This window comes from Phenylobacterium composti DSM 19425 (assembly GCF_059568645.1).
In genome coordinates this window covers 57169-112161 of the sequence record NZ_JCANTT010000015.1, presented here as the reverse complement: position 1 = coordinate 112161, position 54993 = coordinate 57169, and the positions used below count along the sequence as shown (strand labels likewise).

At 68.7% G+C, this 54993-nt stretch carries 56 protein-coding genes and 1 tRNA gene (1 of these 57 only partly in view); 36 read left to right on the top strand and 21 right to left on the bottom strand.

Annotated elements, in window-relative coordinates:
- Nucleotides 1-71: 71 nt before the first annotated feature.
- On the bottom strand, nucleotides 72-1724 hold the full coding sequence (locus BO64_RS10895) for a M28 family metallopeptidase (protein ID WP_496403320.1): 1653 nt from the start codon (nucleotides 1722-1724) through the stop codon (nucleotides 72-74).
- 59 nt (nucleotides 1725-1783) lie between these two features.
- Entirely contained in the window at nucleotides 1784-2548 is a 765-nt protein-coding gene (locus BO64_RS10890) for a TetR/AcrR family transcriptional regulator C-terminal domain-containing protein (protein ID WP_496403319.1), read from the bottom strand.
- A 198-nt stretch (nucleotides 2549-2746) separates the two neighbouring features.
- Here BO64_RS10890 and BO64_RS10885 point away from each other — a divergent pair, with 198 nt between their 5' ends.
- The 4 genes from BO64_RS10885 to BO64_RS10870 all read left to right on the top strand — a co-directional run bounded on the left by BO64_RS10885 (nucleotide 2747) and on the right by BO64_RS10870 (nucleotide 9330).
- Nucleotides 2747-4183: an efflux transporter outer membrane subunit gene (locus tag BO64_RS10885; protein WP_496403318.1), complete on the top strand. Its 1437-nt coding sequence runs from the start codon at nucleotides 2747-2749 to the stop codon at nucleotides 4181-4183.
- Nucleotides 4184-4191: 8 nt separating this feature from the next.
- Entirely contained in the window at nucleotides 4192-5250 is a 1059-nt protein-coding gene (locus BO64_RS10880) for an efflux RND transporter periplasmic adaptor subunit (protein WP_496403317.1), read from the top strand.
- Nucleotides 5247-8378: an efflux RND transporter permease subunit gene (locus BO64_RS10875; protein ID WP_496403316.1), complete on the top strand. Its 3132-nt coding sequence runs from the start codon at nucleotides 5247-5249 to the stop codon at nucleotides 8376-8378. The genes BO64_RS10880 and BO64_RS10875 overlap by 4 nt, the downstream gene beginning before the upstream one ends.
- Before the next feature lie 64 nt (nucleotides 8379-8442).
- Nucleotides 8443-9330 carry a hypothetical protein gene (locus BO64_RS10870; protein WP_496403315.1) on the top strand — a complete coding sequence of 296 codons (888 nt, stop codon included), beginning with the start codon at nucleotides 8443-8445 and terminating at the stop codon, nucleotides 9328-9330.
- Here the strand turns inward: BO64_RS10870 and BO64_RS10865 are convergent.
- Nucleotides 9308-10354, bottom strand: coding sequence for a threonine ammonia-lyase (locus BO64_RS10865; RefSeq protein WP_496403314.1), 1047 nt, complete (start codon nucleotides 10352-10354; stop codon nucleotides 9308-9310). The genes BO64_RS10870 and BO64_RS10865 overlap by 23 nt on opposite strands.
- Nucleotides 10351-10770, bottom strand: a complete 420-nt coding sequence (locus BO64_RS10860; RefSeq protein WP_496403313.1) for a VOC family protein — start codon at nucleotides 10768-10770, stop codon at nucleotides 10351-10353. The genes BO64_RS10865 and BO64_RS10860 overlap by 4 nt, the downstream gene beginning before the upstream one ends.
- A 142-nt stretch (nucleotides 10771-10912) precedes the next feature.
- Here BO64_RS10860 and BO64_RS10855 point away from each other — a divergent pair, with 142 nt between their 5' ends.
- Complete coding sequence (locus tag BO64_RS10855) at nucleotides 10913-12199, top strand: adenylosuccinate synthase (protein WP_496403312.1); 1287 nt, start codon at nucleotides 10913-10915, stop codon at nucleotides 12197-12199.
- Nucleotides 12200-12293: 94 nt separating this feature from the next.
- Nucleotides 12294-13103 carry a response regulator gene (locus tag BO64_RS10850; protein ID WP_496403311.1) on the top strand — a complete coding sequence of 270 codons (810 nt, stop codon included), beginning with the start codon at nucleotides 12294-12296 and terminating at the stop codon, nucleotides 13101-13103.
- Between the two features lie 4 nt (nucleotides 13104-13107).
- Here BO64_RS10850 and rpoH read toward each other — a convergent pair whose 3' ends face one another.
- Complete coding sequence (gene rpoH, locus BO64_RS10845; RefSeq protein WP_496403310.1) at nucleotides 13108-13995, bottom strand: RNA polymerase sigma factor RpoH; 888 nt, start codon at nucleotides 13993-13995, stop codon at nucleotides 13108-13110.
- A 362-nt stretch (nucleotides 13996-14357) separates the two neighbouring features.
- Between rpoH and BO64_RS10840 the strand changes: the two genes are divergently transcribed.
- On the top strand, nucleotides 14358-14834 hold the full coding sequence (locus BO64_RS10840) for a VOC family protein (RefSeq protein ID WP_496403309.1): 477 nt from the start codon (nucleotides 14358-14360) through the stop codon (nucleotides 14832-14834).
- Between the two features lie 8 nt (nucleotides 14835-14842).
- On the opposite strand, the gene BO64_RS10835 is transcribed toward BO64_RS10840, so the two are convergent.
- The 4 genes from BO64_RS10835 to hisI form a co-directional block, all read right to left on the bottom strand.
- On the bottom strand, nucleotides 14843-15790 hold the full coding sequence (locus BO64_RS10835) for an RluA family pseudouridine synthase (protein WP_496403466.1): 948 nt from the start codon (nucleotides 15788-15790) through the stop codon (nucleotides 14843-14845).
- Nucleotides 15791-15833: 43 nt separating this feature from the next.
- Nucleotides 15834-16151 (bottom strand): ferritin family protein, encoded by a 318-nt coding sequence (locus BO64_RS10830; RefSeq protein ID WP_496403308.1) that lies wholly within the window; start codon nucleotides 16149-16151, stop codon nucleotides 15834-15836.
- Nucleotides 16152-16272: 121 nt separating this feature from the next.
- Entirely contained in the window at nucleotides 16273-16902 is a 630-nt protein-coding gene (locus tag BO64_RS10825; protein WP_496403307.1) for a LysE family translocator, read from the bottom strand.
- Nucleotides 16899-17291 carry a phosphoribosyl-AMP cyclohydrolase gene (hisI, locus tag BO64_RS10820; protein WP_496403465.1) on the bottom strand — a complete coding sequence of 131 codons (393 nt, stop codon included), beginning with the start codon at nucleotides 17289-17291 and terminating at the stop codon, nucleotides 16899-16901. Before hisI ends, BO64_RS10825 begins: the two co-directional genes overlap by 4 nt.
- A 48-nt stretch (nucleotides 17292-17339) precedes the next feature.
- Here hisI and BO64_RS10815 point away from each other — a divergent pair, with 48 nt between their 5' ends.
- Nucleotides 17340-18203 (top strand): DUF817 domain-containing protein, encoded by an 864-nt coding sequence (locus BO64_RS10815; protein ID WP_496403306.1) that lies wholly within the window; start codon nucleotides 17340-17342, stop codon nucleotides 18201-18203.
- A gap of 7 nt (nucleotides 18204-18210) precedes the next feature.
- Here BO64_RS10815 and folE read toward each other — a convergent pair whose 3' ends face one another.
- On the bottom strand, nucleotides 18211-18840 hold the full coding sequence (gene folE, locus BO64_RS10810; protein WP_496403305.1) for a GTP cyclohydrolase I FolE: 630 nt from the start codon (nucleotides 18838-18840) through the stop codon (nucleotides 18211-18213).
- A gap of 180 nt (nucleotides 18841-19020) precedes the next feature.
- On the opposite strand from folE, the gene cysS reads away from it, so the two are divergent.
- The 7 genes from cysS to BO64_RS10775 all read left to right on the top strand — a co-directional run bounded on the left by cysS (nucleotide 19021) and on the right by BO64_RS10775 (nucleotide 27037).
- A complete protein-coding gene (cysS, locus tag BO64_RS10805) occupies nucleotides 19021-20436 on the top strand; it encodes a cysteine--tRNA ligase (RefSeq protein ID WP_496403304.1) in 1416 nt (471 codons plus the stop codon).
- Nucleotides 20436-21005, top strand: coding sequence for an SRPBCC family protein (locus tag BO64_RS10800; RefSeq protein WP_496403303.1), 570 nt, complete (start codon nucleotides 20436-20438; stop codon nucleotides 21003-21005). Before cysS ends, BO64_RS10800 begins: the two co-directional genes overlap by 1 nt.
- Before the next feature lie 78 nt (nucleotides 21006-21083).
- Nucleotides 21084-23321: an arylsulfatase gene (locus tag BO64_RS10795; RefSeq protein WP_496403302.1), complete on the top strand. Its 2238-nt coding sequence runs from the start codon at nucleotides 21084-21086 to the stop codon at nucleotides 23319-23321.
- A 42-nt stretch (nucleotides 23322-23363) separates the two neighbouring features.
- A complete protein-coding gene (locus tag BO64_RS10790; RefSeq protein WP_496403301.1) occupies nucleotides 23364-23828 on the top strand; it encodes an iron-sulfur cluster assembly scaffold protein in 465 nt (154 codons plus the stop codon).
- Nucleotides 23829-23886: 58 nt separating this feature from the next.
- Nucleotides 23887-24144: a membrane protein insertion efficiency factor YidD gene (gene yidD, locus BO64_RS10785; RefSeq protein ID WP_496403300.1), complete on the top strand. Its 258-nt coding sequence runs from the start codon at nucleotides 23887-23889 to the stop codon at nucleotides 24142-24144.
- Complete coding sequence (gene thrS, locus BO64_RS10780) at nucleotides 24141-26081, top strand: threonine--tRNA ligase (protein ID WP_496403299.1); 1941 nt, start codon at nucleotides 24141-24143, stop codon at nucleotides 26079-26081. Before yidD ends, thrS begins: the two co-directional genes overlap by 4 nt.
- An 8-nt stretch (nucleotides 26082-26089) precedes the next feature.
- Nucleotides 26090-27037, top strand: coding sequence for a glycosyltransferase family 2 protein (locus BO64_RS10775; RefSeq protein WP_496403298.1), 948 nt, complete (start codon nucleotides 26090-26092; stop codon nucleotides 27035-27037).
- A 1-nt stretch (nucleotide 27038) separates the two neighbouring features.
- Here BO64_RS10775 and BO64_RS10770 read toward each other — a convergent pair whose 3' ends face one another.
- Together BO64_RS10770 and BO64_RS10765 are read right to left on the bottom strand one after the other, a co-directional pair.
- Nucleotides 27039-27953, bottom strand: a complete 915-nt coding sequence (locus tag BO64_RS10770; protein ID WP_496403297.1) for a hydroxymethylglutaryl-CoA lyase — start codon at nucleotides 27951-27953, stop codon at nucleotides 27039-27041.
- 4 nt (nucleotides 27954-27957) lie between these two features.
- The gene (locus BO64_RS10765; protein WP_496403296.1) at nucleotides 27958-29637 is read right to left on the bottom strand and encodes an ArnT family glycosyltransferase; all 1680 of its coding nucleotides are present in this window, start codon (nucleotides 29635-29637) and stop codon (nucleotides 27958-27960) included.
- A 43-nt stretch (nucleotides 29638-29680) separates the two neighbouring features.
- On the opposite strand from BO64_RS10765, the gene BO64_RS10760 reads away from it, so the two are divergent.
- Complete coding sequence (locus BO64_RS10760; RefSeq protein WP_496403295.1) at nucleotides 29681-30406, top strand: glycosyltransferase family 2 protein; 726 nt, start codon at nucleotides 29681-29683, stop codon at nucleotides 30404-30406.
- 132 nt (nucleotides 30407-30538) lie between these two features.
- Complete coding sequence (locus BO64_RS10755; protein WP_496403294.1) at nucleotides 30539-30844, top strand: helix-turn-helix domain-containing protein; 306 nt, start codon at nucleotides 30539-30541, stop codon at nucleotides 30842-30844.
- Here the strand turns inward: BO64_RS10755 and BO64_RS10750 are convergent.
- Both BO64_RS10750 and phaR read right to left on the bottom strand, forming a co-directional pair.
- Complete coding sequence (locus BO64_RS10750) at nucleotides 30841-31170, bottom strand: hypothetical protein (protein WP_496403293.1); 330 nt, start codon at nucleotides 31168-31170, stop codon at nucleotides 30841-30843. The two genes, BO64_RS10755 and BO64_RS10750, sit on opposite strands and share 4 nt — an antisense overlap.
- Before the next feature lie 31 nt (nucleotides 31171-31201).
- Complete coding sequence (gene phaR / locus BO64_RS10745) at nucleotides 31202-31834, bottom strand: polyhydroxyalkanoate synthesis repressor PhaR (RefSeq protein WP_496403292.1); 633 nt, start codon at nucleotides 31832-31834, stop codon at nucleotides 31202-31204.
- 177 nt (nucleotides 31835-32011) lie between these two features.
- Between phaR and BO64_RS10740 the strand changes: the two genes are divergently transcribed.
- From BO64_RS10740 to BO64_RS10730, 3 genes are all read left to right on the top strand, one after another.
- Entirely contained in the window at nucleotides 32012-33187 is a 1176-nt protein-coding gene (locus BO64_RS10740) for an acetyl-CoA C-acetyltransferase (RefSeq protein ID WP_496403291.1), read from the top strand.
- A 49-nt stretch (nucleotides 33188-33236) separates the two neighbouring features.
- Nucleotides 33237-33962, top strand: coding sequence for a beta-ketoacyl-ACP reductase (locus BO64_RS10735; protein WP_496403290.1), 726 nt, complete (start codon nucleotides 33237-33239; stop codon nucleotides 33960-33962).
- Between the two features lie 91 nt (nucleotides 33963-34053).
- Entirely contained in the window at nucleotides 34054-34782 is a 729-nt protein-coding gene (locus BO64_RS10730; RefSeq protein WP_496403289.1) for a DUF4908 domain-containing protein, read from the top strand.
- A 3-nt stretch (nucleotides 34783-34785) separates the two neighbouring features.
- Here BO64_RS10730 and gloB read toward each other — a convergent pair whose 3' ends face one another.
- A complete protein-coding gene (gene gloB, locus BO64_RS10725) occupies nucleotides 34786-35547 on the bottom strand; it encodes a hydroxyacylglutathione hydrolase (protein WP_496403288.1) in 762 nt (253 codons plus the stop codon).
- A gap of 65 nt (nucleotides 35548-35612) precedes the next feature.
- On the opposite strand from gloB, the gene BO64_RS10720 reads away from it, so the two are divergent.
- On the top strand, nucleotides 35613-36416 hold the full coding sequence (locus BO64_RS10720) for a class I SAM-dependent methyltransferase (protein ID WP_496403287.1): 804 nt from the start codon (nucleotides 35613-35615) through the stop codon (nucleotides 36414-36416).
- A gap of 31 nt (nucleotides 36417-36447) precedes the next feature.
- Nucleotides 36448-36792: a P-II family nitrogen regulator gene (locus BO64_RS10715; RefSeq protein WP_496403286.1), complete on the top strand. Its 345-nt coding sequence runs from the start codon at nucleotides 36448-36450 to the stop codon at nucleotides 36790-36792.
- A 21-nt stretch (nucleotides 36793-36813) separates the two neighbouring features.
- Here BO64_RS10715 and metW read toward each other — a convergent pair whose 3' ends face one another.
- Entirely contained in the window at nucleotides 36814-37518 is a 705-nt protein-coding gene (gene metW / locus BO64_RS10710) for a methionine biosynthesis protein MetW (RefSeq protein WP_496403464.1), read from the bottom strand.
- A gap of 5 nt (nucleotides 37519-37523) precedes the next feature.
- Entirely contained in the window at nucleotides 37524-38678 is a 1155-nt protein-coding gene (gene metX / locus BO64_RS10705) for a homoserine O-acetyltransferase MetX (protein WP_496403463.1), read from the bottom strand.
- Between the two features lie 96 nt (nucleotides 38679-38774).
- Between metX and BO64_RS10700 the strand changes: the two genes are divergently transcribed.
- From BO64_RS10700 to BO64_RS10685, 4 genes are all read left to right on the top strand, one after another.
- A complete protein-coding gene (locus tag BO64_RS10700) occupies nucleotides 38775-39272 on the top strand; it encodes a SixA phosphatase family protein (protein WP_496403285.1) in 498 nt (165 codons plus the stop codon).
- Nucleotides 39269-39610: a DUF952 domain-containing protein gene (locus BO64_RS10695; protein WP_496403284.1), complete on the top strand. Its 342-nt coding sequence runs from the start codon at nucleotides 39269-39271 to the stop codon at nucleotides 39608-39610. Before BO64_RS10700 ends, BO64_RS10695 begins: the two co-directional genes overlap by 4 nt.
- A complete protein-coding gene (locus BO64_RS10690) occupies nucleotides 39607-40650 on the top strand; it encodes a quinone-dependent dihydroorotate dehydrogenase (protein ID WP_496403283.1) in 1044 nt (347 codons plus the stop codon). The genes BO64_RS10695 and BO64_RS10690 overlap by 4 nt, the downstream gene beginning before the upstream one ends.
- An 82-nt stretch (nucleotides 40651-40732) precedes the next feature.
- Nucleotides 40733-42214, top strand: a complete 1482-nt coding sequence (locus tag BO64_RS10685; protein ID WP_496403282.1) for a sensor histidine kinase — start codon at nucleotides 40733-40735, stop codon at nucleotides 42212-42214.
- Here the strand turns inward: BO64_RS10685 and ggt are convergent.
- On the bottom strand, nucleotides 42211-43959 hold the full coding sequence (gene ggt, locus BO64_RS10680; protein WP_496403281.1) for a gamma-glutamyltransferase: 1749 nt from the start codon (nucleotides 43957-43959) through the stop codon (nucleotides 42211-42213). The genes BO64_RS10685 and ggt overlap by 4 nt on opposite strands.
- A gap of 87 nt (nucleotides 43960-44046) precedes the next feature.
- Between ggt and BO64_RS10675 the strand changes: the two genes are divergently transcribed.
- Nucleotides 44047-45084 carry a P1 family peptidase gene (locus BO64_RS10675; protein ID WP_496403462.1) on the top strand — a complete coding sequence of 346 codons (1038 nt, stop codon included), beginning with the start codon at nucleotides 44047-44049 and terminating at the stop codon, nucleotides 45082-45084.
- A gap of 13 nt (nucleotides 45085-45097) precedes the next feature.
- On the opposite strand, the gene BO64_RS10670 is transcribed toward BO64_RS10675, so the two are convergent.
- Nucleotides 45098-45913: an FkbM family methyltransferase gene (locus BO64_RS10670; protein WP_496403280.1), complete on the bottom strand. Its 816-nt coding sequence runs from the start codon at nucleotides 45911-45913 to the stop codon at nucleotides 45098-45100.
- 136 nt (nucleotides 45914-46049) lie between these two features.
- Between BO64_RS10670 and BO64_RS10665 the strand changes: the two genes are divergently transcribed.
- From BO64_RS10665 to BO64_RS10630, 8 genes are all read left to right on the top strand, one after another.
- Nucleotides 46050-46126: transfer RNA gene (locus tag BO64_RS10665), tRNA-Arg, on the top strand.
- Nucleotides 46127-46363: 237 nt separating this feature from the next.
- Complete coding sequence (locus BO64_RS10660; protein ID WP_496403279.1) at nucleotides 46364-47248, top strand: DNA-methyltransferase; 885 nt, start codon at nucleotides 46364-46366, stop codon at nucleotides 47246-47248.
- Nucleotides 47248-47709 carry a BglII/BstYI family type II restriction endonuclease gene (locus tag BO64_RS10655; RefSeq protein WP_496403278.1) on the top strand — a complete coding sequence of 154 codons (462 nt, stop codon included), beginning with the start codon at nucleotides 47248-47250 and terminating at the stop codon, nucleotides 47707-47709. Before BO64_RS10660 ends, BO64_RS10655 begins: the two co-directional genes overlap by 1 nt.
- An 8-nt stretch (nucleotides 47710-47717) precedes the next feature.
- On the top strand, nucleotides 47718-49034 hold the full coding sequence (locus BO64_RS10650; RefSeq protein ID WP_496403277.1) for a hypothetical protein: 1317 nt from the start codon (nucleotides 47718-47720) through the stop codon (nucleotides 49032-49034).
- A 53-nt stretch (nucleotides 49035-49087) separates the two neighbouring features.
- On the top strand, nucleotides 49088-50932 hold the full coding sequence (locus BO64_RS10645) for an SNF2-related protein (RefSeq protein ID WP_496403276.1): 1845 nt from the start codon (nucleotides 49088-49090) through the stop codon (nucleotides 50930-50932).
- On the top strand, nucleotides 50929-51771 hold the full coding sequence (locus tag BO64_RS10640) for a protein NO VEIN domain-containing protein (RefSeq protein WP_496403275.1): 843 nt from the start codon (nucleotides 50929-50931) through the stop codon (nucleotides 51769-51771). The genes BO64_RS10645 and BO64_RS10640 overlap by 4 nt, the downstream gene beginning before the upstream one ends.
- A 347-nt stretch (nucleotides 51772-52118) precedes the next feature.
- The gene (locus tag BO64_RS10635; RefSeq protein ID WP_496403274.1) at nucleotides 52119-52331 is read left to right on the top strand and encodes an A24 family peptidase; all 213 of its coding nucleotides are present in this window, start codon (nucleotides 52119-52121) and stop codon (nucleotides 52329-52331) included.
- Nucleotides 52328-52516 (top strand): hypothetical protein, encoded by a 189-nt coding sequence (locus BO64_RS10630; protein WP_496403273.1) that lies wholly within the window; start codon nucleotides 52328-52330, stop codon nucleotides 52514-52516. The genes BO64_RS10635 and BO64_RS10630 overlap by 4 nt, the downstream gene beginning before the upstream one ends.
- Nucleotides 52517-52743: 227 nt before the next feature.
- On the opposite strand, the gene BO64_RS10625 is transcribed toward BO64_RS10630, so the two are convergent.
- Together BO64_RS10625 and BO64_RS10620 are read right to left on the bottom strand one after the other, a co-directional pair.
- The gene (locus BO64_RS10625; protein ID WP_496403272.1) at nucleotides 52744-53664 is read right to left on the bottom strand and encodes a hypothetical protein; all 921 of its coding nucleotides are present in this window, start codon (nucleotides 53662-53664) and stop codon (nucleotides 52744-52746) included.
- Nucleotides 53661-54347, bottom strand: a complete 687-nt coding sequence (locus BO64_RS10620; protein ID WP_496403271.1) for a recombinase family protein — start codon at nucleotides 54345-54347, stop codon at nucleotides 53661-53663. The genes BO64_RS10625 and BO64_RS10620 overlap by 4 nt, the downstream gene beginning before the upstream one ends.
- A gap of 287 nt (nucleotides 54348-54634) precedes the next feature.
- Between BO64_RS10620 and BO64_RS10615 the strand changes: the two genes are divergently transcribed.
- Nucleotides 54635-54993 carry the 5' portion of a hypothetical protein gene (locus BO64_RS10615; RefSeq protein WP_496403270.1) on the top strand. The gene runs 652 nt beyond the window's last position, so only the first 359 of its 1011 coding nucleotides appear in the window; it begins with the start codon at nucleotides 54635-54637; the stop codon falls past the right edge of the window.

The window sequence follows — 54993 nt, the reverse complement described above, 5'->3', positions numbered from 1 at the left end:
TCCTGGCGGGCAAAGGGTGGGGACGAGGCGGCTGAGGGGCGGCGCGCAACGCGCGCCGCCCGCCGGTGGCCTTACTTGCGCTGCGACTTGGTCTCGTCGCGGGCGGCCTTGAATTCGGCCCCGTCCTTCCACTCCGGCCAGCGGGTGGAGTTCGCGAGCTCGGCGCCCAGGTCGTAGAAGACGCTGATCTCCTGAACGGCGCCGGACATGTCCCAGTTCGGATCGAATTCGTCGGCCGGCTGGTGGTACTTGTCCTTGGTATAGGCCTCGGCGGCGGCCTTGCCGGCTTCCACGCCGCCCTTCTCCAGGTTCTGGCCCGCGCCGAACGAGATGGCCGGCACGCCACGCTTGGCGAAGGGGAAGTGGTCCGAGCGGAAGAAGCTGCCCGCCTGCGGGTTCGGATCGGGGGTGAAGGTCATGCCGTACTTGGCGGCGACCTTGATCATGTCGTCCTGCAGGGTGAGCGGAGCGTCGCCGGACATGGTGATGTCCTTGGCCCGGCCCAGCAGGTTGACCCCGTCCATGTTCAGCACGCCCACGGTGGTGGCGAGCGGATAGAGCGGGTTGTCGGCGTAGTATTCCGAGCCCAGCAGACCCTTCTCCTCGGCGGTCACCGCCAGGAACATCACCGAGCGGTCCGGCTTCGGCCCCGCGGCGAAGACGCGGGCCAGCTCAAGCAGGGCCGCGGTGCCCGAGGCGTTGTCCAGGGCGCCGTTGTAGATCTTGTCGCCACGGGCGTCGGGGAGGCCGATGCCCAGGTGGTCCCAGTGGGCGCTGTAGATCACCCGCTCGTCGGGCCGCTTGGCGCCCGGCACGACTGCCACGACGTTCTTGGAGACGACCTTCTGGGCGTCGATCTCATAGTCGGTAGAGAAGGTGACGCCCTTCAGCTCCACCGGCTTGAAGTCGCGGGTCTGGGCCTGCTTCTTCAGGGTCTCGAAATCGAAGCCGGCCGCCTTCAGCAGGGCCGCGGCGTTGTCGCGCTGGATCCAGCCTTCCAGAGGCGCGTGGGCCTCGGACGGGTTCTTGCGGATGACGTCGAAGATCTCGTTGGTGTTGGAGTTCTTGACGGTGGCCCAGCCGTAGGAGGCGGGGGCGGTCTCGTGGATCACCAGGAAGCCCACGGCGCCCTGGCGGGCGGCTTCCTCGAACTTGTAGGTCCAGCGGCCATAGTAGGTCATGGCCTTGCCGCCGAAGTCGCCTTCGCCGGTCTCGAAGTCGGGGTCGTTGACGAGGACCAGGGCGATCTTGCCCTTCAGGTCCATGCCCTTGAAGTCGTCCCAGTTCCGCTCGGGGGCCTTCACGCCATAGCCGGCGAAGACGATCGGCACGTCCTTCAGGGTCAGGCGGTCGATGCCCGTCTGGGCGGCGCGGATGGCGATCTGCTCGCCCTGGGTCCAGGTCTCGGTCTTGCCGGCGACGTTCACCGAGACGTGGACCGGGCCCTTGGTGGCGAAGCGGGCCAGGGGCACGTCCTGGGTCCAGGCGCGCGTGCCGTCGGGCTGCAGGTCGCCGGCCGGCTGCACGCCCGCCGCCTTCAGCTGCTGGACGAGGTAGGCGATGGTCTTCTCCTCGCCCGCCGTGGCCGGGGCGCGGCCCTCGAACTCGTCGGTGGAGAGGACGCGAATGTCTTCCTTCATGCGCGCGCCATCGAGGGCGGGCGCGGCGAGGGCGGCGGTCGCGAACACGGACGCGGCGGCCGCGCAGAGCAGGAGTTTCTTCAAGTGACGCACTCGGTCTGTGGTTGAGCTGGGGCGACCTAATCCCGCCTTGGCGCGAAAAGCTAGGCCTCGGATTGTCGCCGGGCGATGAAGGCGGCGATTCCGTCGAGCATCACCTGGAGCCCCGCCTCGAAGCGCTGACGCGGGTCGGTGAGGCGGCCGCCATGCTCCCGCCAGGCGACGGTGAGGCGGGTCAGGTGCGGGAAGCGCCTGGGATCGAGCTGCTCCTGCAGCGCCGGCTGGACGAGGCCCGCCCACTCGGCGTCGGTGAGGCCGCTGCGCTGCTCGGCCTCCCGGCTCTCCCGGGCCTCGTTGAGGGCGCCTTCGATGTAGTTGTGCAGCACGGACATGATGATCTCGCGGTCGAGGGCGGTGAGGCCCGTGCCGTCGAGGGCGGCCATGACCGTTTCCATCTTGGCGACGATGTTGGGGCCGAGCGGCGGCCGGTGGAGCGTCAGGCCTAGCAGCCAGGGCCGCCGCTGCGAGACTTCCCAGCGCGCCCGGGCGACGAAGGCCAGGCTCTCGCGCCAGCCCAGGCCGGGCGGCAGCGGGTCGCTCTCGCCGATCACCTTGTCGAACATCAGGGCGAGCAGCTCCGACTTCGACTGCACATAGGTGTAGATGGCCATGGGCGAGACGCCCACCGCCTGGGCGAGCGTGCGCATGGAGATGGCGCTCAGGCCCTCGCGGTCGGCGATGTCGATGGCCGCCTGCACCACGTCGTCCTGCGAGATCCGCGGCTTGGGGCCGCGCTTGGCCGGCCCCTGCACACCCCACAGCAGCTTGATGAGGCGCCGGGGGTCGTCGCCGATGTGTTCCTTGGACATGCCGCTCCAGTTTTCTCGCAACAAATACTTTACATCATACAGAGTTTGCGGCAAACGGCGTTCCGCACGGAGCCCGGCAGAGGTTCCGGCGGGGGAGGTCGCGCGAGGGAAAGGTCGGCGGTGCAACGGCTGTTGCGCCGGACGTTCAAAGTTTGTTCAACCAACGCCGGTCTTACTCCCCCAGGACCCGAGACACCCATGCGAAACGCCGCCTCCGTCGCCGTTCTGGCCGCGCTGTCGCTGACCGCCTGCGCCACGCCGCGACCGGCTGATCTGGCGCTGCCGGGCGCCTATGAGGCCTCGGCTGACCCTGCTCCGGCCGAGGCCATCGCCCTCGACCAGTGGTGGACGGCGTTCGGCGATGACCAGCTCACCGCCCTCGTCGAGCAGGCCCTGGCCCGAAATCCCGACGTCCGCACCGCGGCCGCCCGCCTGGACGAGGTCCGCGCCCAGCGCGCCAGCGCCATCCTGCAGTACCTGCCCACGGGCGACGCCCGGGGGACGGCGAGCCGCACGCGGACCGACCAGCTGTCGGGCGCCGAGATCAACATTCCCGGCTTCTCCACCAGCGGCACGTCCGAGAGCTACAACGCCAACTTCAACGTCAGCTGGGAGATCGACCTGTTCGGCCGGTCCCTGGCGGCGACCCGGGCGGCCAACGCTGAGGTCGCGGCGGCGCGGTTCGTCTTCGAGGGCGTCCGGGCGGCGATCGCGGCCCAGACCGCCGACGCCTATTTCCAGGCCCGGGGGCTGGCGATCCAGCTCGCCGACGCCCAGGAGACGGCGCGCATCCAGCGCGAACTCTACCGGATCGCCTCGCGGCGGGGCGAACTCGGCCTCGCGGCCACCGCCGAGGCCGACCGCATCGCCGGCGACCTCTCCCAGGCCGAGGCCCAGGTCCAGGCGCTCGAGGCCGAGTTGCAGGTGCAGAAGCGGGCCCTGCTGATCCTGGCCGGCCGGATCGTGGAGCCCACGGCCAATATCGACGCCCCGCCGCAGGTGGGCGTCGCCCCGCCCGTGCCGCAGTCCCTGCCCAGTGAGCTCCTGCAGCGGCGCCCCGACGTGCGCGAGGCCCAGGCGCGGCTGCGCTCGGCGGCGAACCGGCAGCGGCTGGCGCAGCTGGCCTTCTTCCCGACCTTCACCTTCACCCCCGGCCTCGGCTGGTCGAAGCAGGAGCAGCCGGGCTTCTCGTCGGAGAGCCAGAGCTGGACCCTTGGCGGCTCGGTGCTGCAGCCGGTCCTGTCGATCCCCCAGAGGATGGCCGACCTGAAGGCGCAGAACGCCCGCACCGAGCAGGCCGTGACCGCCTACGAGAAGGCCGTGCAAACCGCTTTCCAGGAGGCCGAGGGCGCCCTGGTGCGGCTCGACGCCGACCGGCAGCGGGTGGAGACCCTGGCCGAGGGCGAGGCCCGGGCCCGGCGGGCCTTCGAGGCTGCGCGCACCGGCTATCAGCGGGGCCTCACCGACCTCAACACCCTGCTCAGCGCCGAGGCGTCGTGGCGATTGACGCGCGCCCAGTTGACCTCGGCCCAGGTCCAGGCCCTGCGCCGCAGCGTGCAGGCCTACAAGGCCATCGGCGGCGGCTGGCCCGCCCAAACCTACGCCCAAGCCAAAGCCCCGCAGACGGCGCGATGAGAGACGGGATGCGACTGAAGCTCACCATTCTTCCCCTGATCGCCATGCTGGCGCTGAGCGGCTGCCAGAAGCCCGAGGCGACGGCCGAGGCGACGGAAGCCGGCCGCAGCGTCCGGGTCCTGCGCCTGGAGCCGCGGCCCCTGGCCGGGACGATCTCGGGCTCGGGCGACCTCGTCCCCCGCGAAGAGGCGGCGGTGGCGCCGGAGGTGACCGGCTACCGGGTCCTGCGCGTCCTGGCGGACGTGGGCGACTATGTGCGCGCCGGCCAGACCTTGGTGCAGCTTGATCCCGCCCTGCTGCAGGCCCAGGTGGCCCATGCCGAAGCGCAGGCGGCCCTGGCCGAGGACCAGGCCAAGCGGGTGGACGGCCTCGACGGCGAGGGCGTGCTGGCCCAGGAGCAGATCGCCCAGCGGCGGTTCCAGGCCCAGGCGGCCCGGGCCAACCTGCGCGACCTCCAGACCCGCCTCTCCAAGATGTCGGTGGTCGCCCCGGTTTCGGGCCTGATCCTCGAGAAGAACGTCCGCCCCGGCGACCTTTCCGGCGCGGGCGGGACGCCTTGGTTCCGCATGGCCCGCGACGGCCAGATCGAGCTGTCGGCCGACCTTAGCGAGGACGCCCTGGCGCGCATCCGCCCGGGCCAGACCGCCACCGTGACCCTGCCCAGCGGCGTCAGCGTCCAGGGCAAGGTGCGGATCGTCAGCCCGCAGATCGACCCGCAAAGCAAGCTCGGCGAGGTGCGTGTCACCCTGCCGGTGCGCAGCGACATCCGCGCCGGCGGCTTCGCCCAGGCGGTGTTCGAGGGCGTCGCCGCCCCGGTTCTGGCCGTCCCCGAAACGGCCATCCGCTATGACGCCAATGGCGCGAGCGTGATGGTGGTGGGCGCGGACAACCGCGTCCGCCGGGCCGCCGTCCAGACCGGCCAGCGCGCCGCCGGCATGGTGGAGATCGTCCGCGGTCCGCCGGCCGGCTCGCGCATCGTTCAGAACGCCGCCGCCTTCCTGCTGGACGGCGACCGGGTGCGGCCCGTCGAGGGCGAGGCGCCCGCAGCGGCCGGAGCCAAGCGATGAGCGAACCCCACGGCGGCGGTCGCCACTTCGCCATCTCGGCGTGGGCGATCCGCAATCCGGTCCCGGTCACCCTGCTGTTCCTGGGCCTGCTGGTCGCGGGGCTGCTCTCCTACAGCCGGCTGCCGGTCAAGCAGTTCCCGAACATCCAGTTCCCGGTGGTGGCCGTCACCGTCACCCAGTCGGGCGCCGCGCCCGGCGAAATGGAGACCCAGATCACCCGGCCGGTGGAGGACGCCATCGCCGGCATCACCGGCGTGGACAACATCCAGTCGGTGGTCACCCAGGGCGTCTCCACCACCTCGATCCAGTTCAACATGGGCGAGGACCTGCAGAAGAAGACCGACGAGGTCCGCGCCAAGATCGACCAGACGCGGCAGGTGCTGCCGCGCGACATCGACGAGCCGCAGATCACCCAGGTCGAGATCGACAGCGCCTTCCCAATCGTCACCTATGCGGTGGCTGCGCCCGCCATGTCGGACGAGGAGCTGTCGTGGTTCGTGGACGACACCATCGCCCGTGAGCTGCAGACGGCCAAGGGCGTGGCCCAGGTCACCCGGGTGGGCGGCGTGGCCCGGGAGATCAATGTCATCATCGACCCCGTGCGGCTGGCCGCCCGGGGGCTGACGGCGGCCCAGGTGAACAACGCCCTCGTGGGCTTCCAGCTCGACGCCCCCGGCGGCCGGATCGAGGTGGGCGGCCGCGAGCAGACCGTTCGCGTTCTGGGCTCGGTCCAGACCGTCGAACAGCTGCGCCAGATGACCATCCCCACCGGCACCGGCGGCTATGTGCGCCTGTCCGACGTGGCCGAGATCGGCGATGGGGCCTCCGAGGCCCGCGGCTTCGCCCGTCTCAACGGCCAGCCGGTGGTGGGCTTCCAGGTGGCCAAGACCAAGGAGGCCTCGGATGTCGACACCGAGGACGCGGTCAACCGCAAGCTGGAGCAGCTCCAGAAGACCTACCCCGGCGTCACCATCACCAAGATCTACGCCTCGGTGGACGAGACCCGGGCCAACTTCCACGCCACGGTGCGGGTGCTGGTGGAAGGCATGCTGCTCGCCGGCCTGGTGGTGTTCCTGTTCCTGCGCGAGTGGCGGGCGACCCTGATCAGCGTCGTGGCCATGCCCATCTCGCTGATCCCGACCTTCTTCATCATGGAGATGGCCGGGTTCTCGCTGAACATGGTGACCCTGCTGGCGCTCACCCTGGTCATCGGCATCCTGGTCGACGACGCCATCGTCGAGATCGAGAACATCGAGAAGCGGGTGGCCCGGGGCATGCGGCCCTACCAGGCGGCCCTCCAGGGCGCCGACGCCATCGGCCTGGCCGTGGTGGCGACCACCTTCGCCATCGTGGTGGTGTTCACGCCGGTCAGCTTCATGCCCGGCATTCCCGGCCAGTTCTTCAAGGAGTTCGGCCTCACCGTCTCGGTGGCGGTGCTGTGCTCGCTGCTGGTGGCGCGCCTCGTGACCCCGCTGATGGCCGCCTACTTCCTGAAGCCGGCCTCCAAGCCGCATGAGCGCAAGCCGTTCGAGGGCTTCTACCGCAACGCCCTGGAATGGGCCCTGGCCCACCGGGTGGTGGCGGCCATCGCGGGCCTCGCGCTGTTCATCGGCTCGGTGATGCTGGTGCCGCTGCTGCCCACCGGCTTCCAGCCGGAAGGCGACCCCGACTACATCTATATCAATGTCCAGGGACCGCCGGGTGCGACCATCCAGGACATGGAGGAGGCCGCCCAGGCGGTCACCCGCCTGATGAAGGCCCAGCCCGAGGTCACCGACGTCTTCGCCCAGGTGGGCTCCACCGTGGCCAATTTCGGCCCGGGCGGCGGCCCCGGCGGCAGCGACCTGCGCTCGGGCACCATCACCGTCCTTCTGAAGCCGGATCGCAAGGTCACCGGCGCCCAACTGAAGGACCGAGTGCGAGACGAACTCGCCGCCATCCCCGATGTGCGCCTCAACTTCCTGGACTCCCAGGGCTCGGCCGGCTTCCAGCAGATCCTCACCGGCCACGACCCCGAGGCCCTGGACGCCGCCGCCCTTGATCTCGAGCGGCAGATGCGCGGCCTGAAGGAGGTGGTGGATCCCCGGCCGGCCAATCCGCCCGTGGGGCCCGAGGTGGTGATCCGCCCTCGGCCGGACGAGGCCGCGCGCCTCGGCGTCTCGGTGGCCACCATCGCCCAGGTGGCCCGGGTGGCCACCGTCGGCGACATCGACGCCAATGTGGCCAAGCTGAACGAGGGCGAGCGGCGCATCCCGATCCGCATCCGCCTCCCCGAGAACGCCCGCGCCGACATCGAGCAGATCCGCCAGATGCGCCTGCCTACCGCCACCGGCGGGGTCACCACCCTCGGGGCCGTGGCCGACGTGGAGTTCCAGGCCGGTCCGGCCCGGATCGATCGCCTGAACCGCCAGCGGCAGATCACCGTCCAGGCGGAGATGGCCGACGGGGTCGAGCTGGGCGAGGCGACCAACGCCGTCCACGCCCTGCCGATCATGAAGAACCTGCCCGACGGGGTGCGCCCGGGGGCGGTGGGCAACGCCGAGGCCATGCAGGAGATGTTCGCCGGCTTCGTGGTGGCCTTCGCCACCGCCATCTTCCTGATGTTCGCGGTGCTGGTGCTGCTGTTCCGCAGCTTCTTCAAGCCGATCGTCATCCTGGCCGCCCTGCCGCTGGCGGTGGGCGGGGCGTTCGTGGGCCTGTTGCTGTTCAACCTGTCGCTGTCGATCCCCTCGCTGATCGGCTTCCTGATGCTGATGGGCCTGGCGGCGAAGAATTCGATCCTGCTGGTGGAGTACGCCATCGAGCGCGAGCGCGAGGGCATGAGCCAGCACGACGCCCTGATCGACGCCTGTCGCGAGCGGGCGCGGCCGATCATCATGACCACCGTGGCCATGGCCGCCGGCATGCTGCCCACCGCCCTGGCCCTGGAGAAGGGCGCCGAGTTCCGTCAGCCCATGGCCGTAGCCGTGATCGGCGGCCTGATCACCTCGACCCTGCTGTCGCTGGTGCTGGTGCCGGTGGTCTATCGGTTCGTGGACGACTTCGAGAACTGGATCCGGCCGCGGGCGGCCAAGCTGATCACCCTGCGCGAGGAGCCCCGGGCCCTGGCGCCCGAGGACCGCCTTTAGGCGCCTCTGTTCAAGGGAAGCCCCGGCGGCCTATCCTGCCGCCGAGGTTTCTCGGGGGAGCGGCATGGCCGGGTTTTCCATCGACGCTGCGCTGAAGTCGGGCTTCCGTCTGGCCCGGCGCGAGCCGCTGGCGGTGCTGGTCTGGGGCGGCGTCTACATGCTCGCCGGCCTCGTGGCGGAACTGATCGTCATCGGCCCGGGGCTGCCGAGATACCTGCGCACCGCGGCGGAGGATCCGGAAGCCGCGAGCGCCGTCCTGCAGCAGGCGACGGACTCCAACGCGATCTTCACCTATCCGCTGATGTTCGCCGTGGCCCTGGCCGCGGCGTCGGTGGTCTATGGCGCCGTCATCCGGGCGCAGCTCCGCCCCGAAGAGCGGCGCGGCTTCTTCCTGCGCCTGTCCCGGCGCGAGTTGTGGATGGCGCTCACCACCCTGGTGCTGGTCCTCGCGGCGGCGCCCCTCGGCCTCGTCGCGGCGGCCGTGGTGATGGTCGCCGCGTCTGGCGGCTGGGTCGGAATGGTGCTGGCCGTGATCGCCATGGCCGTGGGCGGCCTCTACCTCGCCGCCCGGTTTGCGCCGTCGGTCGTCCAGGCCTTCGCGGAGAAGCGCCTGGTGTTCCGCGACGCGTGGCGTCTCACCCGGGGCCAGGGCTGGCGCATCGTGCTGATGATGCTCGCGCTGATGTTCCTGCTGCTGATCATCGCCGCGGTGGTGATGATTCCGGCCGTGATCCTGGGCATGATCCTGCTCGGCGTGGCCGGGATGGCGGGCGGCGCCACGGCCGTGATCGTGGGGATCGTGGTGCTGCTGGCGGGCCTGGGGTTCCTGGCCGGGTTCTACGGCGTGATCCTGGCGGCCACCATGTCCGCCTATGTCGAGGTCTATCGGGCGCTGAAGGCCGAAGGGCCGGGCGACGCCCCGGACCCGGTCAGCGCGCCGTTGGCGGCCTGAGGGGCGAAGCCCGAGGGCTCGCCGCCCCCTGGAGCTCGCCTCGCAGCACCTTCGCGAACTGCTCCGGATCGACATTGCCGCCGGAGAGCAGGATGGCCACGGTCGCGCCGGGACCGGCCGGCAGCTTGCCCGCCAGCAGGGCCGCCAGGCTCACCGCCCCGCCGGGCTCCACCACCAGCTTCAGGGTGGAGAAGGCGAAGCGCATGGCCTCGGTCACCTCGGCGTCGGTGACGGTGGTGATGGCGGACACCGTCCGGCGCATGATCGGGAAGGTGATCTCACCGACGAAGGGGCTCTCCAGGGCGTCACAAAGCGAGCGGCCGGTGGGCTTCTGGACCACGATCTCGCCCGCCGCGAGGGACTTCTTGGCATCGTCGAAACCGGCCGGCTCGACGCCCACCACCTGGGTGTCCGGCGACAGGTGCTTGATCGCCGTGGCGGCGCCGGCGAGCAGGCCGCCGCCGCTGATGCCGGTGGCGAAAAGGTCGAGGCGGGCGCCCAGGGCCTCGGCCTGACGGACCAGCTCCAGGCCCGCCGTGCCCTGGCCGGCCACGATGTGCGGATCGTCGAAGGCCGGCACCACCACCGAGCCGCGCTCCTCCGAGATGCGGGCGGCGATGGCCTCGCGACTGTCAGTGAGCCGGTCGTAGAACAGCACCTCGGCGCCATAGCCCCGGGTGGCCTCGACCTTCACGGCCGGGGCGTCCTTGGGCATGACGATGACGGCGGGAATCCCCAGCAGCTTCGCCGCCAGGGCCACCCCCTGCGCGTGATTGCCGGACGAGAACGCCACCACGCCCCGGCGGCGCTCGTCCTCGCCAAGCTGGACGAGGCGGTTGTAGGCGCCGCGGAACTTGAAGGCCCCGACCCGCTGCAGGGTCTCGGGCTTGATCAGCACCCTGTGGCCCACGCGCTCGTTCAGCGCCGGGTTCTCGATGAGCGGCGTCCGGACGGCCACGCCCGCGAGCCGGGCGGCGGCGGCCTCGATGTCGGCGAAACTGACCGCGGGCGCCGTTCCGCTCATTTGGCGAAGACCATCGAATCGTCGGCGAAGGCCTTGAACTCCAGGGCGTTGCCCGAGGGATCGAGGAAGAACATCGTCGCCTGCTCGCCGGGCTGGCCCTTGAAGCGGATCTGGGGCTCGATGACGAACTTCACCCCGGCGGCCTTCAGGCGGTCGGCCAGCTCATGCCACTCGGGCAGGGTCAGGATGACGCCGAAGTGGCGGACCGGCACGTCCTCGCCGTCCACCGGATTGGTCGAGCGGTGGCCCACCTCGTGCGGCGCCAGGTGCGCGACGATCTGGTGGCCGCGGAAATCGAAATCCACCCATTCCGGGCTGGAGCGACCCTCAGGGCAGCCCAGAAGCCCGCCGTAGAAGGCGCGGGCTTCTTCCAGGTCGCGGACGGGAAAGGCGAGGTGGAAGCGCGGGATGTTCATGAACCCGCCTGATAGCGTCCGGACGCCTTGAGGGCGAGAGCCAGTTGGTCTAAACGGGCGCCGCAATCGATCCCCGCCTCCCCGCCGAGCACCTGTCGAAGGGCCGGGAGGCGTTAGCCGGGCAGGTGGAAGGATCGTATCCATGGCCAACGTCACCGTGATCGGCGCCCAGTGGGGCGACGAAGGCAAGGGCAAGCTCGTCGACTGGCTGTCGAACCGGGCGGATGTCGTCGTCCGCTTCCAGGGCGGCCACAACGCCGGCCACACCCTGGTGGTGGGCGACCAGACCTACAAGCTCAGCCTGCTGCCCTCGGGCGTGGTCCAGGGCAAGCTGTCGATCATCGGCAACGGCGTCGTGGTCGACCCCTGGCATCTGCTGAAGGAAATCGCGACCCTGGGCGAGCAGGGGGTGGCCATCACCCCGGAGCTGCTGGTCCTGGCCGACAACGCCTGCCTGATCCTGCCGCTGCACCGCGACCTCGACCAGGCGCGGGAGGCCGCCGCCACCAACAAGATCGGCACCACCGGCCGCGGCATCGGCCCGGCCTATGAGGACAAGGTGGGCCGCCGCGCCATCCGCGTGGCCGACCTCGCCGACCGGGCGGCCCTGGAGGCCAAGATCGACCGCCTGCTGGCCCACCACACCCCCCTGCGGCGGGGCCTGGGGCTGCCTGAATACGACGGCGCGGCCCTGCTGGCCGAGCTGGAGGAGATGGCGCCGAAGATCCTCCCCTATGCGCGGCCCGCGTGGCTGATGCTGGACGAGGTGGTGAAGGCCGGGCGGCGGGTGCTGTTCGAGGGCGCCCAGGGCGCGCTCCTGGATGTGGACCACGGCACCTATCCCTATGTGACCTCCTCGAACACCGTGGCGGGCCAGGCGGCGGCGGGTTCGGGGCTCGGGCCCAAGGGGCCGGGCTATGTCCTGGGCATCGTCAAGGCCTACACCACCCGCGTGGGCGAGGGGCCCTTCCCTACCGAGCTGAAGGACGAGGTCGGCCAGCACCTGGGGACCGTGGGCCGGGAGTTCGGCACCGTCACCGGCCGCTCGCGCCGCTGCGGCTGGTTCGACGCGGCCCTGGTGCGCCAGTCGGTGGCCCTGAACGGCATCGCCGGCATCGCCCTCACCAAGCTGGACGTACTGGACGGCCTGCCGAAGCTGAAGATCTGCACCAGCTACAAGCTGGACGGCCAGGAGATCGGCTACCTGCCGGCCGGCCTCAAGGCCCAGAGCCAGCTGACCCCTGTCTACGAGGAGATGGACGGCTGGAACGAAACGACCCAGGGCGCGAGGTCCTGGAAGGACTTGCCGGCCAATGCGGTGAAGTACGTCCGCCGGATCGAGGAGCTGATCGGCGCCCCCGTGGCCCTGCTCTCCACGAGCCCGCAGCGGGACGACACCATCCTCATGCGCGATCCGTTCCAGGACTAGGGCGCGCCGCCGCCCCTGCGCGCAGTGGGCGAACGGCGATTCGGGGTTCGTTTACGCTAGCCGTCGTATCCCGGGAAACCTCGAGGGGTTTCCCGTGTTCGACGACGAGAAGAAGACGATCCGGCGGATGGCGCCACACCTCCAGCGGGTGGTGATCGTCGATCCGCAGCCGACCAGCGCCACCATGATCGCCGAGGCGATGCGCAACATCGCCCGTTCCCAGAGCTGGACCGCCACCACCCTCGATCGCGGCCTGAAGCTCTGCGAGACGGTTGATCCGCAGGTCATCTTCGTCGAGCTCAACTTCGAGAAGGGCGACGGGATCGAGTTCACCAGGCGGCTGCGGCGCAGCCGTTCGCCCGCGCGGCAGGTCCCGGTGATCATGGTAACCAGCACCGCCACGGCGGCCAGCATCCTGGCGGCCCGGGACGCCGGCGTGCACGAGTTCCTGCGGCGGCCTTTCACCATGAAGGACCTCCTGCGGCGGCTTGAGGCGGTGACACTGCGCCAGCGCGACTGGATCGAGGCCGTGGCCTATGTCGGCCCCGACCGGCGGCGCTTCAACTCGGGCGACTACACCGGGCCGCTGAAGCGACGTTCCGACAACCGCGCCACGCCCGATGCGACGCGGCTGGCCCAGGCCCTGAAGATCCTGCGCTCGGCGGTGGCTTCGTTCGATAGCGATCCGGTCCAGGCGACCCGGGCGATCGAGACCCAGGTGCAGTCGATCCAGAAGGCGGCCACGGCGGCCGTCGATCTCAAGCTGACCACGGCGGCGGCCGAGCTCGCCCGCTACATCGTGACGTCACGCCGGATGGGCGCGGCCCTCACCGGCGCCGAGGTGGCCAAGCACGCCGCCGCCCTCCTGGCCTACATGCCGAAGGACGACGCAGCGGCGGCCTGACGGCCTAGGCGTCGACGAGGTTCCGCTCTTCGGCGGCGGCCCGCATCGACTTCTGCAGCTTCTCGAAGGCGCGCACCTCGATCTGGCGCACGCGCTCGCGGCTGACGCCATACTGGGAGGCCAGCTCTTCCAGAGTCGTGGGCTCGTCCTTGAGGCGCCGCTCGGTGAGGATGTGGCGCTCACGGTCGGTGAGTTCGTTCATCGCCTCTTCGAGCAGGCTCATGCGCAGGTTCTTCTCCTGCGTGTCGGCGACCAGGGTCTCCTGGCTCGGGGTGTCCTCGTCCACCAGCCAGTCCTGCCATTCGGCCTCGGAGTCGGCCCGCAGGGGCGAGTTGAGCGAGGCGTCCCCGCCGGCCAGGCGCCGGTTCATGGAGATGACTTCCTCGTCCAGCACGCCGAGCTTGGTGGCGATCTGGCTGACCTGATCAGGGCGCAGGTCGCCCTCCTGCAGGGCGGCGATCTCGGACTTGGCCTTCCGCAGGTTGAAGAAAAGCTTCTTCTGCGCCGCGGTGGTGCCCATCTTCACGAGGCTCCAGGACCGCAGGATATATTCCTGGATCGAGGCGCGGATCCACCACATGGCGTAGGTCGCCAGGCGGAAGCCCTTGTCGGGGTCGAACTTCTTCACCGCCTGCATCAGACCGACGTTGCCCTCGGAGATGACCTCGCCGATGGGCAGGCCATAGCCGCGGTAGCCCATGGCGATCTTGGCCACGAGGCGCAGGTGACTGGTCACCAGCTTGTGGGCCGCCTCGGGATCCTGGTGCTCCTGCCAGCGCTTGGCCAGCATGAACTCCTCGTCCTTGGCGAGCATGGGGAACTTGCGGATCTCCGACAGGTACCGGCTCAGCCCGCCTTCCGGCGACATGACGGCAAGCGCGTTCGCGGCCATGGCAAAATCCCCTCTCCAAAAGCGGACGTTCAGGCCACGCGCCAATCCGGCGCGTATGGACCATCGCCCCCACCAACACTCAGATAGGTACGAGGTTTCGGCCTAGCTAGGCCGTGGGAGGACGGCCTGAAAGTCCGACTGCTCTAGTAGGGCATTATGTACGCGCCGACCGTGGCGCCTTCAAGGCAGGCTTTCTCACACCTGTTGTTAGCTTGACTCCCGGGGCGGACGCGTTCCGACCGCGTCTCAGGCGGCCGTCCAGGGGAGTCGGCAGGCGCCAGCGCCGTTCGTCCTTGGGGGCAGGATGGTGGGCGGACCAGCCTTAAGATGGGGCCCGTCCCGTCCAGCGGAAGGAGGCGGACATGCCAAAGATCACCAGCTGCCTGTGGTTCGACCGTGAGGCCGAGGAGGCCGCACGCTTCTATTGCGGGATCTTCCCGAACTCGAAGATCACCGGGACCTCCTACTATCCCGAGGGCGTGCCGGGCGGCCGCGCCGGCGAGGTGCTGGCGGTGAGCTTCGAGCTGGACGGCGCGCCCTTCACCGGCCTGAACGGCGGCCCCGAGTTCACCTTCAGCGAGGCCATCAGCTTCGAGATCCCCTGCCGGGACCAAGCCGAGGTGGACCGCTACTGGGACGCTCTCCTGGCCGGCGGCGGCCAGGAAAGTCAGTGCGGCTGGCTCAAGGACCGCTTCGGAGTGTCTTGGCAGGTCGTGCCCACCCGCCTTTACGAACTGCTGAACGGCGAGGACCGCGCGGTCGCCAATCGCGTGGCCGCCGCCATGATGCAGATGGGCAAGCTCGACCTCGCCGGACTTGAAGCCGCCGCCGCAGCCTGACCGGCCGGCTAGAGCTTGCCGAGCAGCGCTTCGAGCCTGGCCATGTCGGCGGGCAGGGGGCTTTCGAAGCGTAGGGTCTCGCCGGTGACCGGATGGACGAATCCGAGCACCGCGGCGTGCAGGGCCTGCCGGGTCAGGCCGGCTTCGCGTATGGCCGCGCGGACGACCTCGGCGGGCGGCCCCGATCCATAGGTAGGATCGCCCAGGCAGGGCGTTCCCTTGGAGGCCAGATGGACGCGGATCTGGTGCGTCCGGCCGGTCTCCAGGCGGCAGGCGACCCGGGCCGCCAGGGGGCGTTCCTGCGGGCCGAAGGCGCGCTCGACCGCATAGTGGGTCACCGCATGGCGGCCGCCGGTCTTCACCATCGCCATCTTCTTGCGGTCGTGGGTCGAGCGGGCGATGGCGCCCTCGATGGTTCCCTTCAGCGGGTGCGGCGCGCCCCGGGTGAGGGCGATGTAGATCCGCTCGATGTCATGGGCGGCGAACAGGGCCGACAGGCCCTGGTGGGCGGCGTCGGTCTTGGCGGCCACGACGACGCCGGAGGTCTCTTTGTCGATCCGGTGGACGATGCCGGGCCGCGCCACCCCGCCGATGCCGGAAAGGCTGGCGTCGCAGTGGTGCAGCAGGGCGTTGACCAGGGTGCCGTTCTCGCTGCCGGGCGCCGGGTGCATGGCCAGGCCGGGCGGCTTGTCGATGACGATCAGGTGCGCGTCCTCGAACAGCACCGTCAGCGGGATCGCCTCGGGCTGCGGCTCGGCCGGTTCCGGAGGCGGAACCTCGATGGCGTAGGCGCCGGGGCGGGCCTTGGCCTTGCCGTCGGCCACGGGTTCGCCGCCGAAGCGGACCCGGCCCTCGGCGATCAGGGCCTGCAGGCGGGCGCGCGACAGCTCGGGGACCAGCCCCGCCAGCACCTTGTCGATGCGCTCGCCCGCGGCCTCGGGCGGCGCCTCGACCATGCGGACCTCGCCGCCGCCGGGCGCCTCGCCCTCGGCCCCGTCCTCAGAGGCCATGCTTCTCGCTGGCGCCTTCCTCGTGCCCGGCGATGGAGCCTTCCTTGAAAAGGTATTCCCGCAGCTGTTCGTCGGTCTCCTTGTCGCTGCGGCGCAGCCATTCCAGCACCATGGCCGCGTGCTCCAGCTCCTCGCGGGCGTTGTGCAGCAGGATCTTCCGCAGCTCCTCGTCGTCGCAGTCGTCCGCGCGCTGGCGGTACCAGTCCACCGCCTCGAGCTCCTCGATGATCGAGGTGATGGCGTAGTGCTGGTTCAGCGTCTCGCGGCTCAGTTTCTCGCGCGGGACGTGGAGGCCTTCCTTCGACATCGAGTGTCATGCTCCTGTGGGTTTGGGCCGAACGATCCGTCTAATACGTGTACGACGGAGCAGGGGGAACGGCCATGAAGCTCTGGCGCTGCGCCGTGGCCCCGGCCGGCTTCCCTGGCGCTTAGCGTCGTTCGAGCGCCAGGCGCAGGCCGAAGGCGAGGAACAGGCCGCCGGTGAGCCGGTCCAGCCAGCGGACCACGGCGGCCCGGCGCAGGGCCCCGGCGATGGGGCGGGTCGCCGCGATCAGGGCGGCGAACCAGACCACCGTCATCGCTCCGTGCAGGGCGGCGAGGCCGAAGATGAAGGGGCCGGCGGGCGCCGCCTTCGGCAGGAACTGGGGCAGAAAGCTCACATAGAATACCCCGACCTTGGGGTTCAGAAGGTTGGTCAGGAACCCCCGGCGCATCCAGGCCAGGCCCGAGCCGGCCGCCGCGTCGGAGGCGGCGCCGAGGTCGAAGCGCTCCCGCGGCCGCAGGACGAGGTTCAGGCCCAGCCAGACGAGGTAGGCCGCTCCCGCCCATTTCAGGATCGTGAAGGCCAGTTCCGAGGCGGCGAGCAGGGCGCCGAGCCCCAGGGCCACGGCCGCACCCCAGACGAGGCAGCCGGCGATGATCCCCGCCCCGGCCAGGGCGGCCCGTCTGGGGCCTTCCACGGCGGCGGTGCGCAGGATGAGGGCGGTGTCCAGGCCGGGGGTGATCGTCAGCAGGGCCGCCGCCGCCGAGAACGCCAGCAGGGCCTGGAGCACGGTCACGGTCGGCTCACCAGCTTGCCGTTCTCGATGACCCGGTAGAAGCAGCTGGTGCGGCCGGTGTGGCAGGCGCCGCCGTCCGCCTGGGGCCAGACCTTCATCCAAACCGCGTCCTGGTCGCAGTCGATGCGCATCTCCTCCACCACCTGCACCTGGCCGGATGTGGCGCCCTTGTGCCAGAGCTCCTGGCGCGAGCGGCTCCAGTAGTGGGCCTCCCCGGTCTCCAGGGTGCGCTGCAAGGCCTCGGCGTTCATCCAGGCGAGCATCAGCACCTCGCCGGTGCCGGCATGGGTGGCGACGGCCGCGATCAGGCCATTGGCGTCGAAGCGGGGGGCGAGCTGCGCCCCTTCCTCGAGCACCTTCTTGTCGGAGACGGTGGGAAAGCTGGTCATCGCCGCCATATGGCGCCCCTCGCCGCTGTCGCGCTAGCCTCCATCACGATGAGCCTGCGGGACCGGATCAAGGCGGGCGTTGCGGCCCTCGACGCGGCGGCCCGCCCGTGGGCCTCCCGCTCGCGGCTGCATGGCTGGGCTTACGAGTTCCTGCTGTTCGGCCTGAAACAGGCCTGGGCCTGCCTGTTCGGCGCGGCGATGCTGGCCCTGCTGCTGGGCACGCGGTTCTGGTGGCCGGACGGGGCGCCGCTGGCCCGCTACGATTTCCTGGTGCTGGGGGCGCTGGCGATCCAGGCGCTGATGCTGGCGACCCGGCTGGAGCGCTGGGACGAGGCCCTCGTGATCCTGATCTTCCACGTAGTCGGCACGGCCATGGAGCTGTTCAAGACCGCTCAGGGCTCCTGGATCTACCCCGAGCCCAGCCTGCTGCGGCTGGGCGGCGTGCCGTTGTATTCGGGCTTTATGTACGCCGCCATCGGCAGCTACATCGCCAGGATCTGGCGGATCTTCGATGTCCGGTTCGAACACTATCCGCCGCTGTGGGCGCCCTGGCTGCTAGCCCTGGCGGCCTACGCCAACTTCTTCACCCACCACTATGTGGCGGATGTCCGCTGGGGGCTGTTCGCCTTTTCGGCCCTGATCTTCTGGCGGACGCGCTTCACCTTCACGCCCGACCGGGCGGTGCGGTGGATGCCGATGATCCTGGGCGCCCTGCTGGTGGCGCTGTTCATCTGGATCGCCGAGAACCTCGGCACCTTCGCCAACGCCTGGATCTATCCCGATCAGGCGGCGGGCTGGCGGATGGTGGGCCTGGCCAAGCTGGGCAGCTGGTACCTGCTCATCATGCTCAGCTTCGTGCTGGTGAGCCTGGTCCACCGGCCCGAGCAGGCGGAGCGCCAGGCTCCGCCCTGACGGCCGCCTACTTGCGGTTCACGAAGTCCAGGAAGCGCTGGCGCAGGGTCGCGTCGGTCTTAAAGACGCCCGTGAACTGGGTGGTGATGGTCGAGACATGCCGGTGGTGCACGCCGCGGGTGGTCATGCACTGGTGGGCCGCGTCGATCAGCACGGCGACGCCGGCCGGGCGCAGGCTGTCGGTGATGGCGTCGGCGATCTGCTGGGTCATGGTCTCCTGGGTCTGGAGACGGCGGGCGAAGATCTCCACCACCTTGGCGAGCTTCGAAATGCCCACCACCCGGTTGGTCGGCATGTAGGCCACATAGGCCTTGCCGATGAACGGGGCCATGTGGTGCTCGCAGTGGCTCTCCACCTCGATGTCGCGCAGCATGACGATGTCGTCGTAGCCCTGCACGTCCTCGAAGGTGCGCGACAGCTCCTTGGCCGGGTCGGCGCGATAGCCCTCGAACCATTCCTCATAGGCGTCCACCACCCGCTTGGGGGTGTCGATCACGCCTTCCCGGCGGGGATCGTCGCCCGCCCAGGCGATCAGCGTGCGGACGGCCTCCATGGCCTCCTCGCGCGTCGGGCGCTTGATGGGTTCGAGGGTCTCGTCGGTCCCGATCAGGGTCCGGTCGCGGGAAACGGCGTCCATGGAGAGCGGTCTTCCTGTAGGGCTGAGTTGCGCCGGGACGAAGGCCCCGGAAATGACGCGTGCCACCCTATGTCCTCACGGAAGGAGCACGACGTGGCGCCCCGTCCGGGCGATCTGTATATGGGTCGGAACCCCATACCGGCAACCTTGCCGCAGCGTTAGCGTGACTGTGACTTTCGAATGAGCCTCGCCCTGTACGATACCATGGCCCGCGAGAAGCGGCCCTTCGTCCCCAACGATCCGTCGCGGGTGACGATGTATGTGTGCGGGCCGACGGTCTACAACTACGCCCACATCGGCAACTTCCGGCCGGTGGTGGTCTTCGACCTGCTGTTCCGGGTGCTGCGCGACCTCTACGGCGAGGACGCGGTGATCTATGCGGCCAACGTCACGGACGTGGACGACAAGATCAACAAGAAGGCCGCCGACGAGGGCGTGCCGATCGCCGTGGTCACCAACCGCTACCTCGAGGCCTACAACGCCGACGCCCGGGCGCTGGGCGCCCTGCGCCCCACCTTCCAGCCCCGGGTCACCGAAACCATGGACGAGATCATCTCCATGATCGGCCGGCTGGTGGAGAACGGCTCGGCCTATGCGGCCGAGGGCCATGTGCTGTTCGCCACCGAGAGCTTCCCCGGCTACGGCCAGCTGTCGGGCAAGCCCATGGACGACCTGATCGCCGGCGCCCGGGTTGACGTGGCCCCCTACAAGAAGGATCCCCGCGACTTCGTGCTGTGGAAGCCGTCGAAGCCGGGCGAGCCCGAGTGGGAGAGCCCCTGGGGGCCGGGCCGGCCGGGCTGGCACATCGAATGTTCGGCGATGATCGAGGCGGCCCTCGGCCTGCCCATCGACATCCACGGCGGCGGCATCGACCTCGTCTTCCCGCACCATGAGAACGAACTGGCCCAGGGCGTCTGCGCGGCGCACCCGGGCGGGCACGGCCAGACCTACGCCCGCTACTGGATGCACAACGGCTTTCTGAACATGGCCGACGAGAAGATGAGCAAGAGCCTGGGCAACGTCGCCCTGGCCCATGACCTTCTCAAAACCTATCCGGGCGAGGCCCTGCGCTGGGCTCTGCTCAGCGGCCACTACCGCCAGCCGCTGGAGTGGACCGACACCCTGATCGAGCAGGCCAAGAGCAACCTCGACCGCCTGTACCGCACCCTGGACGACAGCCACCGCGAGGCGGGCGACGAGATGGATCCGCCGGCGGTGGCGCCCGAGGTGGCCCGGGCGCTGCACGACGACCTCAACACCCCGGCGGCCATGGCGGCGCTGTTCCAGCTTTCGGACGAGCTGCGCGCGGCGATCACCCGCAAGGACAAGGCCGCCGCCGCCCGCGCCCGGGCGCGGCTGGTGGGTTCGGCCAACCTCATGGGCTTCCTCACCGAAGCGCCCCAGGCCTGGTTCCAGGCCGGCGCCGACGACGACTTCAAGGCCAAGGTCGAGGCGCTGATCGCCGCCCGCCAGGCGGCCCGCACCGAGAAGAACTGGCCCGAGGCCGACCGCATCCGGGCGGAACTGGCGGCGCTGAACGTCGAGGTCATGGACGGCCCCACCGGCGCCACCTGGCGGATCAAGGAGCAGGCGTGATGTCGTTCAAGGGCCCTGACCTGAAGGCGCAGCCCTTTGGTCGCACCGGCGGCCGGATGGGGCCGAAGACCATGAGCCTGCAGACCGAGGGTAAGCCGCCCCCGCCCAAGGGGCCGCGGGGCTTCCGGATCGAGGATCGCATCGGCATCCAGGCCCCGGCCGAGGTGATCTGGGAGGTGGTCTACGACCTGGAGCGCTGGGCCGAGTGGAACCCCACCTATCCCAAAGCCTCGGGCGTCATCCGCATCGGCGAGCATCTCGACGTCACCCTGGCCCTGCCCGGCCAGGCCCAGCAGGCCCTGCGGCCCAAGGTGCTGGAATGGGTGCCGCACGAGCAGCTCCACTGGCAGCTGTCGATGCTGGGCGGGATGATCAAGACGCTCCGCTATGTGGAGATCCAGGCCCTGGCCGAGGCCAGTTGCATCATCGACAACGGCGAGATCTTCGGCGGGCTGATGGGCCCCTCCCTCGGCCGTCGCATGGCCCGGCCGGTGCGGCAGGGCTTCCGGGCCATGAACGAGGCTCTCAAGGCCCGCGCCGAGCAGATCTGGCAAACCCGCAAGGGCTGATCGTCGCGTCGCCGACTTGGCGAGGGCCGCCGCCTCCCCCATGCTGTCGGCAACGACAAGATCAGCGGAGGGGCAGGCATGGCGGCGAAGATCGGACGGACGGTGGCGGACTCGACGCCGTACTGGCCAGAGCCCCCGCGGCCGCCCAAGGGCGCCCCGAACATCCTCGTCGTGCTGTTCGACGACGTGGGCTTCTCGGATTTCGGCTGCTACGGCTCGCCCATCCGCACGCCCACCATCGACCGGCTGGCGTCCGAGGGCCTGAGGTTCTCAGGCTTCCACACCACGGCCATGTGCTCCACCACCCGGGCGGCGCTGCTGACCGGGCGCAACCACCACTCGGTGGGCGTGGGCTGCCTCGCCAACTTCGATTCCGGGTTCCCGGGCTATCGCGGCAAGATCGCCCGCGAGGCCGGGACCCTGCCCGAAATGCTGCGGCCGCACGGCTATCGCAGCTACATGGTCGGCAAGTGGCATGTGACGCCGCTCACCGAGACCGGGCCGTCGGGGCCGTTCGACGGCTGGCCCCTGGGGCGCGGCTTCGACCGCTTCTACGGCTTCATGGACGCCGAGACCGACCAGTACGCGCCGGAGCTGGTGCGGGACAACACGCCCATCGCCCCGCCGGGGACCTATGCCGACGGCTACCACCTCACCGAGGACCTGGTGGACCAGTCGATCCGCTACATCGCCGACCATCTGGCCGACGCGCCCGAGACGCCCTGGCTGCTGTGGCTGGCGCCGGGGGCGTGCCATGCGCCGCACCAGGCTCCGGCTGACCTGATCAAGAGCTACGACGCCGTGTTCAAGGACGGCTGGGACGTGGAGCGCCAGCGCCGGCTGGAACGCCAGAAGGCCCTCGGCATCGTGCCGCCCGACACTCGCCTGCCGCCGCCCAACGACGGGGTGCGGCCGTGGGACAGCTACACCCCCGACGAACAGCGGCTGTTCACCCGCCTGCAGAGCGCCTTCGCCGCCATGCTGGATCATGCCGACCAGCACCTGGGCCGGCTGGTGGCGTTCCTGGAGGAGGCGGGCGTCCGCGACGACACCCTGATCCTGGTCCTGTCGGACAACGGCGCCAGCCAGGAAGGCGGGCCGCTGGGCTTCGTCAACGCCATGGGGCCGTTCAACTTCCGCGGCGAGTCCATGGCCGAGAAGATCGCTCGCATCGACGACATCGGCGGCCCTGACACCCATTCCAACTTTCCGCAGGGCTGGGCGATGGCGTCCAACACGCCGCTCAAGCGCTACAAGCAGAACACCCACGGCGGCGGCATCCGCGACCCGCTGGTGATCTCCTGGCCCAGGGGGCTGCCCGCCCGGGGGGAGGTGCGGCAGAGGTTCGCCCATGCCTGCGACCTGGTTCCGACCCTCCTGGACCTGGTCGGGGTCGAGCCGCCGGAGGCGGTGCAAGGCGTGCCCCAGGCGCCGCTGGAGGGCGAGAGCTTCGCCGCGGCGCTGAAGGACCCGGACGCCCCGCCCAGGGCCAGCCCGCAGTATTTCGAGATGTTCGGCCACCGGGGCCTCTGGAAGGACGGCTGGAAAGCGGTGGCCTTCCATCCGCCGGGAACGCCCTTCGAGGACGACGTCTGGGAGCTCTATCACCTCGACCGGGACTTCTCGGAGAGCGAGGACCTGGCCGAGCGCGAGCCCCAGCGGCTCAAGGAGCTGATCGACGAATGGTGGCGTCAGGCCGAGGCCAAGAAGGTGCTGCCCCTGGACGACCGCTTCGGCCCGAGGTTCGCCGAGAACGCGGCCCGGTTCCACGGAGCGCGGCGACGCTTCGTCTTCCACGCCGGCATGGGCCACCTGCCCACGGACGTGGCGCCCGACGTGCGCGCCCGCACCTACCGTATCGAGGCCGAGGTGCGGCTGACGGGCGGCGAGGAGGGCGTGCTGATCGCCCATGGCGACGCCACCAGCGGCTATTCGCTCTACATCCAGGACGGACGGCTGAAGCACACCCTGAACATCGGCGGCCAGAAGACGACGGTGGTGTCGGACCGTCCGGTCCCGGCGGGCGCTACGCGGCTGGGCGTCGTCTCGCGGCGCAGGAGCGAGGATGCGCCCGACCGGACCTTCACCCTGACCATCGACGGCGAGCCCGCCGGCGAGGTGGTGGCGACCACCGGTTTCCACACCCTGATTTCCTGGTCGGGCCTCGACATCGGCCTCGACCGGGGCAGCCCCGTGGCCGACTACCCCGCGCCCTTCGCCTTCACCGGGACCCTGCGCAAGGTGACGGTGAGCATGGACGGCGACCAAGCCCTGGACAGCGAGGCGGTGGGCGAGGCCGAGATGGCGCGGCAGTAGGTCCGTTTGACAGATGTCGCCCAAGGCACGACCTAAGCGGCGATGATCGACGACCTCTATTCGGCCAAGCTCCTCAGGCTGGCGGCGGAGATTCCGCACGCCGGACGGCTGCCCGCGCCGGACGGCTCGGCGGAGAAGGTCTCCAAGCTGTGCGGCAGCCGGGTGGTGGTGGACGTGGCGGTGGACGGCGACCGGGTGGCCGACTTCGCCCAGGACGTGAAGGCCTGCGCCCTCGGCCAGGCGGCCGCCTCGGTGCTGGGGGCCAATGTGCTCGGGGCCTCCCTGGCCGAGCTTGAAGTGGCCGCTGAGCAGTTCCGTGCTATGTTGAAGGCGGGCGGCCCGCCGCCCGACGGACGCTTTTCGGATCTCTCGATGCTGGCCCCGGTGAAGGACTATCCCGCCCGCCACGCCTCCACGCTTCTGGCGTTCGAGGCCGCGGTGGAGGCCGTCCGCACGGCGGTCGGCAGGACCGGCGAAGGGCGAACTAGCCCCGCCGGCGCGGCTTGATCCTCTCGTAGACCCCGCGTAACGCAGGGGCGAACCCAGAAAAGCTTCCGCCGCCGGCATGAACCTCTACGAGAGATGCGTCAGAGGGGCGCTCCGCGCCTACAAGTGGACGCTTTCGCCCTTGATCGGCCGTCACTGCCGTTTCGCCCCGACCTGTTCGGAGTATGCGGCCCAGGCGCTGATCGGGCATGGACCGGTGCGCGGCTCCTGGCTGACGGTGCGCCGGCTGTGCCGTTGTCATCCCTGGGGCGCGTCGGGCTGGGACCCGCCGCCGCCCCCGCGCCGTCGCGGCGCAGACTGGACGTGTGAGACATGATCGAACTGGTTTTCCCCGACGGCTCCAAGCGCGAGTTCCCGGAGGGCGTCACGGGCCGCGAGATCGCCGCCGGCATATCCAAGAGCCTGGAGAAGAAGGCCATCCTGGTCGAACTGGATGGCGAGCTGCTGGACCTAGACCGCGCCCTTGAGAAGGGCGGGGCCTTCAAGATCCTGACGCGCGAGAGCCCCGAGGCCCTCGAGACCATCCGTCACGACGTCAGCCACATCCTGGCCGAGGCGGTGCAGGAGCTGTTCCCGGGCACCCAGGTCACGATCGGCCCGGCCATCGAGGACGGCTTCTACTACGATTTCGCCCGCGACGAGCCGTTCAGCCTGGACGATCTGGCCAAGATCGAGCAGCGGATGAAGGAGATCGTCGACCGCGACGAGAAGATCGTCCGCGAGGAGTGGGACCGCGACGAGGCGATCCGCCACTTCCGGGAGATCGGCGAGGAGTACAAGGCCCAGATCATCGAGGGCATCCCGGCCGGCGAGAAGATCACCGTCTATCGTCAGGGCCAGTGGAAGGACCTGTGCCGCGGGCCGCACCTGCCGTCGACCAAGCACGCCGGCAAGGCGTTCAAGCTCACCAAGCTGGCCGGTGCCTACTGGCGCGGCGACCACCGCAACGCCCAGCTGCAACGCATCTATGGCACGGCCTGGGCCTCCGAGGCCGACCTCGAGGCCTATCTTCAGCGCCTGGAGGAGGCCGAGAAGCGCGATCACCGCAAGCTCGGCCGCCAGATGGACCTCTTCCACATGCAGGAAGAGGGCAAGGGCATGGTGTTCTGGCACGAGAAGGGCCTGACGCTGTGGCGCACGGTGGAGGCCTATGTGCGTCGCCGGCTCGAGGAGGCCGGCTACCAGGAGGTGCGCACGCCGCAGGTGCTGGACCGGGTCTTCTGGGAAAAGTCCGGCCACTGGGACAAGTACCGGCCGAACATGTTCGTCTGCGAGACCGAGGAGGGCGAGGAGCTCTCCCTGAAGCCGATGAACTGCCCAGGTCACGTGCAGATCTTCAAGTTCGGCCAGAAGTCCTACCGCGACCTGCCGCTGCGCATGGCCGAGTTCGGGGCCTGCCACCGCTATGAGCCGTCGGGTTCGCTGCACGGCCTGATGCGGGTGCGCGCCTTCACCCAGGACGACGCCCACATCTTCTGCCGCGAGGACCAGATCGAGGAGGAGACGGCGCGGTTCATTGAGCTGGCCAACTCCATCCACGCCGACTTCGGCCTGGAGCGCGACCATATCGCCCTGGCCACGCGGCCCGAGATCCGGGCCGGGACGGACGAGTTCTGGGACAAGGCCGAGGCCCAGATGCTGTCGGCCGCCCGCAAGGCCGGCGTCGAGCCGGTGATCGCCGAGGGCGACGGCGCCTTCTACGCTCCCAAGCTCGACTGGGTGGTGAAGGACTCCATCGGCCGGACCTGGACGTGCGGCACCATCCAGCTCGACTACGTCCTGCCCGAGCGCCTGGGCGCCGAATATGTGGCCGAGGACGGCTCCAAACAGCGGCCGGTGATGCTGCACCGGGCGATCTGCGGCTCGCTGGAGCGCTTCATCGGGGTGCTGATCGAAAACTACGCTGGCGCGTTCCCGCTCTGGCTGGCGCCCGTTCAGGTTGTGGTCGCCACAATTACGTCCGACGCCGACGACTATGCTCGCGCGGCCGCCGAGGCGTTGAAGGCGAAGGGGCTGCGTGTGGAGCTCGACCTGCGGAACGAGAAGATCAACTACAAGGTCCGCGAGCACAGCCTTGCCAAGGTTCCGGTCATCGCCGTGGTCGGCCGCCGCGAGGCCGAGGAAGGCAAGGTCGCCTTGCGCCGCCTCGGCTCGGACCGTCAGGAGATTCTGTCCCTGAGCGAGGCGGCGGGCGTTCTTGCTGCCGAAGCCCTGCCGCCTGACCTTGCCCGCAAGGCCGGACGGGGCCAGTAGGAGGCTGGATGAACGGCGTCGCCGCCCCCTTCGCGACCTCCGAGCCCGCGCCGGCTGTTGACGGCCTGACCGCCGACTCGCCGCGGCCTCGCTGCACGGTCTCGGTGGTCATGGTGGTCTACATGACCGGCGAGGCGTTGGCGCAGAGCCTGGAGAGGGTGCTGGCCGACCCGCTGGTCGACGAGTTCGTCGTCGTGGACAACGGCTCTCGGCCGGAGGAGGCCGAGCGCCTCCGTGCGCTGGCCGCCCGCGACGCGCGGGTGGTGGTGATCTCGGGCCAGGGCAATGTGGGCTTCGCCCGCGGGGCGAACCTCGGTGCGAAGCGGGCGCAGGGCGACCTGCTGGTCTTCCTTAATCCGGACGCCTTCCTGCAGCCCGGCTGCATCGCCGAATTGGTGCGCGAGGTGGAGGGGCGACCCGCCCCCTGCATCGTGGGCGGCCGGGTGCTGAACGCCGACCGCACGGAGCAGCGCGGCGCCCGGCGCGGGGACATCACCCCCATGAGCGCCATCCTGTCTCTGAGCGGCCTGGCGCGGCGCCTGCCAGGCCTCAGCCGCTACGAGGTGCACTGGGAGGGCGAGACGGCTCCGAGCGGCGCGGCCAGCGTCCCGACCATCTCCGGCGCCTGCTTCTGCATGCGCCGCGACGACTTCCTGGCCGTGGGCGGCTTCGACGAGGGCTACTTCCTGCACGTGGAGGACGTGGACCTCTGCTGGCGCGTGCGTCAGCAGGGCGGGGAAGTGCTGTTCCATCCCAAGGCCGAGGTGGTCCACCTGGGCCACACCAGTCTCGCCAGCCCGCTGAAGGTGGAGTTCCACAAGGGCGTCGGCCTAGCCCGCTATTTCCGCAAGCGCGCCGAGGGCGTCGGCCAACGGGCGCTGGCCTGGCTGCTGTCGCCGGTGATCGTCGCCACCGCCCTGGCGCGGCCGATCATGTGGCGGCTGCGGCCGCGCTGACCTAGCGCGCCAGCGGGAAGGGGCCGGCCCGGCTGAGAGAACTCGCCGGGGGCTTGCCGAGCAGTTCCGAGACCCACTGGCCGATGCCGATCAGCTTGGAGAGGTCATAGCCGGTCTCGTAGCCGGCGCGCTCCAGCATGTAGACCAGATCCTCGGTGCCGATGTTGCCGGTGGCGTTCGGCGCAAAGGGACAGCCGCCGAGCCCGCCGACGCTGGCGTCCAGGATGTCGACGCCCGCCTCCACGCCCGCAAAGGCGTTGGCGAGGCCGGTGTTGCGGGTGTCGTGGAAGTGCAGGCGCAGGGGGACGCGGCCGGCGGCCTTGCGGGCCGCCTCGACCCGCCGGCGGACGGTCCAGGGATCGGCGACGCCGATGGTGTCGGCCAGGGCGATTTCGGCCACTCGCATGTCGGCCGCCGCGCGGACGATCTCCACCACCCGCTCCTCGGGGACCTCGCCGTCGAAGGGGCAGCCGAAAGCCACCGAAACGGTGACCGAGATCGGCGGATCCTCCAGGCGTCGGGCGGCGACGATGGCGGCCAGGGTGTCCACCTGTTCGGCCGTGGAGGCGCCCTGGTTGCGGATGCCGAAGCCGTCGGTGGCGCAGACCACCACATTGGCCTCGTCGCAGCGGGACGCCACGCAGCGGTCCCAGCCGCGCTGGTTGAGCACGAGGCCGATGCGCGAGCGGCCGGTCGGCTTCGCCCCAGGGACGTTCAGGGCCGCCATGATCTCCTCGGCGCCGGCCATCTGCGGCACCCGCTTGGGATTGACGAAGGAGACCACCTCCATGCGCCGGGCGCCGGCGTCCTCGAGGCGGCGGATCAGCTCAAGCTTCTGGCCGATGTCGAGCAGCGTCTTTTCGTTCTGCAGGCCGTCGCGCGGGCCCACCTCCACGATCTCGATCCGACGGCTCATGGCCTCACCTCGCAACCTGGTCGGGCGGGACCTCGGGGACATAGACCCGCAGGCTCACCTCGTCCCCCTTGGAATAGTTCAGGCCATCGACGCGGGCCACTTCACGCACGGTCACCCCTCGCGCGGCCAGGTGCTCGCGGAAGGCCGTCTCCTCATGGGCCTCGACGATCGCCGGGCGGTTCTCGGCGATGGCCTGGGCGGCCTCGGCCGGCCCGTGCAGCTCGGTGGGGGTGCCTAGGCCGAAGACCAGGCTGGGCTCGGCATAGCCGGCCACGGCCACCGGAGCCTCGGCGACGCCCTGCCGTGGCAGGAGGCGCGCCTGGGCCATGGCCCGCTCAAGCCGGGCGGAGACCCACAGGGGATCGAGGCGGGGGACCAGCCCTGCGGCCAGCACGCCATGGCCGAGCACGCCGAGGACCAGGGCCGCCGCCACGCCTTCGCGCACGGCGCCCTTCACCGCGAAGTAACCGCCCACCAGGCCCGCGGCTGCGAGCAGCAGGGCGGCGAGGGCGGCGGCCCAGGCGTCCGAGCCGTCGCCGTAGAGGCTGAGCAGGTAGATCACCCCGCCCGCCAGGGCCAGGCCGACCAGAGCGGCCAGGATCGCCCCGGCCCACCGCGCCCAGGCGCCCAGCGGCTGGACCAGGGCCGCCGCGGCCAGCCAGGCCAGGGCGCCATAGGTCGGCAACGGATAATGCGGCAGCTTGGTGGGCATGAGTTCGAAGAGCAGCCAGGCCGGGACCAGCCAGGCCACGGCGAAGCGCACGCCCGGCTCGCCCCGCCGGGCCCAGGCCCCCCACAGGGCGGCGGGCAGCAGCAGGGTGATGGGGAAAGCCAGGAGCGGCGTCAGCAGCATGTGGTAGCCGGGCGGCGCCCCGTGGCTTTCCTGGCCGCCGGCCAGCTTGGGGGCCAGGTCGGCGCCGATGGCCTCGCTCCAGAAGCCGCCGTCGGTGGCGACGGTGACCGCGCCGGCCCAGGGGCCGACGATGGCGACAATGGCGAGCAAGCCCCAGTACCAGCGCAGGCGGGCGAGCCAGCGGATCCGCCGGTCCCACAGCCAGAGGGTCAGCATGGTGAGGGCCACCACCAGCGGCCCCACCGGTCCCTTCACGAGGGTCGAGAGCCCCAGGCCGGTCCAGAACAGGGCTTCGGTGCGCCAGCCAGCGGGCGGACCGTCCCGGGAGGCGGCGTAGAGCCGGCCAAGGGCCGCCAGGGCCAGGGTGGTGGTCCCGGCCAGCACGGCGTCGGTCTTGGCGATGAAGGCCTCGGTGGAGAGGAGGAAGGTGGCGCCCAGCAGCGCGCCGGCGCCCAGCCCGGCCGGACCGCCGAAGAAGGCCGCCGCGCCCCAGGCGCAGGCCGCCGCCGCCAGCATCGCCCCTAGCAGCGAGGGCAGGCGGTAGGCCCAGATCTCCCGGGCTTCGGCGCTGGAGACGAGGTCGACCGTGGCCGCCTGCAGCCAGTGGATGCCGACCGGCTTCTTGAACCGCGGCTGATCCTGGAACTGGATGACCACATAGTCGCCGGTCTCCAGCATCTGGGCGGTCGCCTGGGCGAAACGTGATTCGTCGCGGTCGAGCGGAGGCACGGCCAAAAGCCCCGGCAGGCCGGCCACGAAGGCGATGAAGGCGGCCGCGGCCGGGCCGCGCCAGCCGCGGCTCCAGTAGGTGATCAGGCGCTCAAGCGACATTGCGCCTCTAGTAGCACGATCCGTCCTTCCGCTATGGGGAGGCATGGCGAAAGCGCCCGACATCTCGATTGTGGTTCCAGTCTTCGACGAGGAGGGCGCGGCGCCGGGCCTTGCCCGGGAGATCGCGGCGGCCTTCGCGGGCCGCGACTTCGAGATCGTCTTCGTGGACGACGCCAGCCGCGACGGCACCCGCGCGGCCCTGACGGCCCTCAAGGCGGAAATCCCGCAACTGCGCGTCGTGGGTCATCGCCAGAACGCCGGCCAGAGCCGCGCCATCCGCACCGGCGTGCTGGCCGCCCGGGGCGGGGTGATCGTCACCCTCGACGGCGACGGCCAGAACGACCCTGCCGACGGGCCGGGCCTGGTGGATGTGCTGATGTCAGGCCCGGAGGACCTCGCCATGGTCGGCGGCGAGCGGGTGAAGCGCCAGGACAGCCAGGCCAAGAAGATCGCCTCCAAGATCGGCAACGGCGTGCGCAAGCGCCTGCTGCGGGACACCGCCAACGACACCGGCTGCGGCCTGAAGGCCTTCCGTCGCGAGGCCTTCCTGCGCCTGCCCTACTTCGATCACATGCACCGCTACCTGCCGGCGCTGATGATGCGCGAGGGCTACCGTGCGGAATACCGGCCGGTGAACCACCGGCATCGACAGACCGGCCGGTCGAAGTACACCAACCTCGGACGGCTCTGGGCGTCCCTCTCGGACCTGCTGGGGGTGATGTGGCTGCAGTCCCGGGCCCGGGCGCCGGGCGGCTGGGACGAGGCCTGACGAGGGCTCAGGTCAGGGCGCTGAAGATCAGGGTGACGACGATCAGGTCGAACGCCTTCAGCGCGAATTGAATCATGGCCCGGTCCGTGGTCGAAGGTTGAGATCACGGGCAAGCAAGACCGGCGCCAACCCATGGCCCTTTTCTTTGATGCGGACTGGTTCGACGCCCAACTCTCGGAGCGAGGGCTGTCGCGCGAGGTGCTGGCGGCCGTGGCGGGGCTCAGGCCGGACGAACTGGCCCTGGTGTTCAAGGACCAGCGGGAACTTTCCGCCGCCGAGGTGGCGGCCTTTGCCGAGCTTCTCGGCGTCACCCCGGCGAAGGTCGCCGACCGGGCGGGCGTCTCCACGCCTGTGCCAGAAGGGGACGACCGGCTGGCCGCCCTCGAGAAGCGCGTGGCGGCGCTGGAGGCCGAGATCGCCCGCCTGCGCTTGCGCTAGACCTCGGTCTTGGCCTTGCGGCCGGCGCGGGCCCGGCGGTCCCTGGAGCCTGACCACTCCACCTTGTTATAGGCGCCGCGGGCGGCCTCGATGTGCAGGGGGCCGGCGCGCAGTCCGCGCTTTTGCCCCTCCTGGCCAATCAGCTGGGCCGCAAATACGGCGTCGCTCTCGCGGCCGGGGGGATGCTGGCGCGGCGCGGCCGGGGCGGCGACTGCGGGCAGGCGCATCGGCCGAGGCTCTTCGGTCTCGTCGTGGGCGTCGTTGTCGGCCTTGATGACCCCGCCCACCAGGGTCGCACGCCGGATGCGGTCAATTCGGGACACCATGGGGCCTCGGGCTGCAATCGGCGGGCCAGTTTCAACCCTTGGATGCGAGTTTGTCGATCTGAGCTTGCATCTCGGCCATCTGCTTGCGCAGCAGGGCGAGGGCGTCGTCGGCCGCAGGGTCCGCCTTGGGGGGCGGCGCGGGGGGCGGCTCCTCGGGCTTGGCGGCCGGGGTGTAGGCGAAGGGCGAAAACATCTTCATCGCCCGGTCAAAGAGCTGAAGGTTCTGGCGGATCTGCTCCTCGTAGGCCCCCATGCCGGGCGTCATGCCCGCGCTGCTCATGCCCGCGCTGCTCATGGCCGCGCGCAGCCGCTCCTGCTGCTGGGCGAAGGAGGCCAGCGACAGCTCCAGATAGCTGGGCAGGAAGGCCTGCATGGAGTTGCCGTAGAAGCTGATGAGCTGGCGGAGGAACTGGATCGGCAGCAGGGACTGGCCCTGGCTCTTCTCCTCCTCCTCGAAGATGATCTGAGTGAGGACGGTCCGGGTGATGTCCTCGTTGGTCTTGGCGTCATAGACCACGAAGTCGACGCCCCGTTTCACCATGTCGGCCAGGTGCTCGAGGGTGACGTAGCTGGACGAGGCCGTGTTGTAGAGCCGCCGGTTGGCGTACTTCTTGATGATGACGCGCTCGCCTTCGGCCGGTCCGGACTCTTGGGTGTCTGCCATCCCTGATCCTTATGCGTAGGCCGGCCGGGGGCCCAGCCTCGTTCTGCACCGCAGTATCGCGGATGCGAGCGCATAAGCAAATGTCCGGCGGATTCGCCGTCGGGCTTGCCCGCGGCCCCCGGCTTGCCGATAGAAGAACCTGGGCCGAGTAACATCAGTTTTTCAGGAGCCGCCCCCATGAGCGACATCGTCATCGTCTCCGCCGCCCGCACGCCGGTGGGTTCGTTCAACGGGGCGTTGTCCAGCCTGCCCGCCCACGAGCTGGGCGCGGTGGCGATCAAGGCGGCGGTGGAGCGGGCCGGCGTCCAGGCCGCCGAGGTCGATGAGGTGATCCTGGGCCAGGTGCTGCAGGCCGGGGCCGGCCAGGGCCCCGCCCGTCAGGCCGCCATCGCCGCGGGCGTGCCGGTGGAAAGCCCTGCCTGGAGCCTCAACCAGCTGTGCGGCTCGGGCCTGCGCGCGGTGGCGCTGGCCGCCCAACAGATCGCCGAGGGCTCGTCGCGGATCGTGGTCGCCGGCGGCCAGGAGAGCATGAGCCGCTCGCCGCACGCAGCGCACCTGCGCAACGGGACCAAGATGGGCGAACTCGGCCTCGTCGACACCATGCTGAAGGACGGCCTGTGGGACGCCTTCCACGGCTATCACATGGGCCAGACCGCCGAGAACGTGGCGGCCCGCTGGCAGATCACGCGCGAGGATCAGGACCGGTTCGCGGTCACCTCGCAGAACCGGGCCGAGGCCGCCCAGAAGGCCGGCAAGTTCGCGGACGAGATCGCCCCCGTCACCGTCAAGGGGCGCAAGGGCGACACGGTGGTCGACCAGGACGAATACATCCGCCATGGGGTGACCCTGGAAAGCGTCTCGGGCCTGAAGCCCGCCTTCACCAAGGACGGCACGGTCACCGCCGCCAACGCCTCGGGCATCAACGACGGCGCCGCGGCCCTGGTGCTGATGAGCGCCGAGGAGGCGGCCAACCGTGGCCTCAAGCCCCTCGCCCGCATCGCGTCGTGGGCCCATGCCGGCGTCGATCCCGAGATCATGGGAACGGGTCCGATCCCGGCCAGCCGCAAGGCGTTGGAGAAGGCTGGCTGGAAGGTCGCCGATCTCGACCTCGTGGAATCCAACGAGGCCTTCGCCGCCCAGTCGATCTGCGTGGTCCGCGAGCTGGGCCTCGATTCCGCGAAGGTGAACGTCAACGGCGGCGCGATCGCCATCGGCCACCCGATCGGCGCCTCGGGCGCCCGGGTGCTGACCACCCTGCTGCACGAGATGAAGCGCACGGACGCGTCCAAGGGGCTGGCCACGCTGTGCGTGGGCGGCGGCATGGGCGTGGCCATGTGCGTCGAGAAAATCTAGGGGAGCGACGCCAGCGCCCCAGCCGGCGGCCGCCGAAGAGGAGGTGAGGATGGCCAGGGTTGCTCTGGTGACGGGCGGCACGCGCGGCATCGGCCGCGCCATCGTCGAACGGCTGGTGGGCGACGGCTTCAAGGTCGCGGCCGGCTATTCCGGCAATGACGAGGCGGCTCTCAGCTGCGCCCGGGCGCTGGGCGTGATGGTGGTGAAGGGCAATGTCGGCGTCTTCGAGGACTGCCGACGGGCGGTGCGCGAGGTGGAGGCCGAACTTGGCCCGGTCGACGTGCTGGTGAACAACGCCGGCATCACCCGCGACGGCTTCTTCCACAAGATGAGCCCCGAGCAGTGGAGCGAGGTCATCCGGGTCAACATGGACTCGCTCTTCAACATGACCCGGCAGGTCATCGAAGGCATGCGCGAGCGCGAGTGGGGCCGGATCATCAACATCAGCTCGATCAACGGCCAGAAGGGCCAGCTCGGCCAGACCAACTACTCGGCGGCCAAGGCCGGGGTGATCGGCTTTACCAAGGCCCTGGCGCTGGAGAACGCCCGCAAGGGGGTGACCGTGAACTGCGTGGCGCCGGGCTACGTTGACACCGAGATGGTGCAGGCCGTACCGCCCAAGGTGCTGGAAGGGATCATCGCCCAGATTCCTGCCGGCCGCCTCGGCCGGGGGGAGGAGATCGCCGACGCGGTTTCGTTCCTGGCGGGGGAACGGGCGGGTTATGTGAACGGAACGACGCTTTCGCTGAATGGCGGCCAATATCTGGTTGGATGAGGGTCGCTGTGGCGTCCAAAAAGCGCCCCGATCCCCGGGCATCTGCTCGGCAATCATGACGGGCGAGCCGCAGGCGTCCAGGAAACGGGTCTTGCTGGCGCTGTTGGCGGCGCTGGCGGGTGGATTCGCCACGCCGGCTCTCGCTCAGGAGGGGCTCCGTGAGGGGCTGTTCGGCCGCAACGCCGGTCCGGGTCGCCAGATCCAGCCGCCGCCGGTGGCCCGATATGTATCTGAAGACGGTCGCGTGTTCGTCCTCGACCGGAGCCAGTCCCGGCCGCTGCTGAAGTTCGAGGACAGTCCCGAGGTCTGGGCCCTGCAGCCCATGCCGGCCCCGCGCGGGGACGTGATCTACAAGAACGACCTGGGCGAGCCGGTGCTGCGCGCCACGCGGCTGGGCGGGGTGACGGTCTTCACCGACGCGCGGCCCGGCGGCGCGGCCGCCGCCCTGGCCGGCGATGGGACGCCCCTGCGGCTGCCGCCCCTGGGCCCGCAGGCCCTGCTGGAACGCCTGGCCCAGGCCAGCCTTCGCGCCAGCCGCGCCGCCCGCCGGACCATCCTCTTCGAGGCCGAGGCGACGCCGGCCTCCTCGGCCCTGATCGCCGACGCCGCCACCGTGACCAGCGTGGCGGTGACCCGCATGGCCCGCCGCAAGGATAGCCGGGTGCTGCTCGGCCAGTTCAGCAAGGTGGTGCTGGTGGAGGGCAAGAAGCCTCATGCGGCGATCCGTGACGACATCCTGCGGATCACGGTGGCCCCGGCCCACGGCCTCGCCGGCCGTCCCTCGTCAGACCTGATCATCCGCGTCGCCGCGGGCGGCTAGGTTTCAGCCCCGGAACGCATCCTTGGCCGCCCGCACCGCGGCGAAGGCCTTGAAGTCCGGCTCGCCCGCCGCTCCGACCCGGCCGGCCAGCAGGGGCGCCCGCAGGAACGGATTGGTCGCCTTCTCAAGGCCGATGGTGGTGGGCACGGTGGGCTCGCCGCGGGCGCGGGCGGCGAAGATCGCCTCGGTCCGGGCCTTGAGCGCCGCGTCGTCGTCCACCGACAGGGCGAAACGGGCGTTGGCCGCCGTGTATTCATGGGCGCAGTAGACGCGCGTGTCGTCGGGCAGGGCCGCCAAGCGCTGAAGGCTCTCCCACATCTGCTCGGGGCTGCCTTCGAACAGCCGCCCGCAGCCCAGGGCGAAAAGGGTGTCGCCGACGAAGGCGATGCGGTCGGCGGCGTCGTGGTAGGCCACATGGCCCAGGGTGTGGCCGCCGCTCTCGATCACCCGGAAGCTGGTCTCGCCCAGCCGCACCTCGTCGCCGCCCTGGACCTCCCGATCGAGGGGGGCGATGCGGGTGACCTCCTTGGGGCCCACGATGTTGGCGCCCGTGGCGGCCTTGATCTCGGCGTTGCCGCCCGCGTGGTCGGGGTGCCAGTGGGTGTTGAGGATCAGGGTCAGGGACCAGCCCAGGCGTGAGAGTTCGCGCAGGATGGCGTTCGCGTCCGGCGTGTCCACGCAGGCCGCCAGGCCCGAGGCCTCGTCGCGCACGAGGAAGCCGTAGTTGTCCTCCAGGCACGGGAACTGATGGACGGTGAGCGGCATCTTCCGAACTCCTGCTGTGGGTTTAGGCTGGCCCAAAGCTCGCGTCGAGCATACCTCGGGGAGAGATGCGAAGGGACGTCCTCGAACTACGCCGGTTCTACGCCTCGGACCTGGGCCGGGCGGCCCGGGCCATGGTCGAGCGCAAGCTGGTGGAAGCCTGGGGCGACGCCCGGGGCCTGGACGTGCTGGCCCTGGGATACGGCACGCCTTTCGTGGGGCCTTTCCGGGCCGCGGCCCGGCGCGTGGTGGCGGCCATGCCGGCGCAGCAGGGCGTGGAGATCTGGCCGCCCGATGGCCGGAACCTCGCGGTCCTCACGCCCGAGGACGCCCTGCCGTTCCGCAACGCCCTGTTCGACCGGATCCTGGTGATCCACGCCATCGAGGAAAGCGCCGACCCGGTCGCCCTGCTCAAGGAGGTCTGGCAGGTGCTGGCGCCGTCCGGCCGGGTAATCGTCGCTGTGGCGTCCCGCAACGGCCTCTGGGCCAACACCGAAAAGACGCCCTTCGGGCATGGGCGCCCCTACAGCCGCAGCCAGCTGGCCGAACTGCTGCGCGAGGCGGAGCTGGAGCCGTCGGGATGGACCCGGGCGCTCTATGCGCCGCCCGTGGGTTGGATGGCGGGCTGGGCCGAAGGGTTCGAGCAGGCCGGCTCGCGCCTCTGGCCGGGCTTCGCCGGGCTGTTGCTCATGGAGGCGGTGAAACAGACCTTCGCGGTCAAGCCCAAGGGCGTGCGCGTGAAGGCCAAGGCGGTGCGCCCAGTGCTGGCCCCAAGCCCGGCGGGCGCGCCGGTCTCACGACTGCCTCATTCGCGGGCGCCAGATCCGGCCGACGCCCGCAAACCCTTGGCGAAGCGCCGGCGAAAGTCTTAGCCTTGTTCAAGAAACCGGAGTCTCTCGGCGCATGAAGCTGATCATCGCGGTCATCAAGCCCAGCCGTCTGGACGCCGTGCTCGAGGCGGTGACCGAGGCCGGCGCATCCGGCCTCACCGTCACCGAGGTGCGCGGCTATGGCCGCCAGCGCGGCAAGACCGAGGTCTATCGGGGCGCCGAGTACGAGGTGAAGCTGCTTCCCAAGGTGAAGCTGGAGATCGCGGCTCCCGCCGACATCGTCGAGGCGGTGATCGAGGCCATCCAGCGCTCGGCCAACACGGGCAAGATCGGCGACGGCAAGGTGTTCGTCCTCGATCTGGAACGCGCCCTGCGCATCCGCACGGGCGAAACCGGCGCTTCCGCCATCGCCGGCTAGGCGCTCCGCCCCGACGAGGGATCAGCGCTTGCGGCGCTTGGGCTTCGTCCTGGGGGCCGGCGCGTCCGGCTTCGGCAGTTCGACTTCCCCGAAGAGGTTCTGCGGAACGGCTTCCGGCGTGTCGGCCGTCTTGCGGCTCAGCAGGAACAGGGCGGTCTCAGCGCGCCAGTTCTCGATCGGCCGGCGCGGGTCGATCTGCCGGGCCTTGCGGCCCTCCGCCAGGGCCACGCAGGCGTCGATCCGCAGGCCGAGGTCGTCGCACAGGGCGGTGAAGTCGGCCAGGGTGCAGAGGTGGATGTTGGGCGTCGACCACCAGGGCTCGGGCAGGGCACCCGTCTCGGGCATCCGGCCGCGGGAGAGCAGGGCCCAGCGGACCTTCCAGTGGCCGAAGTTCGGCACCGAGACCACCGCCTGGTCGGCGATGCGCAGCAGTTCGGACAGCACGTGCTTCGGCTCGCGCATCTGCTGCAGGGTCTTGGAGAGGACCGCATAGTCGAAGGCGCGGGTCGGGAAGTGGTCGAGGTCGCGGTCGCCATCGCCCTGCACCACGGCCAGGCCCCGCGCCAGACAGGCCGCCACGCCCTCGGGACTGATTTCCAGGCCCTGGCCGTCGACCCGTTTCTCGCGGCTCAGCAGTTCCAGCAGCTCGCCCTCGCCGCAGCCGATGTCGAGGACGCGGGCGCCGGGGCGGACCAGCCGCAGAATCTCGCGGAAATCCTCACGCATCTCGGTCACGCGAGCCCTCGGGCGGCGGCCTGTGCGGCCAGGAAGCCGCGGAGCGTGGCGTCGAGCTGCGGTTCGTCGAGGAAGAAGGCGTCGTGGCCCTTGTCGCTCTCGATCTCCACGAAGCTGGCGCGGCAGCCGGCGGCGTTGAGAGCGCGGACGATGTCGCGGCTCTCGGCGGTCGGATAGAGCCAGTCGGACGAGAACGACAGCACGCAGAAGCGCACGCCGCGGGCCTTGCGGAAGGCTTCGGCCAAGGAGCCCCCGTGGCGGGCGGCGAGGTCGAAATAGTCCAGCGCCCGGGTGATGTAGAGGTAGCTGTTGGCGTCGAACCGATCGACGAACGATGCCCCCTGGTGGCGCAGATAGCTCTCCACCTGGAAGTCGGCGTCGAAGCCCCACGACAGGCCGTCCCGCTGCAGTTCGCGGCCGAACTTCCGCTGCAGGGCGGGTTCGGACAGGTAGGTGATGTGCGCGGCCATGCGCGCCACCGCCAGCCCCTTCTCGGGCCGAACGCCGGCCTTCAGATAGGCGCCGCCCATCCAGTTGGGGTCGGCCATGATCGCCTGGCGTCCCACCTCATGGAAGGCGATGTTCTGGGCTGAATGGCGGGCGGCCGCGGCGATGCAGACGGCGCTGAAGATCTTCTCGGGATAGTCCGCCGCCCAGGTGAGCACCTGCATCCCGCCCATGGAGCCGCCGACCACGGCGAACAGGGTGTCGATGCCCATGGCCTCGATGAGCATGGCCTGCGCCCGCACCATGTCGGCGATGGTGATGACCGGGAAGGACAGGCCGTAAGGCTCGCCGGTCTTCGGGTTTGTGCTCGCCGGGCCGGTGGTGCCCATGCAGCCGCCGACCACATTGGAGCAGATGATGAAATAGCGCTCGGGATCGAGCGGCAGGCCGGGGCCGACGAAGCGGCTCCACCAGCCGGGCTTGCCGGTGACCGGATGGGTCGAGGCCAGGTGCTGGTCCCCGGTCAGGGCGTGGCAGACCAGGACTGCGTTGGACTTGGTCTCGTTCAGCCGGCCGTAGGTCTTGTAGGCGACCTCCAGCGGGGCGATCTCGCCGCCGGAATCCAGTTTCAGCGGCTGGCTGGCCGGGAACCGCCAGGTCCCGCCGCCCGTCTCGTAACCCCCTGCGATCTGGGCCTGCGCCATCATGGGGGCGTTGGACCGCCCGCGCCGTGCTCTGTCAATGGGTTGCAGCGCCCCGCCGCTCGGCTATGAGGACCGCTTCGGGCAGAAGGCGTCTTAATGCAGCGGCTGATCCTCTTCCGGCACGGCAGGGCCGAGCCGGATTCCGTCACTGGTGATGATTTCGACCGCAGGCTGGCGCCGCGCGGGGTGCTGGAGTCCGCCGCCATGGGCGCGAGCCTCGCCGACCTCGGCTTCAAGCCGGACATCGTGCTGGTGTCCACCTCGGCCCGGACCCGCGACACGTGGGAGGCCGTGCGGCCTAGTTTCCCGGACGCCGAGGCGACCTTCGAACCCGAACTGTACCACGCCGATTCGGGCGGCATCCGGCACGCGGCCCGGCGGGCGGGCAAGACGGCCAACACCGTGATGGTGGTGGCGCACAACCCGGGCCTGCAGGAGTTGACCATCCAGCTGCTGCTCGAAGGCTCCGCGCCCAGCGAACTGATCAACCAGGCCCAGCGCAAGTTCCCGCCCGGCGCCACGGCGGTCTTCCTGTTCGACGCCAACGGCCGGCCGAGCTTCGACGGGCTGTTCTACCCGGACCCGCCGCAATGAGCCGGATCTACAAGATCCTGCCGCGGAGCGACTGGCTGGTCGCTGAGGCCGCGGGGCGGTTCGAGGGCTCCCCGGTCGACCATGCGGACGGCTTCATCCATTTCTCCACAGCCGCCCAGGCTCAGGAGACGGCCCGCCGGCACTTCGCAGGTCAGGCCGACCTCGTGGTGCTGGAGGTCGAGGCCCACGATCTGGGCTCGGCCTTGAAGTTCGAGCCTTCGCGCGGCGGTGATCTCTTTCCGCACCTCTACGGCCCGCTGGATGTGGCCCTGGTGCGCTCGGTGACCGACGCGCCGCTGGATCCCGACGGCGTTCCCCAGGTGGGAGATCTGGCATGAGCGGACTTCACGGCCTCGCCACCCGGGCGCTGCGGACGCTTGATCCGGAAGACGCCCACACCCTGGCCATCCGCGGCCTGAAGGCGGGCCTCGGCCCCCGCGCCGGCGCCGACGACCCGATCCTCGCCACCACGGTGGCGGGCCTGTCCCTGCCCAATCCGGTGGGCCTGGCGCCCGGCTTCGACAAGAACGCCGAGGTGTTCGGCCCGATGCTCAAGGCCGGCTTCGGCTTCGTGGAATGCGGGACGGTCACGCCCAGGCCGCAGGCGGGCAATCCGCGCCCGCGGCTCTTCCGGCTGTCGGAAGACCGGGCGGTGATCAACCGCATGGGCTTCAACAACGAGGGGCTGGAGGCCTTTGCGGGGCGGCTGGCCCGCCGCGGCCCGGGGGTCGTGGGCGCCAATATCGGCGCCAACAAGGATTCCGAGGACCGGATCGCCGACTATGTCGCCGGTCTAACCCGCCTGTGGGGGCTCGCCAGCTACTTCACCATCAACATCTCCTCGCCCAACACCCCGGGCCTGCGGGCGCTGCAGACCAAGGCGGCGCTGGAGGAGCTGCTGGGCCGGCTGGCCGAGGCGCGCGACGCGCTGCCTGCGGACGGCCGCGTTCCCATGTTCCTGAAGGTGGCCCCGGACCTGGAGGAGGGCGAGGTGGAGACCATCACCGAGACGGTGGTCGCCCATGGCCTCGCCGGGATCATCGTCTCCAACACGACCCTGGGCCGCGAGGGACTGACCTCCCGCTTCCGGGACGAGGCGGGCGGCCTGTCGGGCGCGCCGCTCATGACCCTCTCCACCCGGATGCTGGGCCTGTTCGCCGACGCCGCCGCGGGGCGGCTCGCGCTGATCGGGGCCGGCGGAATCGCTTCGGGGGCGGACGCCTACGCCAAGCTGCGCGCCGGCGCCCAGGCGGTGCAGCTCTATTCCGCCCTGGTCTTCGAGGGGCCGGGGCTCGTGACCCGCATCAAGCGCGAACTGGCCGAACGGCTCCGCGCCGACGGATTCCGCTCGCCTAGCGAGGCCGTAGGCGCAAGATAGGCGCCGCCGCTTCCCGGCCGATGTCGGCTTTTGAGGAAGCTGCGTTTGCCCTGACGACGCTGACGGATTAACTCGAAGCATCATGGCGGACGCCTTAGCGCCCAAGGAGCCTTCCGACCGGGACAGGCGCCGCATCTTCTGGCCCGGCGGGCTTTCCGCGCGCCTGCTGGTGCTGACGGTGCTGTTCGCGCTGCTTGGCGGCATGATCGCCATTCCGCCGACCCTTTCCGCCTATGAACGCCAGTGGCTGCTGGACCGGGTGCGGGCCGCCGAACTCGCCTCCCTGGCGCCCGAGGTGGCGCCCGACCGGGTGGTCAGCGACCAGCTGAAGACCCAACTCCTGGAAGGCGCCGGCGTCGAGATCGTGGCCATTTCCGTGGACGGGGTGCGCTCGCTGGTGTTCGCTGGAGCCCGGCCGGCCGAAGCGCCCTATCTCGTGGACCTGCGCCCGCGCGCCGCCGGGCTTGGCCTGTTCGCGCCGTTCCAGACGATCTTCGGCCCCGAAGGCCGGCGGGTCCGGGTGGTGGCCGAGCCGCGCTTCCGCGAAGCCGAGTTCATCGAGTTCGTCGCCGTCGACACCGAGCTGAAGCGGGCCTTGGCGAGCTACCTGTGGCGCCTCCTTGCCATCGTGGCCTTCGTCTCGACCCTGGCCGGCATCCTCGTCTTCGTGGCCCTGAACCTCTTCCTGGTGAGGCCCATGCAGCGGATCACCTACGCCATGGAGCGGTTCCGGGTGGATCCCGACGATCCCGCCGCCCGGGTCGAGCCCTCGGGCCGCCGGGACGAGATCGGGCGCGCCGAGGCCGAACTCGACCGGATGCAGGCCGACCTGCGCGCGGCGCTGAACTCCCGCGCCCGGCTGGCGGCCCTCGGCGAGGCGGTGGCCAAGATCAACCATGACCTGAAGAACATGCTCACCTCGGCCCAGATCGCCTCCGAGCGGCTGGCCGCCCTGCAGGATCCGAAGGTGAGCCAGGCCCTGCCCAGGCTCGAGCGCGCCCTGGACCGGGCGGTGAAGCTGGCCTCCGACGTGCTGACCTACGGCAAGACCCAGGAAGCCGCGCCCGAACCGAAGCTGGTGCCCCTGGCCGAGGCGGTGGATGAGGCGGCGCTGGAGGCGCGCCTCGCCGAGCGGGGCGTGGCCCTGGTGAGCCGCATGGGCCGCGACGAACTGGTCACCGCCGACCCCGACCAGCTGCACCGCATCCTGGTGAACCTGTTGCGCAACGCCCGTCAGGCCATCGAGCACCAGGAAGGCCGGACGCGGCCCGGACAGATCGAGGTGGCGCTGGAGGCGGCGCCCAACGCCTCGGTGATTCGGGTGTCGGACAACGGTCCCGGCATCCCCGAGCGGGTCCGCGAGCGGCTGTTCCAGCCCTTTGCAGGGTCCGGCCGGCCCGATGGGGCGGGCCTGGGTCTGGCCATCGCCCGGGAACTGGCGGCCGGGCACGGCGGCGAACTGACCCTCGCCTCCACCGGCGCGGACGGTTCGATCTTCGAGATCCGCCTGCCCGGCGCGCCCAGCAGGGCCACGCCGAGCCGGCGGACGAAGAAGCCCGGCTAGTTCAGCGGCAGGGCCACCCCTTCCCGGCGCGGGTCGGCGCCGCCGCGCAGGCCCTGCGGCGTCACCTCGATGCCATGCAGGCCCGAGCCCTCCGCCCCGGCCCCCGACTGCAGCTTCACGCCCCGGGCGGCCAGGCCCTCGACGATGGCCGGCGGGAACTTGTCCACCTCGGCGGCATAGTAGGTCCCCGAGGCGATCAGGTTCGGCAGGGAGATCGCCTCCTGCACTGGCAGTTTCCAGTCCAGCATGCCGATCAGGGTCTTGAGGTTGTAGGCGAGGATCGCCGGGCCCCCCGGCGATCCCGCGGCGGCCAGGAAGTTGCGGTCGCGGTCCAGCACGATGGCCGGGGCCATGGACGAGCGCGGCCGCTTGCCTGGCGCCACGGCGTTGGCCACCGGCGCCCCGTCCGCGTCCACCGGCGAGAACGAGAAGTCGGTGAGCTGATTGTTCAGGAAGAAGCCGTGCACCATCCGGCCCGAGCCGAAGATGCTCTCCACCGTGGTGGTCATGGAGACCGCATTGCCCTCGGCGTCGACAATGGCGAAATGGGTGGTGCCGGCGGGCTCCAGGGTGGCGTCCGGGCCGCGGGCCTTGGCGCCCCTAGGCGTGCCGGCGGGCGGCGCGGTCGGGCTGGCGGTCGGGCCGATCAGCTTGACCCGGGCGTCGAGGTAGGCGGGTTCCAGAAGGCCCTCGATGGGCACGTCCACGAAGGCCGGGTCGCCGATGTAGCGGTCGCGGTCGGCGTACATCAGCCGGCTCGCCTGGCTGAATAGGTACCAGCCTTCCACATCGTTCGGGTGGTCGGCCACGGCGGTGCGTTCCAGCAGCCCCAGGCCCTGCAGAACGGCGGGGCCGCCGGACGGAGCGCCCGGCGTACAGACGATATAGACCCGGAACGGCCGGCAAAGGGCCTCGGCCTTGCGGGGGCGATAGCTCCTGAGGTCCTCGAGGGTCAGGGCGCCCGGCCGCTCGCCCTCGCGAACCTTGGCCACGATGGCCTCGGCGATCTCGCCCTCCAGCAGCGCCCTGGGGCCTTCGGCGGCGATCTTGCGGACGGTGGCGGCGTAGGCCGGGTTGCGGACGATGTCGCCCTTCTGGATCTTGGTCCCGTCGGGCTTGGTGAAATAGGCGATGGCGTCGGGGGTCGAGGCCTGGGGGCTGCGGCTGGACGCCGACATGGCCATGCGGCCTGGGGCCGGGAAGCCCTCTTCGGCCAGCCGCTCGGCGTCGAGGAACAGTCGGTTCCAGGGCAGCTTGCCGTGCTCGGCCTGGGCCATGGCCAGCATGGCCACGGCGCCGGGCACGCCCGTCGAGCGGCCTGACAGTATGGCCTCGGCCCGGTTCAGGGGCTTGCCCTGTTCATCCAGGAACATGTCCGGCGTGGCCCCGGACGGCGCGGTCTCGCGGCCGTCATAGGCGGTCACGGTCCGGGTCCTGGCGTCGTAGTAGGTCATGAACGCCCCGCCGCCGAGGCCCGAACTCTGCGGTTCGACGAGGCCCAGGACGGCCTGGACGGCGACGGCCGCATCCACCGCCGATCCGCCCTCGCGCAACACCCGCAGGCCTGCCTCGACCGCCATGGGATTGGCGGCGGCCACCATGGCCTGGCCCGCCGTGCGTGACGGGGCGGCGGGCGCCGGGCGGGCGCTGGGCTCGGCGGTCGGTCCGGGGGCCTGGCAGGCGGCGAGCAGGGCGGTCCCGAGGATCGCGGCGGTGAAGGGAAGCGGGCGCGTCTTGCGGATCACGGCGAAAGGTCACTCCGGCGGCAGGCAAGGCGCGACCATAGTGCGGCGCGCGTGGACAACAAGCGCCCGCTCGTGCGACGTCGGGTCATGGCCGAGATGCGCGCAACGCCCGGGCTCCGGAACCTGATCACCGATGTGCCCGGCTTGAAAGTGGGGCAGGCGCAGGACGCTGCGGCGCGGACGGGGGTCACCGTGATCCTGCCGGATGCGCAGGCCGTCTGCGCGGCGGACGTGCGCGGCGGCGGTCCTGGAACGCGCGAGACCGACGCCCTGGCCCCCGAGAACCTGGTGGAGGCGGTGGATGCGGTCGTGCTCTCCGGCGGCTCGGTCTATGGCCTGGCGGCGGCTGACGGCGTCGCGGCCTGGCTGGGCGTCCGCGGGCGTGGCTATGGCCTCGTGCCCGGCGTGCCGCCCTCGCCGGTGGTGCCCGCCGCGATCCTGTTCGACATGGCCAACGGCGGCGACAAGGCCTGGGGCGAATCGCCGCCATATCGCGAACTCGGCCGAGCGGCGGTCGCCGTCGCCGCCGAGGACTTTGCCCTGGGGACCGCCGGGGCCGGCTATGGCGCCATGGCCGGCCAGCTGAAGGGCGGCACGGGCTCCGCCTCGGTGGTGAGCGAGGACGGCTACACGGTGGGCGCCGTCGTGGCGGTGAACAGCTGGGGTTCGGTGACGGCGCCGGGACCCGTGGGCGGCGGGGGGCGCACCTTCTGGGCTGCGCCCTACGAGATCGGCGGCGAGTTCGGCGGCCTCGGCTCGGCGGGGCTCATGGCTGGGCCCGATGTCTGGGGGCTCGCCAAGCGGCCCGACGCCACGCGCAACACCACCATCGCCTGCGTGGCCACCGACGCGGCCCTGACCCCGGCCCAGGCCAAGCGTCTGGCGGTGATGGCCCAGGACGGGCTCGCCCGGGCGATCCGGCCCGCCCACGCTCCCTTCGACGGAGACATCGTATTCGCCCTGACCACCGGCCGCCGGCCCCTCGCCGCGCCGGCCGACTTCACCCTGGCCCGCCTGGGCGCCCTCGCCGCCGACACCCTGGCCCGCGCCATCGCCCGGGGCGTCTACGAAGCCACGCCGTGGCCGGGAACCGAGGTGCGTTGCTGGCGGGACCTGCCGGGCTGAGGGCGCCGCCGGCTCAGAAGCCGTAGCGCTGCAGATAAGGATACTCGGCGGCTCGGGCCGGCCTGGCTTCAAGCGGATCTCGCACGGGCGGAAGCGGCCAGGGCGAGGGGCGTCCGGCAGGCGCCGCCACCCAGTTGGCGTCGCCGCCAAGGGCCTGCCCTGTGGCCTTTCCGCGGGGCGAACGGCGGGTGCCGAACGGCGAGAAAAACCAGAACAAGCCATAGCCGTTGCTTCTAAAGGTGTCGTGCACTTCCCGCCGAACGGCCGGCTCGCTGGGCGTTTCGATGAACCAGATGGCCCGGCCGGCCGCCAGGGTGGCGCTGGCGCCCTTCAGCACCTCGGCCTCGAACCCCTGCACGTCCACCTTGATGACATCGGCCTCGGGAGCCAGCTCGTCCACCGGCAGCTGCAGGGTCGCGGCCCGGGGAGCTTTGCGATGGAACCCTGAGTCTCCGAAGTTGGTCTCGGCGTCCAGGGGCACCAGCGGGAAGTCGGCGATCGCCCGCTCGGGCCCCGCCGCCGCATTGACCACCTCTACGTTATAGAGATGGTTGCCGAGGGCGTTCGTGGCCAGCACCGCCGACAGGCCCCGGTGCGCCTCCACCGCTGTCACGCGCCAGCCTGGGCGGCGGCGGGCAAAGGGCAGGGCGATCGCGCCGATATTCGCCCCCACGTCCAGGAAGACGCCGCGTTCAGCCGTGGCGACGTCCACCAGGAAATCGACCTCGGGCTGGGCGAACTCGCCGTATATCTGGAGGGTGGGGCCTACGACCGTATCCCGTTCTGGAAACAGGAAGGTGAGGCCGGACGCGCGCGTGCAATTGAACATCGGCTTCAGATAGCTTCGTTATCTTGCGGAGTTCTATAGCGCCGCGGCCTGTAAAGCTTGTCGGAAAAGACCGAAAGAGGGGCTTGCGCTTTTCTCGGACCCTGACTAGGTTCCGCGCCCTCGCCGCAAGGCATGCGCGCCCGTAGCTCAGCTGGATAGAGCATCAGACTACGAATCTGAGGGTCGGACGTTCGAATCGTTCCGGGCGCGCCACTTCCTACAAGGAATTGAATTCCTTGGGCTTCTTTCCTGTCGGGATAGCCGCTTCTCAGCGGAATTTACAGCGGAATTGACGCGCCACTGTCACGTGCGTGGACGAGCGGTGTCACTCGGCGAGCACAGCTGGACTCTGATCGCTGCGACCGAACGTGACGCCCCTGGATCTTAGGTTCACGGCCTGAGAGACTCCCAGTCTCAGCCCGACTCAACCTATCCAAATGTCTCAAGGTCATGCGCTCGCCGAATATCCAAGCACAGGACGCGACTATCGTCCCATTGCGCCGCCCGGTAGCGGCGCGGATCGAGTGTGTCGACAATCTTCGCTTCATGCGGAGCTTGGCAGATGAGAGTATACACCTCATCGTCACTTCGCCGCCTTACAATATCGGGAAGTCGTACGAAACCCGCAAGTCAATCGATGTTTACCTCGAACAGCAAGCGGCGACTATCGCTGAAGCGGTTCGATTGATGCATCCACGCGGATCACTCTGTTGGCAGGTCGGCAACCACGTAGATGGTGGGGAGGTGTTTCCCCTCGACATGGTTCTCTACCCTCTATTCAAGAACCACGGGCTTCGTCTCCGCAACCGGATAGTATGGACATTTGGCCACGGGCTCCATTGTCAGAAGCGCTTCTCCGGACGACATGAAACCATTCTCTGGTTTACAAAAGGGGACGACTATACGTTCAACCTGGACCCGGTGCGGGTGCCTTCGAAGTATCCTGAGAAAAAGCACTTCAAAGGCCCTCGTCGCGGAGAAATCTCGAGCAATCCTCTCGGCAAGAACCCGTCCGACGTTTGGGATATCCCCAACGTGAAGGCCAACCACGTCGAGAAGACGATCCACCCGTGTCAGTTCCCTGTTGGACTAGTGGAGCGGCTCGTGCTTGGCCTCACCAATCCTGGCGAGAATGTTCTCGATCCGTACCTTGGCGTCGGCTCCACTGCAATCGCTGCGCTTAAGAATGACCGCAACGCATATGGTTGCGACATCATGCAGGAGTACGTGTCCATCGCCGAGGATCGGGTTCGACAACTGCAAGCCGGCACCTTGCGCACGCGGCCGATGGACAAGCCAGTCTATCAGCCACCAACCGCCATGCGAGGCGACTGATGAAGTTTGCCGGAGCGTATTCCCTGCACAACGGTGATGCGGAGTGGCAGCGGCGTGATCTGTACGACTGGCTTACTGATCTCTTCGAAGCTCCCGCCATCGGGATCGAACCAGGGTGTACGGTCGCGATCCGCCACCACCTCAAAGAAGAGCTTACGAGCGCTGGTTGGTCCTACAATGTGAGGGTCGATCAGCGTTTCGACCTGACAGTGACTGGCATGTACCGAGACATGGCCTTTCAGGTGCAGACCGGCAATATCAGCCGGGCCATGTACGACCTGCTGAAGCTCCAGTACCTCTACACACAGAAGAAAATCGAGACCGCTGCACTTGCAATTCCGACGAAGGCAGCTGCAGATTGCATTGCTTCGAACGTCGCTCACGCAGACCGCGTTTGGAGTGAGCTGGGGCTGTTCGACCGGATCATCACTATGCCGATGTTGCTGGTCGCGTTCGACTAGGATTTGGGATGTCCGGTTACAAAGTGAATGTGCGACCGCAGCATGAGCGCGTCTCGCTGATCTCGGCCTTTTGCGCTGAGAGCAAGAAGACTGTCGAGAGTTGGGATGTTCATGAAAACAAGCCCGAGTCGCTGCCGGTCATCACCGTTCCGTTGGACATCCCACTCTACCGGATGGCTAACGGACGTACGCAAACCGATCAGCTCGCTTATCTCGCGGAGCACAATTTACCTCCGGACTTCTTCAGCGCGAACGAAGAGAACGCCACTGCCCAGCAGGCACAGCACAAGATCCTTGCTCGCTTCGCCAGCGATGGCACCGAATCCATCACTCCCATAATCGAGGAGCTTGCTCGGACCGGACAAACGGAACCGATCATGATTACTCGATCTGGCGTCACGCTGAACGGGAATCGTCGCTTGTCCGCGATGCGCGAGCTGTTCGAGGGCGGCAAGCACCCGAAGTTTGCCTCCATCGAGTGCATGGTGTTGCCACCCCTCACGCCAGACCAGCTCGACGACATCGAAGACCGCCTGCAGATGCGGCCCGAGACCAAGCTGCCGTACACGTGGGCCAATGACGCGATAAGGGTGCGCAAAAGGTTGGCGGCTAAGCAGGGAAAGGAAGCCGCCGTCGCTCATCTGATGAGGCGCGAGAAGGCTGACATCAAAAAGGCCATTGCTGCTCTGGCACTTGCCGACATATACCTGAAGGAATGGCGGCACGCCCCGTACGACTATCGGCTTGTCGAGGACGGTCGACAGTTCTTTTACGATCTCCCCGCCAGGCTGAAGGGGAAAGAAGGTCCGCTGCTGGAAGCAAATATGCGGATGGCGTGGCTCCTGTTCGACAACCGCAAAACGCTCGGTACACGCCTCTACGAGTTCAACAAGATCGTCGGCGAAAAGGCGCCGGAGGTGCTCACCAAACTAGCAGAGCGTGTTGATCTGATCGCTGATGAGCCGAAGGAGCTAGCGGAAACCGAGGATTTCGAAATCGATCTTGGCCCCGGGCCTGAGGACGACAAATACGGCCCGCTTATCAAGACACTCGACGATGAAGACCGCCGGGAAGACGTCCTGGAAGAGCTTCGGGTGGTCTGTCAGTCCCTCGCCGATGCCGGCAAGGCCGACAAGCTCGGGAAGAGCGCCCTTAACGCAGCGCGCGATGCAAACACGCGGCTCTCTGAAATTGACCTGTCATTGGCTGACCCCAAGACTTACGGCGGGATCGACAACCAGCTTGCCGAGGTAATCTCTCGGGCCAGCAATCTGAGGACCAAGCTCAAGGAGATCGCGTCGAAGGCTACCGAGACTACCGCTTGAGCACTCTAACGACGATTGAACTAACTGCCGACGTCGATGGGATGACGGGGCGATTGAAGCTCACGGACGGGGCCGCAAACACCTCCGTCTGGGAGCGACTGCAGCAGGCTGCGCTCTCAACGGGCGGCGACTATCGGCTAAGAGGGAACGAGGTAGAGTTGCCCTGGGCCGGCATTCTCTCACTGGTGCGCGAGTTCGGCCCTCAGCAGCGCGCGCTTGGGTTTGTGTTCAAGAGCACAGACGAGCAGACCAAACAACGTATCGCCGCCTTCCTTGCTCAGTTTAGGCAGGCGCAGGCGGCGCGGGTGAATCTTAACCTAACGTTGAGCCCTGCCGAAATTGAGCAGAGGCTCAAGGTCGCAGGATTCACAAAGCACGATCTTAGACCATTCCAGATCAGAGACCTCCAGCGCCTAGTTGCGCTGGAGAACGGTGCGAACTTCTCTGTGCCGGGCGCGGGCAAGACTGCTGTTAGCCTAGCGCTTCATCTCCTAACGCGGAAGCCAGGCGGGCACCTGCTCGTGATTTGCCCAAAGGCTGCGTTTCCTGCCTGGCAGGACGTTGTACCCGACTTCATGGCGCCAGATGCCCCTGACGGAAACGCAGAGGAGTTCACTTTTCTAAGCGGCAGCGCGGACAAGGTCGCCCGCGACCTGCAGAGCGGTGCCACCAGGTTTGTGATCAACTACGATCTGATCATCCAGATCCCGGACGTCATCACGTCCTACCTCATGCGCCATCCCGTGCACGTGGTGCTCGACGAGGCCCACCGAATGAAGGCCGGGTACGGGTCTATGAGGGGCGCGTTCCTGCTCTCGATTGCTACGCTCCCAATCAGGCGCGACATCCTTACGGGAACGCCCATGCCGCAGTCACCGACTGATCTGCAGTCACAGCTAGATTTCCTGTGGCCCGCAGTCGGGCTTGGATCACAGATAAGTCGCGGTGCCCCTCCCCGTCAGGTGCTGGGGAATCTTTACGTCCGCACCACAAAGAAGGACCTCGGCTTACCCAAGCCGCATCGCCACTTTGTGCCGGTTGAAATGGCGAAGGGTCAGCTTGCCTTGTACAGCTTGGTGAAGAGCGAGTTTGTGCGCCAAGGGAGCAAGCTCGCTTATGATAACCGAGTTGACCTCGCCGCCGCAAAACGCGCCGTCTTGCGACTCCTCCAGCTCTCCGCCAACCCCTTACTCGCGCTTCGGTCGATTGCGGATGGCGCGATTGAAGTCGACTCCGGAGTGTTCGACCAGGTCATCGCCGAGGGCGCATCTGCCAAAATGCGGGCAGTGGAGAGGTTCGCCCGGGAACTTGCGTTAGCGGGCCGCAAGTCCGTCATTTGGACGATCTTCACAGACACGATCATCGAGATGGAGGCCTTGCTGGCGGACCTCAATCCGGTATCGCTTTATGGAGCAATCCCCACGGGGGAGCCCTCAGATCCCAGCACGCGCGAAGGTCGGATAAGGCGTTTCCACCAAGATGCCTCCTGCCGCGTTATGATCGCCAACCCCGCTGCGGCAGGGGAAGGGATCAGCCTGCACAAGATATGCCATGACGCGATCTACTTAGATAGAAGTTATGTGAGCACTCACTACCTTCAGTCCATTGACCGCATACATCGATTGGGGCTCGCACCTGACGTAGAGACTAACATCTGGATATTCCAGACTGTAGCTCCAGCAGGAGTCGGCAGCATTGATCATTCTGTCAGCCGGCGACTTGCTCGGAAGCTCCGCGCGCTTCAGCAGCTTCTTGATGACGACGATCTCCATGAGATCGCGCTGGACGAAGAGAACGCTGACGATCCGATCTCTTGGGACGTTGATGTCGAGGACGTTATCGACCTGATCGCGGAATTGGAGGGCAAGGTCGTCTATGAGGAGGACGAGGCTGAGTGATCAGCGTCGATCTGAAGTCACTGGGCCTGACCATGAGCGCCGTCAGCGCGCTCATGATGCTCCGGCGGCATCTAGCCGTTCATGCAATAGCGCCCGTCGAGGCAGTTGAAGCACTCGGTGCTATCGATCCCGACTTCGCTGCTGCGGATCATAGAGGCGCTCTCAGATTGCATGCGGAGCTGCCCGACGAGTTCGAGTTCACCGCCGTGGAGGAAGAACTTCAGGCGGCATTGGAGTGGTTGATCGCGGCTCGGCGCCCCTGGTGGCGGAAGCTCTTTCCACTTGGTCGCCGCAGGGTCGCGGAAGCGCTCTCTCCAGACGAGTACCAAGTTTTTTCTGCTGCGAGGCTGTTCGATACGCCTCCGTCGGCAGAGGTGATGGCCTGGTGGTACAAGATCCAAGCCACAGTCCGCGCTGAGGACGATGTTCGTCGTTCGGAACGTGGGGGCGAAGCCGAGCTGGAGACCATCGCCTACGAACGAAAGAGATTAGCCGCCCTTGGCATCAGCCGAGAACCTGAGCTTGTCGGCTTTGAGGCAAACGGCGTTGGCTATGATATCAAGTCGTATGATCTAGGACCAGTGGAGCCCGTCGCGCGGCTTATCGAGGTCAAATCATCGACACAGAAGCCGCCGCAGATCGTCCTACCCCGAAGTGAGTGGGAGAAGGCCGTGTCCGCAGCTGGTTCCTACTACTTCTACATCTGGGCGATGCCAGAAAGGCAGCTCACCATCCGTGGTGTCTCCGAGATGTCGTTTCATGTGCCGAGCGACAGTGGTCTTGGGCGCTGGAGCGAGGTCGTAATCGTGATCTCACCCGACGGCTCAGTCTGCCCTTAGCCCAGCCCTGAGGTGGATGGGGGAGAGAAAAGCCACTGGCGGCGCACGCCGCGATTTCGCGAGCCAGCAACCGGTGTGCTCATCCCGGCGCCGGTTGAAGCTTAGCCTTAGAGGGGTAAGGCACCCAGCGGTCGGCACCACCCGCCGATAAAAAGGACCGGGTCTACAGGAGTGTTTCGTTCCCAGACTTCGGTTCTTCAGCTCGTGACGATGCTCTCTCATGTAGCTAGAATCCGCATGCAGAGGATCGAGATGACTGCGCGCTATCGCTTCAGGCGGAGCATGGCGTTGATTGCCGTCTACGGCGAGTGGCGTCTCCGTCAGCTTGACCGCGGGGAGGGGAAAGAATGACCTTCATCGCAGAGATGCGCGCGTGGGTTGGAACGCCCGACTTCCTCGCCTTCCTGATCCTGTTTGGGTTTTTCGGCGGCGCGTCAATCTGGGCCATCCTCGCTAAGCGGAAGCTTGAGCGCTGGAGGCGGGAGGAGTGGGCTGAGCAGGACGAGCGCGAGCGTCGCACCGGGTTCGTTTGGCGGGAGCGCGAGGATCCACGAGCGTGAGCGACGAAGAAGCTCGACCGGACAAAGCGAAGCGAGGGCCGGACGAACCGAGGCCCCGCATCGGCTTCATGGAGGGCCGGCTCAAGGTCCCTCCTGACTTCAAAGAGATGGGCCGGGAGAAGATTGTCGCGCTGTTCGAAGGTGACAACCGCAACGGCGATAGCGAAGGGTCCGGCCCGAAGTGAGAACGCCTTGGCGAAGGCAAATGGCCCCTCGGGATCGTTGCCGTAAAGCGCGAAACAGGGGCAGACTTGCGCCAGGAGCCCTCGCTCTTGCGCCCGCTAGCACCCCAGCGGCAGGGTCGAGAACATGGCCTGTGAGCCCCGTTTTTGGGGCTTCTATGGCCGACCTGACGCGTGGGCTTTAGGCGATTCCAGGGCGCAGACGAGCCTTGGGCCAGATGCCACCGCTCTTAGTTGATAGGGGTCCCCACCCGTCGAGCTTCCACATACCAAGCGCGAGCTTCTGACCGGAGGCCTCTCGTGGCCGCAACCAAGCGGCTATCTTGAAGAAGAACCTTCGCCTGTTCACGCCACTTCAAGCAGTATGAGACCCACCCCGCGGCGCTCGTGATCTCAGTCAACTGCAGTTGGCGAGCACCCGTCCCCCAAGGCCCACCCGCCTTTATCAGAGCTGCTCGAACACGGTGCTCAGCTCCGCTAGGAACAGTGATCGCACCATGCAGGTGAGGCGATTTGCCATAGGCAGTCTCGATGACGAAGAAGAACTCCGGCATCGGAAGCTGCGTACCCGCGAAGGCTTTCCTGAGCTGCTGGGAGACTCGGTCCCGGATGAACTCAGTGAAGCTCTTTTCGCCCGCCTCACTCTTCCGGCGACCTTCCGAAACGACCTCCTCTGACAGGTGAAGCGTAAGAGCCTTTCCACGCTTGAGACGCATGACCTGACTCCAGGCCAATAGCTTCATAGCGTCCCCGGCATGATCCCACGAAGGTGTCCACAAGGTGGTCGCCTTCCTCTCTGGCCTTGTTTCTCTCTCTACACTCCCTCCCTTCTCCATTCTTCCTTCTGTTGATTCAGGCGCTCTTGTTCGCTTCTTGTTGAACCTCAAATCGGTCACTGCAGGCCCACCGCGGGACGTGATCCTGACCAGGTCCCCGTCCCGGAGGGCAGAGTTGATTTTCCTCAGGATTTTGTCGTCGCGAGCTTCGTCTCGGAGAAGGCGGCCCGACGACTTCTTTGAACGGAGACGGCGAAGCTTCCATAGGAGGCGCTGCGCCTTGGTCTCGATCTCCTTGTCCTTCCGGAGCTGGTTCTCACGCCAGGTAGCGAAATCAGCCTCGATGTCGGCGCGACGGACTTCCTCCACACTCACGCCGCTGCTCCTTCGGCAAGCCGAACGACACGGCGCACTTGAGCAGGATTCCAGAGGCCACCGCGCGGGGCTGGGATGCGCCGGAGATTCAGGCCATTTGCGAGCGCCTGAAGGGACTGAGCCCCAGAGGCTCTAAGGTCTTGGATTGTCTCCATCAGCTCGTTGGCGCGCCGCCTGGCACGGTCGCTTCGGAGCGCCGCCGAACGCGCGCGGCCCTCTTCGGCGTGAGCCTCGATCCTGTGCGCGCCGCGTCTGCCTCCGAGAGCTACGCCCCGGGCGCGAGCCGCTTCGAGTGCTGCCTTCGTTCGCTGCGAGATCAGTTCACGTTCCTGCTCCGCAAGCGCAGCCATGATGTGGATCATGAACCTGTTGGCCTGCGGCATGTCGACGGCGCGAAACTCCACCCCTTCCTCCATTAGCCGAGACAGGAAGGCGACGCTTCGAGCAAGTCGATCCAGCTTTGCTATAACGAGCGTAGCGTTTCTGATCCGGCACTCGCGCAACGCCGCGTTGAGCGCAGGCCGGTCGGCCTTCTTACCAGACTCCACCTCCTCAAATTCGCCTACGAGCTGACCGGAGCCAATGAACCTGCGCACGGCATCTCTCTGAGCATCGAGCCCCAGCCCGGAAAGGCCCTGCTGCCTGGTGCTCACGCGGTAGTACGCGACAAACTTACCTTCCATGTTTGATCGTAACGTTTGCTTCAACCACCGTTGAGACAAATGATACAGCAGGGTTGCTGCATGCCAAGGGGGCAAGCTTACCCATCAAGTACTTGCGGCACCCTGCTGGGTGTCCCTCCCTACCAGCGGTCATGCCTCGCGCTCGCGCTCGCGCTGACGGACTGGACGGGTCCCCTGCGCGCCCGTTGCAGTGGTCGCAGTGATTAGATGTTCCTCGGTGCTTAGCGCTGTCGGATTGACGCGTCGGTCGTCGTCTGGCTTGCTCGCATCGAGGGTGGTGGGGGCAAATGCGCGTCCTGGTTCCTGGCGACGCGGATGTCGCGCATTATCTCGGCTTTGGCCGACAACTGTTCGAACTACCCGCGTCGGACACCTACGAGTTCGACTTCGGGCAAGTCTCGTTCGTCTCGCCGGGCTGGCTGCTCTCCGTCGGTTCGGCCCTTCGTGAGTTCCGCACGCAGCGCCCGGGCGCGAAGCGCAAGGGCTCGAACTACACGCACCTCGGCTATGCCGCTCACGTCGGCTTCTTCAAATTCTTTGGCATGACCTACGGCCTCGCTCCGGCTCAGGCGGGCGGTAGCGATACGTACATTCCCATCAAAGAACTCAATGTCGCGGAGCTGAAGTCATCCGCAGCCGAACGCCA

Coding starts and splice junctions, on each gene's coding strand:
- BO64_RS10790 (WP_496403301.1), top strand. CDS start 23,364: ATGATCGACGACCTCTATTCGGCCAAGCTCCTCAGGCTGGCGGCGGAG.
- yidD (WP_496403300.1), top strand. CDS start 23,887: ATGAACCTCTACGAGAGATGCGTCAGAGGGGCGCTCCGCGCCTACAAG.
- BO64_RS10830 (WP_496403308.1), bottom strand. CDS start 16,151: ATGTCGAAGGAAGGCCTCCACGTCCCGCGCGAGAAACTGAGCCGCGAG.
- cysS (WP_496403304.1), top strand. CDS start 19,021: ATGAGCCTCGCCCTGTACGATACCATGGCCCGCGAGAAGCGGCCCTTC.
- BO64_RS10695 (WP_496403284.1), top strand. CDS start 39,269: ATGAGCCGGATCTACAAGATCCTGCCGCGGAGCGACTGGCTGGTCGCT.
- BO64_RS10835 (WP_496403466.1), bottom strand. CDS start 15,790: ATGGTCGAGGCGCCGCCCGAGGCCGCGGGCGAGCGCATCGACAAGGTG.
- BO64_RS10770 (WP_496403297.1), bottom strand. CDS start 27,953: ATGAGCCGTCGGATCGAGATCGTGGAGGTGGGCCCGCGCGACGGCCTG.
- BO64_RS10880 (WP_496403317.1), top strand. CDS start 4,192: ATGCGACTGAAGCTCACCATTCTTCCCCTGATCGCCATGCTGGCGCTG.
- BO64_RS10875 (WP_496403316.1), top strand. CDS start 5,247: ATGAGCGAACCCCACGGCGGCGGTCGCCACTTCGCCATCTCGGCGTGG.
- phaR (WP_496403292.1), bottom strand. CDS start 31,834: ATGGCAGACACCCAAGAGTCCGGACCGGCCGAAGGCGAGCGCGTCATC.
- BO64_RS10865 (WP_496403314.1), bottom strand. CDS start 10,354: ATGAGCGGAACGGCGCCCGCGGTCAGTTTCGCCGACATCGAGGCCGCC.
- BO64_RS10855 (WP_496403312.1), top strand. CDS start 10,913: ATGGCCAACGTCACCGTGATCGGCGCCCAGTGGGGCGACGAAGGCAAG.
- BO64_RS10660 (WP_496403279.1), top strand. CDS start 46,364: ATGCGCTCGCCGAATATCCAAGCACAGGACGCGACTATCGTCCCATTG.
- metW (WP_496403464.1), bottom strand. CDS start 37,518: ATGCGTGAGGATTTCCGCGAGATTCTGCGGCTGGTCCGCCCCGGCGCC.
- BO64_RS10670 (WP_496403280.1), bottom strand. CDS start 45,913: ATGTTCAATTGCACGCGCGCGTCCGGCCTCACCTTCCTGTTTCCAGAA.
- BO64_RS10760 (WP_496403295.1), top strand. CDS start 29,681: ATGGCGAAAGCGCCCGACATCTCGATTGTGGTTCCAGTCTTCGACGAG.
- BO64_RS10685 (WP_496403282.1), top strand. CDS start 40,733: ATGGCGGACGCCTTAGCGCCCAAGGAGCCTTCCGACCGGGACAGGCGC.
- BO64_RS10675 (WP_496403462.1), top strand. CDS start 44,047: ATGGCCGAGATGCGCGCAACGCCCGGGCTCCGGAACCTGATCACCGAT.
- BO64_RS10860 (WP_496403313.1), bottom strand. CDS start 10,770: ATGAACATCCCGCGCTTCCACCTCGCCTTTCCCGTCCGCGACCTGGAA.
- BO64_RS10635 (WP_496403274.1), top strand. CDS start 52,119: ATGACCTTCATCGCAGAGATGCGCGCGTGGGTTGGAACGCCCGACTTC.
- BO64_RS10735 (WP_496403290.1), top strand. CDS start 33,237: ATGGCCAGGGTTGCTCTGGTGACGGGCGGCACGCGCGGCATCGGCCGC.
- BO64_RS10655 (WP_496403278.1), top strand. CDS start 47,248: ATGAAGTTTGCCGGAGCGTATTCCCTGCACAACGGTGATGCGGAGTGG.
- folE (WP_496403305.1), bottom strand. CDS start 18,840: ATGGACGCCGTTTCCCGCGACCGGACCCTGATCGGGACCGACGAGACC.
- BO64_RS10700 (WP_496403285.1), top strand. CDS start 38,775: ATGCAGCGGCTGATCCTCTTCCGGCACGGCAGGGCCGAGCCGGATTCC.
- BO64_RS10795 (WP_496403302.1), top strand. CDS start 21,084: ATGGCGGCGAAGATCGGACGGACGGTGGCGGACTCGACGCCGTACTGG.
- BO64_RS10755 (WP_496403294.1), top strand. CDS start 30,539: ATGGCCCTTTTCTTTGATGCGGACTGGTTCGACGCCCAACTCTCGGAG.
- BO64_RS10650 (WP_496403277.1), top strand. CDS start 47,718: ATGTCCGGTTACAAAGTGAATGTGCGACCGCAGCATGAGCGCGTCTCG.
- BO64_RS10885 (WP_496403318.1), top strand. CDS start 2,747: ATGCGAAACGCCGCCTCCGTCGCCGTTCTGGCCGCGCTGTCGCTGACC.
- BO64_RS10620 (WP_496403271.1), bottom strand. CDS start 54,347: ATGGAAGGTAAGTTTGTCGCGTACTACCGCGTGAGCACCAGGCAGCAG.
- BO64_RS10800 (WP_496403303.1), top strand. CDS start 20,436: ATGTCGTTCAAGGGCCCTGACCTGAAGGCGCAGCCCTTTGGTCGCACC.
- BO64_RS10840 (WP_496403309.1), top strand. CDS start 14,358: ATGCCAAAGATCACCAGCTGCCTGTGGTTCGACCGTGAGGCCGAGGAG.
- thrS (WP_496403299.1), top strand. CDS start 24,141: ATGATCGAACTGGTTTTCCCCGACGGCTCCAAGCGCGAGTTCCCGGAG.
- BO64_RS10890 (WP_496403319.1), bottom strand. CDS start 2,548: ATGTCCAAGGAACACATCGGCGACGACCCCCGGCGCCTCATCAAGCTG.
- hisI (WP_496403465.1), bottom strand. CDS start 17,291: ATGACCAGCTTTCCCACCGTCTCCGACAAGAAGGTGCTCGAGGAAGGG.
- BO64_RS10715 (WP_496403286.1), top strand. CDS start 36,448: ATGAAGCTGATCATCGCGGTCATCAAGCCCAGCCGTCTGGACGCCGTG.
- BO64_RS10765 (WP_496403296.1), bottom strand. CDS start 29,637: ATGTCGCTTGAGCGCCTGATCACCTACTGGAGCCGCGGCTGGCGCGGC.
- BO64_RS10775 (WP_496403298.1), top strand. CDS start 26,090: ATGAACGGCGTCGCCGCCCCCTTCGCGACCTCCGAGCCCGCGCCGGCT.
- BO64_RS10750 (WP_496403293.1), bottom strand. CDS start 31,170: ATGGTGTCCCGAATTGACCGCATCCGGCGTGCGACCCTGGTGGGCGGG.
- gloB (WP_496403288.1), bottom strand. CDS start 35,547: ATGCCGCTCACCGTCCATCAGTTCCCGTGCCTGGAGGACAACTACGGC.
- rpoH (WP_496403310.1), bottom strand. CDS start 13,995: ATGGCCGCGAACGCGCTTGCCGTCATGTCGCCGGAAGGCGGGCTGAGC.
- metX (WP_496403463.1), bottom strand. CDS start 38,678: ATGGCGCAGGCCCAGATCGCAGGGGGTTACGAGACGGGCGGCGGGACC.
- BO64_RS10720 (WP_496403287.1), top strand. CDS start 35,613: ATGCGAAGGGACGTCCTCGAACTACGCCGGTTCTACGCCTCGGACCTG.
- BO64_RS10740 (WP_496403291.1), top strand. CDS start 32,012: ATGAGCGACATCGTCATCGTCTCCGCCGCCCGCACGCCGGTGGGTTCG.
- BO64_RS10815 (WP_496403306.1), top strand. CDS start 17,340: ATGAGCCTGCGGGACCGGATCAAGGCGGGCGTTGCGGCCCTCGACGCG.
- BO64_RS10870 (WP_496403315.1), top strand. CDS start 8,443: ATGGCCGGGTTTTCCATCGACGCTGCGCTGAAGTCGGGCTTCCGTCTG.
- BO64_RS10690 (WP_496403283.1), top strand. CDS start 39,607: ATGAGCGGACTTCACGGCCTCGCCACCCGGGCGCTGCGGACGCTTGAT.